Here is a 55,289-nt window from a genome sequence, read left to right on the forward strand (position 1 = left end):
GGAGCCCGAGGCCAAACCGCGCCGCACCCGCAAGGCCGCCGCCACCACCGTGGAAGCCGCCGACACGGAGCCCGAGGCCAAACCGCGCCGCACCCGCAAGACCGCCGCCGCGGCCCCCTCCGACGCGCCCGAGGCCGAAGCCAAGCCCCGCCGCACGCGGAAGACCGCCGCTGCCGCCGAGGCCGCCGCGGACACCGCCGAAGGCACGGAAGCCAAGCCCCGCCGCACCCGCAAGACCGCCGCCACCACCGTGGACGCGGTCGACGGGGGCGAGGCGGCCGCTCCGAAGGCGCGGCGGACCCGCAAGGCCGTCGCGGCCGCTCCGGAGATTCCGGCGCAGGCCACCGAGGAGCCGGAGGCCAAGCCGCGCCGTCGTACCCGCAAGGCGACGGCATCCGTCGAGGCCTCCGAGGCCTGATCCGGCGCCGCGTACGCGGTAGCACCGTCAGCCGCCGATGGCCCGGTCCCCACAAGGGGACCGGGCCATCGGCGTCCCCTCCCCCGAACGCGCCCTCACCCGTACGCACCCTCACCCTGCCCGGTCCCTCGTCCGCGCCCGATAGCCTCTCCCCATGAGCAGGCCCGCCACCTTCGTCCCGCCCCCCGGTGCCCGTGCGTACTCCTTGCGCACGGCGCGCGGTGAGTTCGCCGTCGTCGACGCTCCCGTGGCCGCCGGGGTCGAGCCCAGGGGCGTCGCGCTGCTGCTGCCCGGGTTCACCGGGAGCAAGGAGGACTTCAATCCGCTGCACGTGCCGCTCGCGGAGCGCGGGTACCGGACCGTGGCCGTGGACGGACGTGGGCAGTACGAGTCGGACGGTCCCGAGGCGGACGAATCCGCCTACGCGCAGGAGGAGTTGGCACGGGATGTGCTGGCGCAGGCGGAGGCGCTCGGGCACCCGGTGCATCTGCTGGGGCACTCCCTCGGCGGACAGATCTCGCGCGCGGCCGTGCTGATCGACCACTCGCCCTTCCTGTCGCTCACCCTGATGTCCTCCGGCCCGGCGCAGATCTCGCCGTCCCAGCAGGAGCGGGTGAAGCTGCTGCGGGACGCGCTCGCGGTGATGGGCATGGCCGAAGTGTGGGTCGCGATCCAGGCGATGGAGACGCCCGAGGAGACCGAGACGCCCTCCCTCGACGACGGGCTGGACGAACGGGACGATCTGCGGCGCCGCTGGCTGGCCACCAAGCCCGCCCAACTCCTCGCCACGGGGCGCCAGTTGTGCACGGAGCCGGACCGGATCGCCGAACTCGCCGCCGTACCGCTGCCGTTCCACGTCCTGTCGGGCTGCCAGGACGACACCTGGCCGCTGCCCCTGCTCGACGAGATGGCGCTGCGGCTGAAGGCGCGGCGGACGGTCATCGACGGCGCCGAGCACTCCCCCAACACCGACCGCCCGCTCGCCACGGCCCGCGCGATCGCCGACTTCTGGGACGACGGCGCCGCCACGTCCTAGTACTGCGCCTGGAGGTGGTCCCAGAAGCCGTCCCTGAGGGCGCGGCGCAGGTCCGCCTGGCCCCGCAGGGAGTACTGCAGCAGGCCCTCGGCCTCGACCAGTAGGTCCTGGTCGACGGAGCCGGGCAGATAGGGGTGGCCGGGAAGGAGTTCGACCAGCGCCTCGCGGCCTCGGGAGGCCAGCCACTTCGCGGCGATCTGGGCGCCGACGAAGCGGACGTCCTCGCGGGAGGGGCGGGTGCCGGCGGTGGCGTCGTAGGCGGCGGCCGTGCGCCGGGTGACGTACGGCTTGAAGAACTCCAGGTCGAGGGTGCGCTGGCTGTCGACCTCCCAGAGCAGCGGTTCGGCCTGGTTGCGGCCCTCGGGGGCCTCGATGCCCCAGAGGTGGACGCGGGCGCCGTACCCCTGGGCCGACTCGACCGCCGAGACCAGGTCCTCGTCGCCGCCGAGCAGGGCCGCGTCGCTGATCGCGCGGTGGCGGGCCAGTGACTCCAGGTCGGAGCGGATGAGGGAATCGACGCCCTTCTGCTGGTTGTTGGCGTTGAGGTTGCCCAGGCGGACCTTGACGTCGGGGAGTTCCGCGATGGACTGCTGCTCGGCGGTGTGGATGCGGCGGCGGGCGCCGTCGTACCAGTAGACGCGCAGTAGCCGGCTGTCCGCGAAGATCGTGCGGGCCCTGTCGATCAGCGCGTCGATCAGGCCTTCGGCGTCGAGATCGAAGGCCCGGCGGTCCTCGGTGCCGGCGATCAGCCGGCCCGCGGCCGCGTACAGATAGCCCGCGTCGACGAAGATCGCGTGGGTCGAGGGCGTCTTGGCCACCTCGGCGAGCATGCGTTCCAGCAGCTCGTTCGTGCGGTCGATGCGGGCGCCGAGGGCAGCCAGGTCGTCGTTCATCGGCTCCATTGTCCCTTTGGTCACGCTGCGAACACAACCGGTCCCGGTCGGTCCCACGGGAGCCGCTTACCGGTCGGTAATTAGCCGTTCGAAAAATTTCTTTAGCGTAGGGAATGTTTGTAACAAGCAGCACGTTGACTACGAACGACACCGGATACACATCCGGTGCGCCAAGTAGTTCTCCGCAGGAGGATGACCAGACGAAGGGAGAAGCCCATGCGCTTCGAAATCATGCGACTCGACGAGGTCGACGGCACCACCGTGGACAGCACCGTCGTGGACGCCGCCTCCGTCAACCGGATCGTGCAACAGGCCGCCGCCGTAGGACAGCGCCTGTGGATCCGCCCGGCCGAGACCCCGGCCTCGTAACGGGCACCGCCACTCAAGCTTTCCGGGGGAGCCGAGCCGACTCGGGCTCAGCTCCCCCGGATCACCTGAGTGACCCCGTTGATGATCTGCTGCACCGCGATCGCGGAGAGCATCATGCCCGCGAGCCGTGTCACCAGGACGACACCGCCGTCCTTGATGACCCGGATGATCAGCAGCGAGTAACGCATCACCAGCCACAGCACGACGTGGATCGCGAGGATCGCGGACCACACCGACGCCTGCGTGGTCACGCTGTCGGCCTTCTGCACGGCCAGGATCACGGACACGATGGCACCGGGCCCCGCCAGCAGCGGCATGCCCAGCGGCACGAGGGCCACGTTCACGTCCTTGGTCTGCTTCGGCTCGTCGGTCTTGCCGGTGAGCAGGTCCAGCGCGATCAGCAGGAGCAGCAGACCGCCCGCGATCATCAGCGCCGGGACGGAGACGTGCAGGTAGTTCAGGATCTGATGGCCCAGGACACCGAAGACGGCGATGACCCCGCCCGCCACGCAGACGGCCTGGAAGGCCATCCGCTTCTGCACCTTGGCCGGCCGTCCGGCGGTCAGGGCGAGGAAGATCGGAGTGATCCCGGGGGGATCCATGATGACAAAAAGGGTCAGGAACAGAGAGCCGAAGACGGCGATGTCGAACATATTGAGCCTTGCAGGATGGAGCCACCGCCGACGGCACCCGTCCGGCTGAGCGGACGCGGGCGCACGGCGGACGTGCGAGAGGATGGGTGAGAGGGAGGGGCGAGGGCGGAGCCGCTGAGCGGACAGACGCCGGCCGTCAGATCCCGCCGGCCCCGGGGACGGGGAAGGCGCCGGTCGCCCGACGCGTGATCTCCCCGTACACCTCGGGGTCGGTCGTGTACGCGCCCAGGGACACGGTCTTGCGGCTGCCGTGGTAGTCCGAGGAGCCCGTGACCAGCAGACCCAGCTCCTTCGCGAGCCCCCGCAGCCGGGCCCGGGCGTCCAGGTCGTGGTCCATGTGGTCGACCTCGATGCCGTCGAGACCGGCCGCGGCCATCTCGGCGATCACGGACTCGGGGACCGTACGGCCACGCTTGGCGGCGGCCGGGTGCGCGAAGACGGCCACGCCGCCCGCGCCCTTGATCAGCCGGATCGCCTCGCAGGGGTCGGTCTCGTGCTTCTCCACGAAGGCCCGCCCGCCGTCGGCCAGCCACTCCTCGGTGAACGCGTCGCTCACCGTCGGTACGACGCCCAGCTCGACCAGTGCGGAGGCGACATGCGGGCGCCCCACCGAACCACCGGCGGCGATCCGCTCGACCTGCTCCCAGGTGACCGGCACGCCCAGCGCGTTCAGCTTGGCGACCATGCCCTGGGCCCGCGGCACCCGGTCGTCCCGTACCAGCTCGCGTTCCGCGAGCAGGGCGGGCTCCTCGGGGTCGAAGAGGTAGGCCAGCATGTGCAGGGAGATGCCGTCGACACGGCAGGACAGCTCGGCGCCGGTGACCAGGGTGAGCCCCTCGGGCAGCGCGGCGATCGCCTCGGCGTACCCGCGGGTGGTGTCGTGGTCGGTCAGCGCGACGACGTCCAGTCCGGCCGCGGCGGCGTTCCGCACCAGCTCGGCGGGGGTGTCCGTACCGTCGGAGGCCGTGGAGTGACAGTGCAGGTCGATGCGCACGGTGACTCCAGACGGGGCGACGCGGAAGGGGACACCTAAGGATAGCCGGGTTTCCGAGCCCGCCTGTCACACCCGCACCCCGGAAGCACCCCCTACGACAACTGCCTCAGGGGCGCGGGGAACTGTGTGAGCACGCCCGACGCGCCCGCAGCCGCCGACCGGCAGTCACTCCCACCCCGGTGGGCGCTACGGCCGGAGCAAGCGCGGCGACAACGCCCCGCACGGCACCAGGTCCAGCTCCGCCCCCGCCTCCCGCAGGTCCGTCAGCACCAGCTCGTCGTACATGAGCAGTCCGGCCTGCTCGGGCCACATCACCGCCCACAGCCACATCCCGAGGGCCTCACCGGCGAAGACGGCGCGGTCGTCGGGGGTGCGGTAGACGTGCCAGAGCGGGGTCGGGCGGCCGGCGGCCAGGACCTTCGCCTGGGGCGGCTTCTCGACGTTCATGTACGACCCCGGGTCCGGACCGTCGATGCCCGCGTACCGCGCGCCGAGTCCGACACCCAGCTCCTCGGCGACCAGGATCAGCTCACCGGGGCCGCCGAGCGGACCGGGGCCCGAGCAGGCGACGGCGGTGGCACGGCCGCCACTGCGGTCGTCCCCCGCGTAGGCCACGCCCGTGAACAGCCACCCGACCGGCAGCGGCCACGGCATCCACACCGGGACCTGCGTGCGATGCACCACGACGTTCAGGGCCTCGACGCTGGGCGGGATCACGGGCTGCAACGGATACACCGGCCCGTGCGCATCGCACTGCCACGAATCGGCGAAAAGACCGGGAGCCCTGACCCGGCCACCGCACTTCGGGCAACTGGGTTCGCCCCTCATAGGGCTCCACGGTCCTACCCCTGCCGCGCCACGTCAAGGACGATCACCCGTCCGGAGGGACGCCTGAGCAGGGAAAACTAGATGTAGCTTGCACTAATTAGCCCGGCTAACTTACTATGTGCAAACAGCAACTACTTGAAGCGGAGACGGGAGAAGCACATGGACCCCTTCGACGCGGGAGCCGGCGGCATCCTGCGACAGCCCAAGGCGGTCTGGGCCACGGCCGGCGCCTCCGTCGTCGCCTTCATGGGCATCGGCCTCGTCGACCCGATCCTGCCGTCCATCGCGCAGGGTCTCGACGCCACCGCCAGCCAGGTGTCCCTGCTGTTCACCTCGTACTTCCTGATCACCGCGGTCGCGATGCTGCTGACCGGCTTCGTCTCCAGCCGCATCGGCGGCCGCAAGACCCTGCTGGTCGGCCTCGCCCTCGTGGTCGTCTTCGCGGGACTGGCCGGTACGTCGGACTCCGTCGGCCAGCTCGTCGGCTTCCGGGCCGGCTGGGGCCTCGGCAACGCCCTGTTCGTGTCCACCGCGCTCGCGGTCATCGTGGGCGCCGCGGCCGGCGGCAGCGCGGCGGCGATCCTGCTCTACGAGTCCGCGCTCGGCCTCGGCATGGCCTGCGGCCCGCTGCTCGGCGCGGTCCTCGGCAACATCAGCTGGCGCTACCCCTTCTTCGGCACCGCCACGCTGATGGCGATCGGCTTCCTGTGCATCACGGCGTTCCTGAAGGAACAGCCGAGGCCGGCCCGCAAGACCTCGCTCCTGGACCCGATCAAGGCGCTCGGCCACGGCGGCCTGGCCTCGGCGGCGGTCTCGGCGTTCTTCTACAACTACACGTTCTTCACCGTGCTGGCCTTCACGCCGTTCGTGCTGAACATGACCCCGTACCGCTCGGGCGCGGTGTTCTTCGCCTGGGGCCTGCTGCTCGCCGTCTTCTCGGTGATCGTGGCCCCGCGCATGCAGGAGCGGTTCGGCTCGCTGAAGGTGCTCGGCGGCTCGCTGGTGCTGCTCGCGGCGGACGTCCTCGTGCTCGGCTACGGGGGCCACACCGCGGCCATCGTCTGCACGATCCTGTCCGGTGCCTTCATCGGCGTGAACAACACCGTCTACACCGAACTGGCCCTCGGGGTGTCGGACGCGCCGCGCCCGGTGGCGAGCGCGGGCTACAACTTCGTCCGCTGGTTCGCGGCCGCGGCGGCGCCCTACTTCGCCCCGAAGATCGAGGAGTGGAGCGACATCCACATCCCGTTCGTGGTCGCGGCGGTCACCGCGGTGCTGGGCGCGGTCGTGGTCGTCGTACGACGCCGTGCGCTCACGCACGACGCGGAGGAACCGGAGGCGAGGCACGCGACCGAGGACGGGGTCGGCGTCTTCGTCAACTGACCGTTCAGCAAGGGGCTTTGGTGAGCTTGCTCACTCCACGTCAGTCCAGCGGGACGGACCTGCGGGAGGGATCCCGCAGGTCCGTCCCGTTCGTCAGCCAGCGCTCCTGGAGGGCCTGGGCGCCGTGCACCCGCTTCCAGGCGGCCTCGTTCGGGGTCATCGGCAGCAGCGGCAGGAACCGTACGGGATCCATCGGACCGTCCAGCTCCAGGTCCTCCACCAGTCCGCCGGGCTCGCCCACCAGGACCGAGGTGAAGGGGGCGCCGGGCCACAGCGGGTCACCCACGTCCAGTGAGGCGCCGGGGGTCACCACCAGGCCCTCCACCTGCGGCGAAGCGGCGAGGACGGCGAGCGGGCGGAGCACCTTGTCGGTGTCGGCGACGCCCGCGCGGACCGACAGGACCAGCTCGGCGCGCGGGCCCTTGACCGGGTCGGCGAGCATCGCGGTGGGGTCCGTCATGGGGTGCTGGGACATGCCGAGGGTGGCGTACCGGACGACGTCCCCCTCCTGGAAGCGGAGCACCTCGATGCGGTCCGTACCGAGGAAGGTGACCGCGGCGCGCGCGTCCGGTTCGCCCAGCGCGGTGGTCAACCGCGCCTCGACCAGAGGAAGAACATCAACCATGCGGTGAGCATAGAACTCGCCAGTAGCGGGCAAAGCGGCGCCTTGACAGTACGGGCGGCTGGTACTCTGAGCCGGTGGTTCGGGGCAGCACGCAGAAGCGTCGCTATCGAGTCCCGACGCCGATGAGACTCCCTTACGAGGGACCGGCCGGAGGAGGTGGGGCTGTCATGGATCGAAGTCGACCTGGTAGTACCACTCGCTCTTCCGGTTGCTGATGTAGTTTCTGGCCGGCTTCCGCCCTCACGTTCGCTTCGTCGTTCGGAAGAGCACGTTCGTCTCGCTTTGCCTGATCTGAATCAGTTCTGCATCAGTAGCGAAGTCGCCACCGCGACGATGCGGTGCTCCCCGCTTTGTGGACGTGCCAAACATCATTCCCTGCCTTGAAAGGGCGGGCCCCCGCAGGACGTCCTCATTCCGGGTAGTTCCACCCGTCGCCGCGCGCTTTCGCTGCCTGCCCGCGAAGGAGCCTGCCCATGTCGATGATCCGCGACCTGCGCGCCGTGGTCCGTCCGTCGTCCCGCGTCTCACTGCGCAAGGACACGAACGCGTCGTACGACACCACGCGCGACCCCGCGACGCCCTCGGCCGTCGTCGACTGCGCCGTCTACCGCGACGGCGCCCGCGTGCAGAGCACGGGGCCGCTGACCCCGCAGGAGGCGATGCGGCTGGTGCGCCGCGACGGCGGGTTCGTGTGGATCGGCCTGCACGAGCCGACCGAGTCGGAATTCGCCGGTATCGCCGGCGAGTTCGGGCTGCACCCGCTGGCCGTCGAGGACGCGGTGCAGGCGCACCAGCGGCCGAAGCTGGAGCGGTACGACGACTCGCTGTTCACCGTGTTCAAGACCATCCACTACGTCGAGCACGACCGGCTCACGGCCAACAGCGAGGTGGTCGAGACGGGTGAGGTCATGTGCTTCACCGGCCGGGACTTCTTCATCACCGTCCGGCACGGCGGCCAGGGCTCGCTCAGGGCGCTGCGGCACCGCCTCCAGGACGACCCCGAGCTGCTCGCCAAGGGCCCCTCGGCCGTGCTGCACGCCATCGCCGACCATGTGGTGGACGGCTACATCGCGGTCGCCGACGCCGTGCAGGACGACATCGACGAGGTCGAGACCGAGGTCTTCTCGCCGGGCCGCAAGGGCGGGGTCTCGCGCGGTGTGGACTCGGCGCGGATCTACCAACTCAAGCGTGAGGTCCTGGAGTTCAAGCGGGCGGTGGCGCCGCTGCTGCGGCCCATGCAGCTGCTGAGCGAGCGGCCGATGCGGCTGATCGACCCGGACATCCAGAAGTACTTCCGGGACGTCGCCGACCACCTGGCCCGGGTCCAGGAGCAGGTGCTGGGCTTCGACGAACTGCTGAACTCCATCCTCCAGGCCAACCTCGCGCAGGCGTCCGTCGCGCAGAACGAGGACATGCGCAAGATCACCGCCTGGGCCGCGATCATCGCCGTGCCGACGATGGTGTGCGGGGTGTACGGCATGAACTTCAAGTACATGCCCGAGCTGCACTGGAAGTACGGATACCCGGTGGTCATGGGCATCACGGTCGCCCTGTGTCTGGGCATCCACCGCACGCTCAAGCGCAACGGCTGGCTGTGAGCGGGCCTGGTTAGGCTGGGCGCATGACAAGCGAGCTGCTCGACCGGGCCCTCATCGAGGAGGCCTCCAAGAAGTCCGGCCTCATCTGGGTCAGGAGTGCCGGTGCCCCCGCTGCGCGTGCCCTGTGGCACGTGTGGCACGAGGGCGCCGTGTGCCTGGTCGGTGACGGGCCCGGTGAACAGCCGCTGCCGGCGCTCGTGGACGGCGGCTCGGCCGAGGTGACCGTCCGCAGCAAGGACAAGGGCGGCCGGCTGGTGACGTTCCCGGCGGTCGTGTCGGAGTTGGCCGCCGGCTCGGCCGAGTGGGAGGCGGCCGTCGCGGAGCTGAAGGGCAAGCGCCTGAACGCCCCCGACGGCGAGGAGATGCCGGGCCGCTGGGCCCGCGAGTGCCGGGTGGTCCGCCTGGTGCCGACGGGGGGCGTGGAGCCGTTGCCTTCCGGCAGCCTGGCGGAGCGTCCGGTGCCGTCACCGGCGACGACCCGTCAGCCGATCCCGGCGGGCTTGCCGAGACTGCTGGCCAAGCGGCGTAAGAAGTGACGCCGGTGGGCCGAGAGGCGTTCGGCGCCGCCGGTTCGCGCCGCGCGGGCCCGGCGCCGTCGCGCCGGGGAGAGGGTGCCGGGGCTTCTCGGTGCCGCCCCTGTCGGTCCGGCGCGACGGCGATCGGCCACGTCGGCGGTGCCGGACTGCGCTCAGCCCGCTGCACCACTGCGCCGCGACGCCGATCGACCACGGCGTTCCGGTCGGCGGTGCCGAGCTGACCGCACCCCTCCCGGACGCCGCCTACGAGGCCGGCAGCTGCCTGCCGTAGTCCACCGTCTCGGACTTCGCGGGCTCCGTGACGGAGAAGTCCCGCCCCCAGTCCGAGAAGCGGAGCGTCCCCGCTCCGCCGGCGCGGACCAGGCGGAGCGGATACGGCTTGCCCCGGAGGGAGACGTCCAGGGTGCCGCCGGAACCCTGGTCGCCGGTGATGCGGATCGTGGGGGTACCCGACTGATCGTGGTGGCCGTCCGTCGCCAGCTTGCCGTGCAGCGTCAGCAGTCCGTCGAGGAGGACCGCCTTGTCCGTGAAGCCACTGAACTTCTTGTACGCGGGATCCCCCTGCGGCACCTTCACGTACTTGCCGTCCAGCTTGCCCGTGGCGCCGTCGCTGCCGTCGGCGTGGTTCCAGAAGTCCGCGTCGGCCTTGAGATACAGCTGCTTCCCGACCCGCAGCAGCTTGAAGGTGGCCCCCTGCGCGGTCACCGACCCGGTCCCGCCGTCGGCCTTGAGCCGCATGTCCAGCCGGTACGTACGGCCGCTGGTGACCACGGTCCCGGACAGCCGTACCGCCGGTGCCGCGTCCGCCGCCGCCCGGGTCTTCGCCTGGATCGTGCCGGCGGGCAGCTTGCCCACGCCGTTCGTCCCCGCGTCCGGATCGTCGTCGCCGCACCCCGACAGCACCATCGCTCCCGTCACGGCCAGGGCGCAGGTCGCGGTCACCAGCGCGGTCCGGCGGGTACGGCCCTGGGGAGTCGCAGTCACAGGTGGAGCTGCCTTTCTGACGGTTCCGGAGCGGCGTACGGCAGCGTACCGGTGCCCCGCCCGCCCGGCGGAGCCAGTCCGTCCGGACCCCCCACCAGGGCGTATCCGACCGGTACGGGCTAGCCTGAAGCGCACCCGAGCGGGCAATTCCGAGCAATTCCCACGCACAGAACAGCAGTCCCCCAGCGATTCCCAGGCAAAGGAAGCAGAGCCATGGCAGCCGGCGCCCCCCGGATCTTCGTCTCGCACATCGCCGGGGTCCCCGTCTTCGATCCGACCGGCGATCAGGTGGGCCGCGTACGCGACCTGGTCGTCATGCTGCGCGTCGGGCGACGGCCCCCACGCGTCCTCGGGCTGGTCGTCGAACTGTCCACCCGGCGCCGTATCTTCCTGCCCATGACCCGGGTGACCGGCATCGAGTCGGGCCAGGTCATCACCACCGGCGTGCTCAACGTGCGCCGTTTCGAGCAGCGGCCCACCGAGCGGCTGGTCTTCGGGGAACTGCTGGACCGGCGCGTGAAGCTCGTGGAGACCGGTGAGGAGGTCACCGTCCTCGACCTGTCCGTGCAGCAGCTGCCCGCCCGCCGGGACTGGGAGATCGACCGCGTCTTCGTCCGCAAGGGCCGGAAGGGCGGCGCCTTCCGGCGGGCCAAGGGCGAGACGCTGACCGTGGAATGGTCGGCCGTCACCGGGTTCTCCCTGGAGGAGCACGGGCAGGGCGCCGAGAGCCTGCTCGCCACCTTCGAGCAGCTGCGCCCCGCCGACCTCGCCAACGTCCTGCACCACCTCTCCCCCAAGCGGCGCGCCGAGGTCGCCGCCGCCCTGGACGACGACCGGCTCGCCGATGTCCTGGAGGAACTGCCGGAGGACGACCAGATCGAGATCCTCGGCAAGCTGAAGGAGGAACGCGCGGCGGACGTGCTGGAGGCCATGGACCCGGACGACGCGGCCGACCTGCTCTCCGAGCTGCCGGAGGAGGACAAGGAGCGGCTGCTGAGCCTGATGCAGCCGGCCGACGCGGCCGAGATGCGGCGCCTGATGTCGTACGAGGAGCACACGGCCGGCGGTCTGATGACCACCGAACCGATCGTGCTGCGCCCGGACGCCACGGTCGCCGACGCGCTCGCCCGGGTCCGCAACCCGGACCTCTCCCCCGCCCTCGCCGCCCAGGTCTACGTGTGCCGCCCGCCGGACGAGACCCCGACCGGCAAGTACCTGGGCACCGTCCACTTCCAGCGCCTGCTGCGCGACCCCCCGTACACCCTGGTCAGCTCGCTGGTCGACGACGACCTGCAACCGCTGGCCCCGGACGCCGGCCTGCATGTCATCGCCGGGTTCTTCGCCACGTACGACATGGTCGCCGCGCCCGTGGTGGACGAGTCCGGGTCACTGCTCGGCGCGGTCACCGTGGACGACGTACTGGACCACATGCTGCCCGAGGACTGGCGGGAGACCGAGTTCCACCTGGACGAGGACGCGGGAGAGGGGGCGGCCGCTCATGGCTCCTGAGCGCGAGAGCACACGCGAGCGCACCCCGGCGGGCGCCACGGCCGCGCCCCGGTCCCGTGCGCGCCTGGACCAGCCCCGCCCGCCCCGGCGCCGGATCCTGCCCGAGTGGGACCCGGAGGCGTTCGGCCGGCTGTCGGAGAAGATCGCCCGGTTCCTGGGCACGGGACGCTTCATCGTCTGGATGACGGTCGTCATCATCGCCTGGGTGCTGTGGAACGTCGCCGCGCCCCGTCACCTGCGCTTCGACGAATATCCCTTCATCTTCCTCACCCTGATGCTGTCCCTGCAGGCCTCCTACGCGGCCCCGCTGATCCTGCTCGCGCAGAACAGGCAGGACGACCGCGACCGGGTCAACCTGGAGCAGGACCGCAAGCAGAACGAGCGGTCCATCGCCGACACCGAGTACCTGACCCGCGAGGTCGCCGCGCTGCGCATGGGCCTGGGCGAGGTGGCCACCCGCGACTGGATCCGCTCGGAGCTGCAGGACGTGGTCAAGGAGCTGGAGGAACGAAGGCGCCACGACGGCCATGTCGTATTCCCGGCGGAACGGGCGGAACGGTCGCCCGGACGTGACGCAGACGACCGCTGAGGCACTACCCCGAGGCCCCTCGACGCGCCGTACCATCGTCCTTATGGCTACGGAAGACGCGGTGCGCGAGGCACTGGCGACGGTGAACGACCCCGAGATCAACCGACCCATCACCGAACTCGGGATGGTCAAATCGGTGGAGATCGGCGAAGACGGCACGGTCGCGGTCACCGTGTACCTGACGGTCTCCGGCTGTCCCATGCGCGACACGATCACCCAGCGCGTCACCGAGGCGGTCTCCCGGGTCGAGGGCGTCACCCGCGTCGACGTCACCCTCGACGTGATGAGCGACGAGCAGCGCAAGGAACTGGCGAACGCCCTGCGCGGCGGCCAGGCCGAGCGCGAGGTCCCCTTCGCCAAGCCGGGCAACCTCACCCGGGTCTACGCGGTCGCCTCCGGCAAGGGCGGCGTCGGCAAGTCCTCGGTGACGGTGAACCTCGCGGCGTCGATGGCGGCCGACGGCCTCAAGGTGGGCGTCGTCGACGCCGACATCTACGGCCACTCGGTGCCGCGCATGCTGGGCGCCGACGGCCGCCCCACCCAGGTCGAGAACATGATCATGCCGCCGTCCGCGAACGGCGTGAAGGTCATCTCCATCGGCATGTTCACCCCCGGCAACGCCCCGGTCGTCTGGCGCGGCCCGATGCTGCACCGCGCGCTCCAGCAGTTCCTCGCGGACGTGTACTGGGGCGACCTGGACGTCCTGCTCCTGGACCTCCCGCCCGGCACCGGTGACATCGCCATCTCCGTGGCCCAGCTGATCCCGAACGCCGAGATCCTGGTCGTGACGACCCCGCAGCAGGCGGCGGCGGAGGTGGCCGAGCGCGCCGGCTCCATCGCGGTCCAGACCCACCAGAAGATCGTCGGCGTGGTCGAGAACATGTCCGGCCTGCCCTGCCCGCACTGCGGCGAGATGGTCGACGTCTTCGGCACGGGCGGCGGCCAGCTGGTCGCCGACGGCCTGACGCGTACGACGGGCACGTCCGTCCCCGTCCTCGGCAACATCCCCATCGACGTCCGCCTCCGCGAGGGCGGCGACGAGGGCAAGCCGGTCGTCCTGACCGACCCGGACTCCCCGGCGGGCTCCGCACTGCGAGCCATCGCCGGAAAGCTGGGCGGCCGTCAGCGGGGCCTGTCGGGCCTGTCCTTGGGCATCACGCCGAAGAACAAGTTCTGAGACCTGTTCGGCGCGGCCGGATCAGCCGACCTGGAAGAGCGCGGGGAACCGCGACCGGCCACCACGGATCCGCACGCGCCGAACCACACAGGCCCTACGGCGAAGGGGCGCCGAAGCGAACCGGCGCCCCTCGGTCATGCGTAGGCGGCAACGTCCTTGACCACGGCGAACCCCAGCCCGTACGCACTCATGCCCCGCCCGTACGCCCCCAGGTGCACGCCCGCATCCGTCGTACCGGCCAGCACCCACCCGAACTCCGACTCCCGGTAATGGAAAGAGGCCGCCACCCCGTCCACCGGAAGAGAGAGTCTGGACCACTCCGGTCCCTCGAGATCATCGGCCAGAGCCCACGCCGTCTCCGTCTGCTGCTCCAGCCAGTCGTCCCGCAGGCTGTGATCCATCTGCCCCGGCCAGGTGAAGGACAACAGCCCCACACCGGCCAGCCACGCCGCCGAGGAGACCGACGTGGCCTCCAGCAGCCCCGTACCGTCCGCGCTCCTGCGGGACGGCTGCGCGGCGACGGTGACCACGACCGCGAACTTCTCCCGCGGCTCACCGGCGGAGCCGGCCTCGTTGCGTACGGAGGGCTCGTCACCGTGCCCGATCGAACCGTGCTCGACGGCACCGTCGGCCGCGGTGCCGACCTGCATCAGCCAGCGCGGCCCGGTGAACGCCTCGTCGAGGCCGTACCACGGGAAGGGCGCCTGCAGGTAACCGTCGACCGTACGCCGGGCGGAGGGGAGCTGCTGTCCGCCCTCCGCGGCCGGCGCCTGCGCGCCCACCCGACTCGTCGTCTCCATGTGCCCGGACGCCTCCTCGCTCTCGTCGGACCGGGGCGGCCCGCCCCCCTTCGGGCGTACTCGTCCGGTCCGCACAACAACTCGGCAGCATATCCACACCGGTGAGAGCGACAGGGCAGGCACTGGAAGCGTGGGTCGTGCGAACGGCCTGTTCAGGCCGTGTGCGCCAGGTGGGCGCTATGAAACGCGTCACGTGCGCGGCGTACGCCCGCGCCCGCGTGTCGCCGGCAAGGAGGCAGGCGCCGGTGCCGACCGGTCGCTTACGTGGCGTCCGCGTCGAAGGGCGGCCGGTCGTCCTTGCCCGGATCCTCGGGCTTCTTGGTCATGTCGACACGCCCGCCGCCGGAGGAGGAGCCCGACGCCTCGCTGTCACGACTGTGGACGGCGTCCGTGACCTCGGCCATCTCCTTCTTCAGGTCGAAGCCGTTGCGGATCTCCTTCAGCCCCAGCTCGTCGTTGTCCAGCTGCTTGCGCAGGAACGTCTTGGGGTTGAGGTCCTCGAACTCGAAGTCCTTGAACTCCGGGCCCAGTTCCTCGCGGATGTCCTGCTTGGCACTCTCCGAGAACTCGCGGATCTTCCGGATCGTGCGCATCACGTCCTGGATGACCTTCGGGAGCTTGTCCGGACCGAAGACGAGCACGGCGAGCACGATGATGGTCACCAGCTCCAGTGGTCCTATGTCATTGAACACCTGACGCTCCTTGCGATGTCCTCGGTCGCTCAACGGTACCCGGCGTTCCTGTCCGACCGGTACCGTCCCAAGGTGAGACTTCTGTCAGTTCTGCTCCGACGCGCCCAGCACGAGTGAGACCTCCCGCTCGGTACCGCCGCGCTCCACTGTCAGGCGCAGCCGGTCGCCGGGCCGGTGGGCGCGGATCTTGACGATCAGCTCCTCGCCGGTGTGGACGCGCTCCCCGTCGACCTCCGTGACGACGTCGCCCGCCTTGAGGCCGGCCCGCTCACCGGGGCCGCCCCGCGTGACGGCGGGGCCGCCGCCCGCGTTCTTGCTGTCGATGCGGGCGCCGTCGCCGGTGTAACCCATGTCGAGAGTCACGCCGATCACGGGGTGGGTGGCATGGCCGTTGTTGATCAGCTCCTCGGCGACCCGCTTGGCCTGGTTGACGGGGATGGCGAAGCCGAGGCCGATGGAACCGGCCTGACCGCTCTCCGACGCGGAGCCGCTGCCGGCGGAGCGGATCGCGGAGTTGATGCCGATGACGTGGGCCCGGGAGTCGAGCAGGGGCCCGCCGGAATTGCCCGGGTTGATGGGCGCGTCGGTCTGGAGCGCGTCGACATAGCTGACGTCGCTGCCGTCGCCCTTCTCGCCGCCGGCCGTGATGGGCCGTTCCTTGGCGCTGATGATGCCGGAGGTGACGGTGTTGGCCAGATCGAAGGGGGCCCCGATGGCGACGACCGGATCGCCGACCTCGACGCCGTCGGAGTTGCCGAGCGGCAGCGGAGTGAGCCCGTGCACGCCGTGCACCTGTACGACGGCGAGGTCGTAACCGCTGTCCCGGCCGACGACCTTGGCCTTGACGGTGTCACCGCTGCTGAACGTCACGGATATCCGGCCGTCCGACCCGGCGGGCTCCACGACGTGGTTGTTGGTGAGGATGTGCCCCTGGCCGTCGAGCACGAAGCCGGTGCCGGTGCCCGCCTCGTCGGCCCCGGTGACGTGCAGGGTGACGACGCTGGGCAGCGCGCGGGCGGCTATCCCGGCCACGCTGTCCGGCGCGCGGCCGGCCGGCACGCTCCCGGCCTGCGGCAGGCGCACGTCGTCGCCCAGGCCCGCGCGCTCCACGTACGCGCCCACCGCTCCGCCGATGCCGGCGGAGACGACGGCGACCAGCAGGGTCCACACCAGCAGCAGCCGATTCCCCCGCCTCCTGCGCTGCCGGTCCGTCAGCACGCGGGCGCCGGTCTGCTGCAGCGGCTTCCGGCCAAACACCTGCTCCTCGGCCGACGCAGCGCCCCAGGGGTCATACCGCCCCCAAGGCCCCTCACCCCCCTGCTCCCCACCCAACTGCCCTGACACCGTCACGGGGACGGCGGCCGCGGGGATGGGTGAGGCGAGGGTGGGGGCCGCGGGGGCGAGGGTGCTGGGGGTGGGGGCGGGGGCGCCGGGCACGGGTGCGGGTGCGGGAGTGGGGGTGCCGGGGACGGGCGCGGGCGCGTCGGGGGCGGGTGCGGGCGTGGGGGTGCCGGGGACGGGCGCGGGCGCGGGCGCGTCGGGGGCGGGTGCGGGCGTGGGGATGCCGGGGACGGGCGCGGGCGCGTCGGGGGCGGGTGCGGGCGTGGGGATGCCGGGGACGGGCGCGGGCGCGGGCGCGCCGGGCACGGGCGTGAGGGCGCCGGGGGCGGGCGCGGGCACACCGGGCGCGGACGCTGGTACGGGAGTGGGGGCGCCGGGCGCACCCGCGCCGGGCGCGGGTGCGGGCGTGGGGGCGCCGGGGGCAGGCGCGGGGGCGCCGGGCGCGGGAGCGGAAGCTGGAGCAGCGGCCGCGAGTGCGGAAGGCCCGGGTGCGGGAGCACCGGGGGCAGGGGCGACGAGGGCGGAAGCACCGGCCGCGGGTGCGGGAGCGGGCGCGCCGGGCGCGGGCACGGGAGCACCGGCCGTGGGTGCGGGAGCGGCGAGGGCGGAAGGTCCAGGCACCGTTGTGGGGCTCCCGGGCAGGGGGGCGGTGACCCCGGCCATGTGCGCGGGAGCGGCAGCGCCGGGTGAGGGTACGGCCGTGCCCTCCATCGGTCCGCGAACGCCGGGCACAGGGGCGAGAGTGCCCGGCAGCAGTACGGCCGTGCCCTGCGCCGGTGTGGCTGCCGGGTGCTGGACGGGCGGTGCCGGCGCCCAGGGACCGGGCTCGCCGTACGGCGGGGTGCCGTAGGGGTCGGGGTCGTGCAACGGCTTCGGCCGCTCGACAGGAGCCGCCGCCCAGCCGGTTTCCCCGACTCGGGCCCCTGGCCCGGCACCGGCACCGGCTCCCACCGCAGCTCCAGCGCCTGCCGCAGCAGGTCCGGCCCCGTACCCGGCTCCAACCTCAACCCGGACTACAGCCTCAGCGCCGGGTCCCACCTCAGCGCCGGCTGTGGCCTCGGTGCCGGCTCCGGCGCCGGCCGGTGGGGCGGGGGGCGGCTTGGGCAGTTCGAAGTCTCCGGCGGCCAGCGGCTCGTCCCTGCCGCCCTGTTCCACGGGCGCGGGTGCGGTCACCGGACGGGCCAACTCGAAGTCGGCTGCGGCCTGCGCGGCACCCTCTTGCACGGCGCCCTCAGGTGTGGCGGCCCGTGTCACCCCCGCCGTCCCCTCGGGACCCTTCTCCAGCGGGACACGGTTCCCCTCGTTCATGCTCTCCCCACGGCTGGCCGCGGCCGCTCACTCGGGCGGCGGCCGCGGAACGTCGACTACGCCCCCGGGTCATCGCCGCGGGCGTGGCCCTCACCGGATTCAACCAGGTTCGCGGGCCATGGCGAAGCGGCCGGTCAGGGGGCCTGGTGGGGAGTGGCGGAGGCCGCCGAGGGAGCGGGGGTGGTGTCGGGGACGGGGGCGGACAGCAGACCGGAGCCGATGACTCCGGGAGGCGTGGACCAGTCGGAGAGCGGGAGGCCCACCGTCTCGTCCACCGGACGTATGAGGGGGGACACGGCAGCCGCACCGGCCATCACCGGGGCGGTCAGGCCCCGTACGACGTCGTTCCCGGTCCGGCCGGGTGCGAGGGACGGCACTCCGGGCAGCAGCGGTGCGGACAGGGAGGTCGGCACCACCGGCGTCTGGCCGAGCAGCGCACCGCCCGAGGCGAGCAGCGGCCCCATCGCGCGGCGGCGCTGGGTGTCGGGCGTGGTCGCGCCTGCGCCCCCACCCGTGCCCGCCGAGCGCGTCGGCACCACATTGCTGCCGGTGCCGGACCCGCGGGCCTCCGCGGTCAGGTCGCCGGGGATGGCGGTGGTCACTCCGCCGAGGGCGACCGCGGCCAGCGAGACCGCGCCGGCGGCGGCGAACGCGAACCGCAGTCCGCGCGAGGCGGAGCGGCCGTCGTCCGGGCGGCCGACGGGATGGATGGGGAAGCCCCGCTCCCCGGGGACGGGGGCGCCGTCGTGCGGGCGGACGGGAACGTACCCGAACGCGAAGCGCTCGCCGCGCCTCACGCCGAAGACGCCGGTGGTCCCTGGGCCGGGGTCTCGTCCGAGGAGTCCGCCCCCGGGCGGCGGCGTGCCGCCGCCGTCGAGGCCACCTCCCCCCGGAAGGCCCTGGAGGCGGGCCAGGAAGCTCTCCGAGGGCGACGGTGGGGCCGCCTCCGCGAAGACGTTCTTCAGCGCGCGCTGCGCGTCCGCCTCCGCCTTGCACCGGGCGCAGGTGGCCAGGTGCGCGAGGACGCGCTCACGCGTCTCATGACCCAGCTCTCCGTCCACCAGGGCGGAGAGCCGGTCTCCCAGGTGCTGCTCCGCGAGGATCGTCTCCTCGACGGGCTTCGCTCGTGATCCACTCACGCGGTCGCGCCCCCTCCTCCCAGAGCGGGGACTCGAGCCACGAAGGAGCGCCGCTCGGCCGCGCGGGCCTCCGGGGAGCGGTGCGCGAGGGCCTTGCGGAGCTGGGAGCGGCCGCGGTGGATCCGGGAGCGGACCGTGCCGAGCTTCACGCCGAGGGTCGCGGCGATCTCCTCGTACGACAGCCCCTCGATGTCGCACAGGACGACGGCGGCGCGGAACTCCGGCGCGAGCGTGTCGAGGGCCTGCTGGACGTCCGCGTCGAAGTGGGCGTCGTTGAAGAGCTGCTGCGGGGTGGGTTCCCGGCTGGGCAGGCGCTCGGCCGCGTCCTCGCCGAGGGCGTCGAAGCGGATGCGCTGCTTGCGCCGGACCATGTCCAGGAAGAGGTTCGTGGTGATGCGGTGCAGCCAGCCCTCGAAGGTGCCCGGCGAGTACGTGGACAGGGAGCGGAAGACGCGGACGAAGACCTCCTGGGTGAGGTCCTCGGCGTCGTGCTGGTTGCCCGTCAGTCGGTAGGCCAGGCGGTAGACCCGGGCGCTGTGCGTGCTGACGATCTCGTCCCACGTGGGCGGAGTCCACGCCTGCCCGTCCGCGTCGGTGGAGAAGGTCGCGGTCTGGGCGTCGCCGACGGCAAAACCGGTGGCGTGGCTGTCAGCAGCGGTGTCGGTCACGGATTTCGGCCTGCCCGCCGACCCGAGGAAGCGCCGCAGCGCTCCACCCCGATCCCCGCGCGCGGCCGCACCTCCCCTGTCGGCTCTGGTGGTGTCCAGTGGAGCCCCTACCATAGCCACCTCGCCCGTTAGCTCCGGATAAGCGGTTTTACGAGAATTTGATACACGCTGATACGGCTCATCCGGCTGCGTCAGCAGTTGCTCGGCGTCCTGATCCACCTCTTACCCCCCGTCGCGTCCCGGGCCACCGGCTCACCCCTTTAAACGCCCGGCCTCATCTGCGGGTTCCCGACGCCAACGGATACAGTCACGCCCAGGCAACCACGGGGACAGGAGAGGGTCATTACCGGCAACCGGCAGACGAGCTGGGCGTTCGCCGACGCCTTTGTCGCCGAGGACGAAGCGCTGCACTGGGCCCGCGACCGGGCCCGCGAGGCAGGGCTGCGCTCGGTGTCGCCCAGCACGGGCGCCGCGCTGCGACTGCTCGCCGCCTCCGTGGACGCGAAGGCGGTGGCGGAGATCGGCACCGGCTGCGGAGTGTCCGGGATCCACCTGCTGCACGGCATGCGCCCGGACGGGGTGCTCACCACGGTCGACCCGGAGCCGGAGCACCAGCAGTTCGCCCGGCAGGCCTTCCGCGCCTGCGGTTTCGCCAGCAACCGCGCCCGCTTCATCCCGGGCAGCGCGCTGGAGGTGCTGCCCCGGCTCGCGGACGCGGGCTACGACCTGGTCTTCTGCGACGGCGACCGGCAGGAGTACCTGGACTATCTCGCTGAATCGTTGCGTCTGCTGCGTCCGGGCGGCGTGGTGGTCTTCGAGGGGGTCTTCGCCAACGGCCGTACGGTCGACTCCGGTCCGCAGCCCACGGAGGTGCTGCGGCTGCGGGAGCTGCTGCGCACGGTGCGCGAGAGCCAGGAGCTGGTGCCGTCGCTGCTGCCCGTGGGCGACGGGCTGCTGTGCGCCGTCAAGCGGTGACCGCGGCCCCGTAGGGGCCCGCGAACGCGGCTGCCCCGACACCGCGTACGATGCCGGGGCAGCCGCAAGGACAGGATCGCTGGGACGTCAGACGACGACCTTCTTGAGGGCGTCGCCGAGCGCCTCGGCCTCGTCAGGGGTCAGCTCGACGACGAGTCGACCGCCGCCTTCGAGCGGAACGCGCATGACGATGCCCCGCCCCTCCTTGGTCACCTCGAGCGGGCCATCGCCCGTCCGCGGCTTCATGGCCGCCATGCTCGTTCCCCTTCCTGAAACCAGCTCATCGTCTGCCGACGGCCCAGGCAGGGCCCTCGCCGTCCGAAACGGACACGCGTCACCGGCATCGAACACATTGCTTCCAAGCCATTATCCCGCATCGCAGGACCCGATGACCAACATCGGTCGGCATCGCTTGGGCAACGCGCGCGAGCAAAACCACCCAATTCGGCGATGTGGCTGCGATACTGCGCCGCCGCACGGACATCCGCCGACCGGATCCGCTCCGCATTTCTTTGACGCAGGTCACACGTCGGGTCCGGCCCCTGCACGCCGATCTCCGCCATGCTGTCCTCTGACAGGGACGTACTGAGCGGTACGTCACCAGCCGTGACACCGAAGGGGATGCGCCATGGCCGACACCGTGCTCTACGAGGTGAGCGACGGGCTCGCGACGATCACGCTGAACCGCCCCGAGGCGATGAACGCGCTGAACATCGCGACCAAGGTCGCCCTCCGGGAGGCGGCGGAATCCGCGGCCGGGGACACGGCCGTACGGGCGATCCTGCTGACCGCCGCCGGGGAGCGGGCGTTCTGCGTGGGCCAGGACCTCAAGGAGCACATCGGGCTGCTCGCCAGTGACCGGGAGACCGGGTCCGGGCAGACGATGAGCACGGTCAGGGAGCACTACAACCCGATCGTGCGGGCCCTCACCGGGGCGGCCAAGCCGGTGGTCGCCGCGGTGAACGGCGTCGCGGCAGGGGCCGGCTTCGGCTTCGCGCTCGCCGCGGACTACCGCGTCGTGGCCGACACCGCCTCCTTCAACACGTCGTTCGCGGGCGTGGCCCTGACCGCCGACTCCGGTATCTCCTGGACCCTGCCCCGGGTGATCGGGCCGAGCCGCGCCGCCGACCTGCTGCTCTTCCCGCGCAGCATCGGCGCGCAGGACGCGCTGGAGCTGGGCATCGCCAACCGGGTCGTCCCCTCCGCCGAGCTGCGCGCCGAGGGCGAGAAGGTCGCGCGGGCACTGGCCGAGGGTCCGACGGTGGCGTACGCGGCGATCAAGGAAGCGGTGGCGTACGGGCTCACCCACTCCCTGGAGGAGACCCTCGAGAAGGAGGACGAGCTGCAGACGCGGGCGGGGCGGGCCGAGGACCACGCGATCGCGGTGCAGGCGTTCGTGAACAAGGAGAAGCCAAAGTATCTGGGGCGGTAGTGCGCCGTGGGGAACTGCGGATGCGTCGTGGTCGCTCGCGCGGTTCCCCACGTCCCTCACGGGGCGCTACGGGCCACGCACGTCTCCAGGTGGTCGTTCACCAATCCGCACGCCTGCATCAGTGCGTACGCCGTCGTCGGGCCGACGAATCTCAGGCCGCGCTTCTTCAGGGCCTTGGACAGGGCCGTGGACTCCGGGGTGACCGCCGGGACGTCGGCGAGGGTCTTCGGGGCCGGTCGGGTGGCCGGGTCCGGGGCGTGGGACCAGATCAGGTCGTCCAGGTCGCCCTCGGCCCAGTCGGCGAGCACGCGCGCGTTGGCGAGCGTCGCGTCGACCTTGGCCCGGTTGCGGATGATGCCGGGGTCGGCCAGCAGGCGCTCGCGGTCCTCGTCGGTGAAGGCGGCGACCTTCTCGATGCCGAAGCCGGCGAAGGCCGCGCGGAAACCCGGGCGCCGGCGCAGGATCGTGATCCAGGACAGGCCCGACTGGAAGGCCTCCAGGCTGATCCGCTCGAAGAGGGCGTCGTCGCCGTGGACGGGGCGGCCCCACTCCTCGTCGTGGTACGACACGTAGTCGTCGGTGGACAGGGCCCACGGGCAGCGCAGGGCGCCGTCGGGCCCCGCGAGGGCGGTTCCGGCGCTCATCGCTGGTCCTCCTGCTGCTCGGGCTTGTCCAGACGGGTGTGCGCGGCGGCTGCCCGGGCTCCGGCCAGCGCGGACTCCAGGTCGGCGATCCGGGCGTCCCGCTCGCCGAGTTCGGCGGCGAGGCGGCCGAGCGCGTCGTCGACGTCGGCCATGCGGTAGCCCCGCGGGGACACCGGAAAGCGCAGGCTCTCCACGTCCGCGCGGCCCACCGGGCGGTCCACGGGCAGCGGATCCTGCAGCCGCTCCGGTGCCGCCTCGGGCAGCGGGCCGCTCTCGCCGCCGCCCACCACGGCGAGTGTCACCGCGGCGACCACGACGGCCAGCGCGACGACCAGGAACAAGAACATCACCATCGCCAGGGGTCCCCACGCTCGGTACCGGACGTTGTGCCGGACGCTGAATCTGTCAGGGTCCGATCGTGCCATGCGAGTCTGACAGTTAGGGTCGCAGGCGGCCGTACTGCGGGACGTACTAGGAGAGGTCACAGCGGATGCTCAGGCTGGGCAGGCGGGAATTCGGGCCCCACGAGCCGGTGATCATGGCGATCGTGAACCGGACCCCGGACTCCTTCTACGACCAAGGGGCCACCTTCCGTGACGAGCCGGCCCTCGCGCGCGTGGAGCAGGCGGTGGCCGAGGGCGCCGCGATCATCGACATCGGCGGGGTGAAGGCCGGGCCCGGTGAAGAGGTCACGGCGGCGGAGGAGGCGCGGCGGACGGTCGGCTTCGTCGCCGAGGTACGGCGCCGGTTCCCGGATGTGATCATCAGCGTGGACACCTGGCGGGCCGAGGTCGGCGAGGCGGTGTGCGAGGCGGGTGCGGACCTGCTGAACGACGCGTGGGGCGGGGTCGATCCGGGGCTGGCGGAGGTCGCGGCGCGGTACGGGGTGGGGCTGGTGTGCACGCACGCGGGTGGTGTGCAGCCGCGGACCCGGCCTCACCGGGTGACCTACGACGACGTCATGGCCGACATCCTGAAGGTGACCGTGGGGCTGGCCGAGCGGGCGGTGGCGCTGGGGGTGCCGAGGGAGTCGGTGCTGATCGACCCCGGGCACGACTTCGGGAAGAACACGCGGCACAGTCTGGAGGCGACGCGGCGGCTGGACGAGATGGTCGCGACGGGGTGGCCGGTGCTGGTGTCCCTGTCCAACAAGGACTTCGTCGGCGAGTCCCTGGACCGGCCGGTGAAGGAGCGGCTGATCGGTACGCTGGCGACGACCGCGGTGTCCGCGTGGCTCGGGGCGCAGGTGTACCGGGTCCATGAGGTCGCCGAGACCCGTCAGGTACTGGACATGGTGGCGTCGATCGCCGGCCACCGTGTCCCTGCGGTGGCTCGCCGGGGTCTGGCCTGACCCATGGGCTCCGCCCCGGACCCCGTTCCCCCACCCGCCGACCTGCCGCGGTCACCGAGAGACGACAGCGGGGCCGTGTTCCCCTTCGACACCGTCCACACCTGCTGGATGTGCGGGGCGGGGACAGCAACGGTCGAGAACGGGGCCGGACAGTCCCTCACCTCACCCTCGAGCCGACCGACTCGACCTGCCCCACAGGGCCGGGCCACCCACCTTCGCCCCAGGCTCTGACCGACGGACTCGAACGCCTGCCCCCGGCCGGGCTATCCGCCCTGCCGCCGCACCCTCCGACCCGACCGACTCCGAGCCCCGCCGCACGCCCGGACCATCCGCCCCTGCCGCCTCACCCTCCGGTCGCGGGTGGTGGGTGGTCATCGGCCGGGGGCACGGGGGTGGAGCCCCCGGGCTGGGGGTGGGGCGGGGTGCCGGGCCGGGGTGGGGCGCCGGGGCAGCGGGGGTCGGTCGAAGCCCCGCGCTAGCGGCCCGCCTCCTTGGAGACCAGGGCCACCGCTTCCTCCACGTCGTCCGTCACGTGGAAGAGCAGCAGGTCCTTCTCCGCCGCCTTGCCCTGGGCGACCAGCGTGTTCTTCAGCCAGGACAGCAGGCCGCCCCAGTACTCGGTGCCGAAGAGGACGATCGGGAAGCGGGTGACCTTCTGGGTCTGGACCAGGGTGAGGGCCTCGAAGAGTTCGTCCAGGGTGCCGAGGCCGCCGGGCAGGACCACGAACCCCTGCGCGTACTTCACGAACATCATCTTGCGGACGAAGAAGTAGCGGAAGTTCAGCCCGATGTCGACGTACGGGTTCAGCCCCTGCTCGAAGGGAAGTTCGATGCCGAGCCCCACCGAGATGCCGCCCGCCTCGCACGCGCCCTTGTTGGCCGCCTCCATCGCGCCCGGTCCGCCGCCCGTGATCACCGCGAAGCCGGCCTCCACCAGCCCCCGGCCGAGCCGCACGCCCGCGTCGTACTCCGGCGAGTCCACCACCGTACGCGCCGAGCCGAACACGCTGATGGCGGGCGGGAGTTCGGCGAGTGTGCCGAAGCCCTCGATGAACTCCGACTGGATCCGCAGCACCCGCCAGGGGTCGGTGTGGACCCAGTCCGAGGGGGCACGCTCGTCCAGCAGCCGCTGGTCGGTCGTGCTGGCCGTCACCTGTCCCCGCCGTCGGAGGACCGGTCCGAGCCGCTGCTCGTCCGGCGGCTGCTTCTTCCCCTCGGGGTTTCCGGTAGCCATGTGCGCTCCCTCCGCTTGCCGGTAGTTCGGTCTCAGCCTAGATCTACACGGGTTACGGAGGGGGGACCTGAGCGTGTCGGGCGCGCAGCGGCGCCCCGCACGGGCTACGCGGTGAGCCAGTTCCGCAGGCGCTCCTCGCCCGCCAGGATCTTCGCGGTCTCCACCCGCTCGTCACGCTTGTGCGCCAAGTGCGGGTTGCCCGGGCCGTAATTGACCGCGGGGATGCCGAGCGCCGAGAAGCGGGACACGTCCGTCCAGCCGTACTTGGGCTGCGGGGTGCCGCCCACCGCTTCGATGAAGGCCGCCGCGGCCGGGTGGGAGAGGCCGGGCAGCGCGCCCCCGCTGTGGTCGTCGACCACGAACTCCTCGACACCGCAGTCCGCGAACACCTCGCGCACGTGTGCGATCGCCTCCTCCTCGGTGCGGTCGGGGGCGTAACGGAAGTTGACCGTGACCACGCACTCGTCGGGGATGACGTTGCCCGCGACCCCGCCGCTCACGCCCACTGCGTTCAGGCCCTCGCGGTACTCCAGGCCGTCGATCACCGGGTAGCGGGGTTCGTAGGCCGCCAGCCGGGCCAGGACGGGGGCCGCCGCGTGGATGGCGTTCGAACCCATCCAGCTGCGTGCCGAGTGGGCCCGCTCGCCCGTGGTCTTCAGCAGCACCCGCAGGGTGCCCTGGCAGCCGCCCTCGACCTCGCCGTTCGAGGGCTCCAGCAGGATCGCGAAGTCGCCCGCCAGCCACTCCGGGCGCGCCTCGGCGACGTGCTTGAGGCCGTTGAGGTCGGCGGCGACCTCCTCGTTGTCGTAGAAGACGAAGGTCAGGTCGCGGTTGGGGGCCGGGACCGTGGCCGCGATGCGCAGCTGCACGGCCACGCCCGACTTCATGTCGCAGGTGCCGCAGCCCCACAGCACGCCGTCCTCGTCCAGCCGGGACGGCACGTTGTCGGCGATGGGCACCGTGTCGATGTGGCCGGCCAGGATGACCCGCTCCGCGCGGCCCAGGTTCGTCCGGGCGATCACGTTGTTGCCGTAGCGGTCGACCGTCAGGTGCGGCAGGGCGCGCAGCGCGGCCTCGATCGCGTCCGCGAGCGGCTTCTCGGTGCCGCTCTCGGAGGGGAAGTCCACGAGCTGAGCGGTGAGCGCGGCGGCGTCGAGCGTGAGGTCAAGCGAGGTGTCGGCCATGGCCACGACCCTAGCGCGCCCTGCCCGGCCGGGGTCCGCGGCGCTGTAACGGACCTCACGTGAGCGCCCGGGGGGGCTCCAGTACCTTGTACGCGTGTCAGAGCCGTCCCCCACCCGTCCCAAGCGTCGCGGCCGCCTCTACCGTTTCGCCGCGGCCCTGCTGGTCCTGTGCGGCGTCGCCGCGTACCTCGTGGTGCAGTACATCACCGGAGGCGGCGGAGCGCGCGGCTGCAAGGTGGTCTCGGCCTCGGGCCGCGGGCAGTCGTACGAGTTCACGCCGGAGCAGGCGGCGAACGCGGCGACGATCGCCGCCGTCGGCACCGGGCGCGGGATGCCCCGGCGGGCCGTGACGATCGCGCTCGCGACCGCCCTGCAGGAGTCCGGGCTGCGCAACATCGAGCACGGCGACCGGGACTCGCTGGGCCTGTTCCAGCAGCGGCCCTCGCAGGGCTGGGGCACCGAGCGGCAGATCATGGACCCGGCGTACGCGGCGGGCATCTTCTACGCCCACCTGGCCAAGGTGCCCGACTACACCGGCCTGCCGCTCACGGTGGCCGCGCAGCGGGTGCAGCGCAGTGGCTACCCGGAGGCGTACGCCAAGCACGAGCCGGACGCCGAGCTGCTGGCGGCGGCGCTGACCGGGCATGCGGCGGCCGCGCTGACCTGCGACGGGCGCCCGCAGCGCTCGGCTTCGGCGACCGGTCCGGACGCGGTAAGGACCGCGCTGGTACGGGACTTCGGGCGGGACGCGCTGCAGGAGACCGGTGCGGAGGTGGGCGGTACGCCCGTGCCGTCGCCGTCTCCCTCGCCGAGCGTGACCGCGACCGCGCACGGGCGGACGGTGACCGTCCCGGTGTCCGAGGGCGCGCGGGCGGACGCGTCCGGGCGCACGGAGCGGGAGCGGGGCTGGCAGCTGGCGCAGTGGGCGGTCGCCCACTCCTCCGCGCTGCGCATCGAGCGGGTGTCGTACGCGGGGCGCGAGTGGACCGTCGGGAGCAGGAGCGACCAGTGGCGGTCGGTGCGTTCGGACGGGGCCGCCGGTGCGGAGAAGTCCCTGGGGGCCGTCCGGATCGTGACCGGACAGTAGTGCGGGGCCTCACTCCGGCGGGTTGTGCGGCTCGGGTTCGCCCGGCTGTCCGAGTACGTCTCGCGCCAGGTCCGGAAATCCTTGGAAATCAAAGGCCGTAAGGATTCTGCGGGATGGTGGGCAGACGTTCTTTGCCCGTTTTTATCCACACCTGATAATGCGATGCGTTATCCATTCTTTACCTGGAGCGTCCGCAACCTTCGCGCTCCTCGAGCGGTAGTCACGGCGTCCGAGCCCGGACACGGCCCGGACACACACCGTTCTCTCCCGTCGAATGGAGCATCATGTCCCTCCCTCTGACCCGCCGGATCGCCCGTGCCGCGCTGCTCGTCGCAGCGGGAGCGGCTGCCGGGGTCGGTGCGGCCGGCTCCGCCGGTGCGGCCACGAATCTGCCGGCGGCCACCCCCAACCTGGGCGGTCTGACCGCCCTGGACGGAGCGCACGTCGGCAACACCGTCGGCGGTGCCGCGCAGAGCGCCACCTCGCTCGCGGGTGACGCGGGCAGCATGGCGGTCGAGCAGGCGATGCCGACGGCGGGCAAGGCCGGCGGCGGTGCCGTGAAGACGGCGGCGCCCGTGGCGCAGAAGGCCGCCGGTGATGCGGCCGGGGCCGCGACGGCTGCCCTCGGGAACACCGCGTCCACCGCGACGAAGGGCGGGCTGCCGACGGACGCGCTGACCAAGGGCGGGCTGCCCACCTCGTCCCTGCCCACGAAGGGTCTGCCGCTGGGTGGCTGACGACACGGCCTGACGGCGACGGGGTCCAGGGAGTTCCCTGGACCCCGTTCCTTACGCCGAAAGGCGGTCCACCGCCGCGCGGACGCGCTCGTCCGTGGCGGTCAGGGCGACGCGGACGAAGTTCTTCCCCGCCTCGCCGTAGAAGTCCCCGGGAGCCACCAGGATGCCCCGGTCGGCCAGGTGGGCGACCGTCTCCCAGCAGGACTCGTCCCGGGTGGCCCAGAGGTAGAGGCTCGCCTCGCTGTGCTCGATGCGGAAGCCGTGGCCGAGCAGTGCCGCCCGCAGGGCCTCGCGGCGGGCCGCGTAGCGCTCGCGCTGGACGCGGACGTGCTCGTCGTCGCCGAGGGCCGCCACGACGGCCGCCTGGGTCGGCGCGGAGGTCATCATGCCGCCGTGCTTGCGGATCTCCAGCAGGGGGCCGAGGACGGCCGGGTCGCCGGCGGCGAAGGCCGCGCGGTAGCCCGCCAGGTTCGAGCGCTTGGACAGGGAGTGGACGGCGACGATGCCGTCGTACGAGCCGCCGTTGACGTCCGGGTGCAGGACCGAGACCGGGTCGGCCTCCCAGCCCAGCTCGAGGTAGCACTCGTCGGAGACGAGGAGCACGCCGTGCTCGCGGGCCCAAGCGACGATGCCGGTCAGGTCCTCCTTGGACAGGACCTCGCCGGTGGGGTTGGACGGGGAGTTCAGCCAGAGGAGCCTCAGACCGGCCGGGTCCAGGTCGCGCGGGTCGTCGTAGACCTCGTAGTCGGCGCGGGCCAGGCGGGCACCGACCTCGTAGGTCGGGTAGGCGAGGCGCGGGTAGGCGACCTTGTCGCCGGGGCCGAGGCCGAGCTGGGTCGGCAGCCAGGCCACCAGTTCCTTGGAGCCGACGACCGGCAGGACATGGCGGTGGGTGACGTCGCGGGCGCCCAGGCGGCGCTCCAGCCAGCCGGTGATCGCGTCACGCAGGGCGGGGGTGCCCCACACGGTCGGGTAGCCCGGGGAGTCGGCCGCCTCGATCAGGGCCTTCTGGACCAGCTCGGGGACCGGGTCGACCGGGGTGCCGACGGAGAGGTCGACGATGCCGTCGGGGTGGGCCGCGGCGGTCTTCTTGTACGGGTCCAGCTTGTCCCAGGGAAAGGCGGGCAGGCGGTCGGAGACTGCGGACACGATCTGTGGCTCACTTTCGTCTGGTGCGGCGAACGCCTCGGCCCCGTACGGCGGTGATCTGGGCGATCGGGCCGTACGGGACCGAGGCGGCGCGCAGCGCGGGCCGCCTGGCGCTTAAACGGTCACTCGCCCTGCGGCGGCAGCGCGGCGACGAAGGGGTGGTCGCGCTCGATCAGCCCCAGCTTGCTGGCGCCGCCGGGAGAGCCCAGCTCGTCGAAGAACTCGACGTTCGCCTTGTAGTAGTCCTTCCACTCCTCCGGGACGTCGTCCTCGTAGAAGATCGCCTCGACCGGGCAGACCGGCTCACAGGCACCACAGTCGACGCATTCGTCCGGGTGGATGTACAAGGACCGCTGGCCCTCGTAGATGCAGTCGACCGGGCACTCCTCGATGCACGCCTTGTCCTTGACGTCGACACAAGGCTGCGCGATGACGTAGGTCACGCTGTCGTTCCTCCTCGATAGGGCGCTGGCGGGCCTCCTCAGGCTCCGCCGCCTGGCGCGCGGGAGCGCGGCGTCGTCGATGCCCGCCCCTAGTATCTCCGTTCCGGAGCATGATCCGAACAGGAGGGGTGAACTGACCGGTGGAAATCTCGGACGCAGGACGCCTGGAAGTCCGTATCACCTCTGCTGACGTGGGGAAACGAGTGTCGGTACGGCGCTTGAGCGAACCCGGAGAGACGCAAGAGAAGTTCACTGACACGGTGGGTGTTCTCACATCATGGGATGATGGCGTGCTCATGATCACGCGGCGGGACGGCGGGAGTGTCCGGATCCCGGAATCGTCGCTGGTCGCGGGGAAGGTCGTGCCGGCCGCTCCCGCCCGCCGGCGGGGCCCCGTGGCGAGCTACCCGGAACTCGCCCGTGTCGTCTCGCGCGGATGGCGGCCGGTGGAGAGCGAGCGGCTCGGCGCGTGGGAGCTGCGGGCCGCCGGAGGGTTCACGCGGCGGGCCAACAGTGTGCTGCCGCTCGGTGATCCCGGTCTTCCGCTCGACGCGGCCCTGGCGGCCGTACGACGCTGGTACGGCGAGCGTGGCCTGCCCGCCTACGTGCAGACCGCCACCGGGGCCGAGGGCACGCAGGAGCTGCTGAGCGCGGAGCTGGAGCGGCGCGGCTGGGTGCGGGAGGTGAGCGCCGAGCTGTGGACCGGTGCCCTGGCGCCGGTCGCGGACCGGGCGCAGCGTGTGGAGGTGGTCCTGTCCCGGGAGGCGGACGAGGCGTGGCTCGCGCGGTACCAGCGCAAGGGGGTGAGCGAGGTGGCCTTGCGGGTGCTCGGCAGCGGTCCGTCGGTGTGGTTCGCGTCCGTACCGGGAGCAGAGGGTGAGCCTCCGGCGGCGATCGGGCGGTGTGTCGTGGACGGGCGGTGGGCCGGGTTCGCGGCGGTCGAGGTGGATCCCCGGCGGCGGCGGCGGGGGCTCGCCGGCGAGGTGATGGCCGCGCTGGCCCGGCGCGCGCTGGACGAGGGCGCGTCGGCGGCCTGGCTGCAGGTAGAGACGGACAACGAGGGCGCGCGTGCGCTCTACGCCGCGCTGGGCTTCACACCGCATCACGTGTACCACCACTACCGGTCCCCGGAAGCCCCGGCCGCCGCCCCACCGCCGACGGCGTCCGGCGAACAGGAGCAGGCGCCGCCGACACCCAGCGGCCATCCGGGCGCGGCCGACGCACCCGGCGACCAGGGCCGGACGGCGACCACGTCCCCCAGCCACGGCCAGGCGCCGCCGACATCCAGCGGCCATCCGAGTGCGGCCGACGCACCCGGCGACCACAGCCAGACGGGGAGCACATCCCACAGCCAGGGCCAGACGGGGAGCACGTCCCGCAGCCAGGGCCAGGCGGGGAGCGCCTGCCGCAGTCAGGGGTGCGCGGCGAGTGCGTCCCGCAGGCACCGGGCCGGCGTAGTCGGCGGGTGGGGCCGGGCCGGCGTCGGCTCCGGGCGGGTGCTGGGGCGGTCCGGCGTGGGACGGTCGTAGGAAGCGTTGTGGAAGGGCAAGAGCCTGTCATGGGTCATCCGCATCTGCCGCCCCCGTACCCGCCCCCGCCCGAGCGGTCCGCCGAGCTGCGGCAGCGGTTCGCCGAGGAGGCCCGCTCCGAGCGGCCGGACCTGTCGGCTCTGTGCCTGCTGATCGGCGCGCTGGCGGACGGCTCGCTGGACGAGGCCGGCATCGACGCCGCGCAGCTGGAGCTGGACCGGCTGGCGGGCGAGCTGCCGTACCGGCCCGGCGGGCCGCGCGCGTGGGCCGAGGCGGTACGGCGGCTGCTCGGCGCACGGTACGAGTTCCACGGCACCCCGGCCGACTACCAGCGGCTGGAGTCCTCGCTGCTGCACGAGGTGCTGCGGCGGCGGCGCGGGCTGCCGATCCTGCTGTCGGTGGTGTGGATGGAGGTCGCCCGCAGGGCAGGGGCCCCGGTGTACGGGGTCGCGCTGCCGGGGCACTTCGTGGTCGGGTTCGGCGCGGCGGAGGAGCAGGTGCTGGCCGATCCGTTCGAGGGCGGACGCGTGCTGACGGGCCCCGACGCCGAGTTGCTCGTGGTGGGTGCCACGGGGGCGCCGCTGGACACCTCGATGCTGGAGCCCGCCCCGCCGCTGGAGGTCGTACAGCGCATCCTGAACAACATCCGGGCGTGGGCCGCCGCCCGGCCCGAGCGGTCCGACGTGGCCCTGCGCGCCGTGGAGCTGGCGCTGCTGGTCCCTTCCCATCCGGCCCGGCTGCGGTACGAGCGTGGACAGCTCCTCGTGCAGCGCGGTGAGTTCGTCGCGGGTGCCGAGGAACTGGACGCCTACGCGGATCTGATCGAGGTCGTCGACGAGCCGGCCGCCCGCAAGGTGCGGCAACAGGCCCATACCGCCCGGGCGATGCTCAACTGAGCCGTCACAGCCACCCCTTCTCGCGGGCCGTCCGCACCGCCTCCGCCCGGTTGCGTACCGCCAGCTTCTGGATGGCCGTGGAGAGGTAGTTGCGGACCGTGCCCTGGGAGAGGTGGAGCGTCTTGGCCAGTTCGGCGTTGGTGGCGCCGTCGGCCGCCGCGCGGAGCACCTCGCGTTCGCGCTCGGTGAGCGGGTTGGCGCCCTCGGCGAGCGCGGCGGCGGCGAGCGTGGGATCGATGACGCGCTCGCCGGACAGCACCTTGCGGATCGCCTCGGCGAGCTGGGCGGCCGGGGCGTCCTTGACGAGGAAGGCGTCGGCGCCCGCCTCCATGGCGCTGCGCAGATAGCCGGGCCGGCCGAAGGTGGTGAGGACGACGAGCTTGACGCGGGGGTGCTCCCGGTGCACCTGGGCGGCCGCCTCGATGCCGGTGCAGCCCGGCATCTCGATGTCGAGCAGCGCCACGTCCACACCGTGCGCGCCGACGGCCGCCAGCACCTCGTCCCCGCGGGCCACCTGGGCGACGACCTCGATGTCGTCCTCCAGGCCCAGCAGCGCGGCCAGCGCCTCGCGGACCATCGACTGGTCCTCGGCCAGCAGGACCTTGATCGTGCTCGTCATGCCCCGGATCCTACGTCCGCCGAAGGGGCCGTGGACACGCGGGCGACCAGCCGGAACCCGTGCTTGACCCGGCCCGCCTCCAGGGTTCCGCCGGCCTTCTCCAGACGCTCCGTCAGGCCGGTCAGACCGTTGCCGGGGCCCGTGCCGGAGCCGCCGGAGCCGTTGTCCTCGACGGCCAGTTCGAGGACCGGTCCGTCCAGGGTCTGACGGTGCGTGAGCTGGACGAGACAACGGTCGGCGCCGCTGTGCCGGACCACGTTGGTGACCGCCTCGCGCAGCGCCCAGGCGAGCGCGGACTCGGCTTCCTCGGGGACACCGGTGAGGTCGGGCTCGGCGGGCACCTCGGCGACGACACCGGCGGCGGTCAGGGCGACCTGGGTGCCGGCGAGTTCGGCGGCGAGCCGGGGACGCCGGTAGCCGGTGACGGCCTCCCGGACGTCCACCAGCGCCTGCCGGCTGACCTGTTCGATGTCGGCGACCTGCTGGGCCGCCTTGTCGGGGTGGTCGGGCAGCATGCGTCCGGCCAGCTCGCTCTTGAGCGTGATCAGGGAGAGGGAGTGGCCGAGCAGGTCGTGCAGGTCGCGGGCGAGGCGCAGGCGTTCCTCGTTGGCGGCGAGCTGGGCGACGGTGGCCCGGGCCTTGCGCAGCTCGATCGTCGTACGGACCAGTTGCCCCACGCCGACCATCGCGAACCCGATGAGGAGCACCAGGAGCAGCAGGCCCCGGGCCTCCTTCTCGTTCGAGTGCAGTCCGACGAGGTACATCACCGCGCCCGTGGCCGGGATCGCCCAGTAGGAGGCCCGGATCGGCAGGGTGGCCCCGCAGGCCACCGAGAGGTAGACGAAGAGGCCCAGCCAGGCGCTGCCGAGGGTGGAGGCCAGGACGGGGGCGAGGACGCCGAGGACCGCGAGCAGGGTGACGACGATCCGCGGCGAGAAGGACCGGCCCATGTTGCGGAAGACCAGTACCAGATACGTTCCGACGAAGGCGGCGAGGCCGAGCGCGCCGGCCACGGTGGCGTTCGCGGTGTGGTGGCCGGAGGCCAGGTCCTGGATCGGCGAGCTGAGGAAGACCAGCCAGACGGCGATCCACAGCACCTTGACCACCAGCTCACGCCGGTTGCGCGGCCCCTGGCCCACCCGCACCTGCTCTTCCGGCCGCTTCTCGCGGGCTCGTGGGTCTTCCGTCATCGTGCTCACGCCTTCAGCGTGTCCTTCCGGTACAGCCAGGCCGCGCCGCCCGTGAAGAGGAGGAAGTAGACGGCGAGGACGGCGATGTCCGACGCATGCGGGGCCTGGCTCTGTTCGATCGCCCGGCCCAGGGCAGCGTACGCGTGGGTGGGCAGCCAGTCGGCGATGTCCTGAAGGAGCTGCGGGAAGGACGTGGAGGGCATCCACAGACCGCCGAGGATCGACAGACCGAAGTACACGATCATCGTGATCGGGCGGACCGCGTCCCCGGAGGCGAGGTACCCGATGGCGACGCCGAGCGCGGCGAAGACGAGGCTGCCGGCCCAGATGACCCCGGTGAGGGCGAGCCACTGCCAGGCGTCGAGGCGTACGTGCTTCACGGCGGCGGCGACGAGGAACACGACGACGATGGACGGCAGGCTCACCACGGCGGCGCCGGCGGTCTTGGCGAGGACGTAGCCGCGTCCGGGCAGCGGGGTCAGTCGCAGCTGCCGTACCCAGCCGCTCTCGCGTTCCTTGGCGATGCGCTCGCTGTTGCCCATGAGGACGGCGGTGAGGGCGCCGAAGGAGGCCATGGAGACCATCAGGTAGGTGGCGACGGTCTGGCCGCTGCCGTCGACCTTCTCGGTCGAGCCGGCGCTGCTGGAGAAGATCAGGTAGATGATCGAGGGGTAGAGCACCGAGAAGAACAGGAACTTCTTGTTGCGCAGGGCGCGGGTCAGCTCGAGCTTGATGAGCGCGTTCACGACTGCTTGGCCTCCTCGGCCTCCGTGAGGGCGACGAAGGCCTGCTCCAGGCCGAGGCCGGCGACTTCGAGGTTGCGGGGGTGGACGCCGAGGCCGTACAGGGCGTGGACGGTCGCGTCGGCGTCGGAGGACTGGATGCGGACGGTCCGGCCCGAGACGTCGAGGGAGGTCAGGAAGGGCAGGGCGCGCAGAGCCGCCTCGTCCACGGTCCCCGTCAGGTCGAAGGAGACCCGGCGGGCGCCGGCCTTGGCCTTGATCTCGGCGGCCGTGCCGTCGGCGAGCAGTCGGCCGCGGTGCAGCACCAGGACCCGGTCGGCGATGGCGTCGGCCTCTTCGAGGTAGTGGGTGGCGAACAGGACCGTACGGCCCTGGTCGGCCTGCTCGCGCATGGTGGCCCAGAAGGCCTGGCGGGCGGAGACGTCCATGCCGGTGGTGGGTTCGTCCAGGATGATCAGGTCGCTGTCGCCGGCGGTGGCGAGGGCGAAGCGGACGCGCTGGGTCTGGCCGCCGGAGAGCTTGTCGACCTTGCGGTCCGCGATCTGCGCGATGCCGGCGCGGGCCAGCACGTCCGTGACCCGGTACGGCTTCGGGTGCAGCGAGCAGGCCAGCTTCACCAGTTCGGCGACGGTGACCTCGTCCATCAGGCCGCCGCTCTGCAGCATGGCCCCGACCCGGCCGGCGACGATCGCCTCGCGCGGGCTGGTGCCGAACACGCTCACCGTGCCGCTGTCGGGCTGCTTGAGCCCGAGGAGCAGGTCGAGGGTGGTGGACTTGCCGGCCCCGTTCGGGCCGAGGAGGGCGACGGTCTCGCCGGGGTGCAACTGGAGCGAGAGCCCGTCGACGGCCCGGGTGCCGCCGTACGTCTTGGTCACCTGGTCGAACCCGGCCACCGCGGTGGTGGCCGGCGCCGCTGTCGTTGTCATGGCGTCCATGCTGGCCGGGAGGGCCCCGGGCCCGGCAGTGTCGGCGGTCCTGACTGCCGGATGACAGATGTCATGCGGATCGGGTGACAGGCACGGCGAGGGGGGGGCGTCCCTTGGACGCCCCCCGGTGCGGCGGACTAGCTCGGGTCCGTGTCGATGACCGCGACCCGGTTGGTCTTGCTCATCAGGGCCTGGCGCAGGGCGCCGTAGACGTCCTGGGGCGTGACGGGCGTCTTCTTGCCGTTGGCGCGCGTGATCAGCACACCGTCGAAGGCCTGGCCGTAGAGCTGCTGCAGGGCGTTCAGGTCCGGGGAGTCGACCAGCTTGCCGTCCGGCGTCGCCTTCACCCTGAGGAACTTCCACAGCGACTTCTCCGGGCTCATCAGGATCGAGTGCACCGCGTCGGTCTGCACCGTCACCTTGCCCGACATGGCCGGCTCGGCGAAGTCCTTCATCTCCCGGTCGACCTCGGCCTTCGAGACCGTCGGCTGCTTGGTGGTCGTCGGCACGGTGACCGGGGTCGCCGAGCCCGTCTCCACCAGCGCGCGGTACGCCTGTTCGACCGCCTGGGCCGAGCGGCCCGCGTCGATGGCCTTGCCCGCCCTGCCGTAGATCGGCACGGCCCGGCCGGTCTCGAACCTGATGGTGCCGTCGGTGACCGAGCCGGAGCCGCCGCCGGCCTGCTGGAGGGCGGCCTGCAGCTTCTCCTCGTCCACCGGCATGACCGGCTCGACCACCCGCTTCTGCCCGAAGAGGGAACCGACGACGTGGACCGGGTTGTAGTCGCTCTTGGCGGCGTGGCTCACCGTGGCCTGGTAGTCGAACTGCAGCCCCGCGTTCTCCGGCGTGAGGGTGACGGTCTTGCCGCCCACGGCCAGCTTCAGCGGCTTGTTCACGCGGCTGCCGAACGCGTCGTCGAGCCTCTTGACGGCGTCGTCGCGGGTGCCGCCGCCGATGTCGACGCCGAGGACCGTGGTGCCCTTGGGCACGTCGGTGCGGTTCATCAGCAGCCCGGCGCCGTAGGCACCGCCCGCGACGAAGACCACGGCGACGGCGAGCAGCACCAGCTTGCTGCGGCCCTTCTTCTTCGGCTTGGCCGCCGCCTTGGGCGCGGCGGCCGGCTCCGGCTTGGGTGCCGTGTGCGGCACCGGGCCGTCGGGGTGCGTGGCGGAGCCGAACGGGGGGGTGCCGGCACCGGGGACGACCGGGATGCCGCTGGTGACCGTGTGTCCGGAGACGTTGTCGGCGGACGGGGAGCGGTAGCCGGGCGTGCCGGGTGCGGGGGCCGGCTTCTGCGGGGTGAGGATCGCGGTGTCGTCGCTGAGCCCGCCACCGGGACCGCGCCCTGCGGGACCACCGCCGGGGTTGGCTCCCGGGCCTCCGGGGCCGCCGGGCACACCGTAGCCGCCCGTGCCGCGCGGGCCGCCGGGGCCGTCGAAGGGCTCGCCGCCGTCCGGGCCGCGGCCGCCGCCCGGCGGGACGAGGGGGCTGTCGCCGGTGACCGGGCCACTGGTGGGGCCGGCCGGGCCCTGCGGGCCGCCGGGACCGCTGAAGCCGCTGGTACCGCCGGGGCCGCTGAAGCCGTTGGTACCGCCGGGGCCACCAGGCCCGTTCGCACCGCCGGGTCCCGTGCCGCCGCCGAAACCGTCGTGGCCGCTCGAACCCGCGCCGGTGCCGCCGAACCCGTCGTGGCCGTTCGCTCCGGTGCCGAAACCGTCCTGGCCGCCGCCGTTCTCCGCGAAGTACGGCAGGTCGTCGCGGCGCGGCTCGCCGCCGCCGCTGCTCGCGCCGGGGCGGGAGCCACCGCCGAGGGGGCCCGCGGCCAGTGCCTCGGTCACGTCGAAGGAGCCGGTGCCGCCGCCGTGGCCCGGGGCGACCGGGCCGCCGGTGGCGCCGGGCAGTCCCTTGCCGTTCGTGGCGCCGGTCCGGGGCGCGCCCGGCACGCTCATGGAGCCGACCACACCGCCGGGGCGGCCGGTGCCAGGGCGTGCGCCGGCGGTACCGGCCGCGCCGGACGCTCCCGGACCACCCGTACGGGCGCCTGGCGCGCCGGAGGCGGTGGAACCGCCAGGGGCCCCGGCCCCGTTGGTGCCGCCGCCGCCCGGACCGCCCTTGCCGGGGCCGGACTTGCGGGGCGCGAACCAGTCGCTGGTCTTCTCCTCGGCCTGGGCCGCGGGCTCGGCGGGGGCCTCGGCGGTGCCGTCGGCCGTCCGCTCGGGCGAGGGCCGCGTATCGGCGGCGGGCGCCTCGTCCTTGGTGCCGTCGGCGTCCCCGACGGGCGTGCGCACGACGACCGGCGGGATGGGCCGCGATCCGGGGATGTTGATCCGGATCCGGGTCGTCAGCGTGGTCTCGGTCTTCTTTTCCTCCGGCCGCGTGCCGGAACGGCCCGCGTCCGTACCGTCGTCGGAAGCCATGGGGGTCCCGTACGGCGGCGTGCCGGAGGGGTATGCGGCTCCGCCGCGCCCGTTGGGCCCGGAGGACGGAGTGTCAGTTTCACGACTCAAGGCAGGTTCTCCCAGTTGGCTCCACCGCCCGTTACGACCTCACTGCTCTGGGGTCCCCCCGGCTCGAGCGAAGTCGAGAGCTTGGGGGAGGCTCGGCGGCGCGCACCACCATACTGGCCACTTCTGGCGTGTATCCCGTGACCGCTGAGGAAACCCACACCGGACTCGCACGTGCGCCGCAGGGCGAAGTGGTACGTCACTTGCCAAGTCGGGCGGAGCCGCCGCGCGGTTGCCGCCCGGCGCCAATGGTGGCGCAGATCACAGCGAGAGCCATGCCGCCGAGCAGGAAGAGATAGGAGCCGCCTCCGGCGCCGAAGAGGAAGTCGCCTTCGGGGCGTGAGGTGGTGAGCAGGATGACGGTGACAATCCAGCCGGCCGCCGGCGCCACCGCCCCGCCCCGGCCTCCGGTGGCGCGCGCCCCACCGAGGAACAGCCCGGCCGCGCCCGCGAGGGCGAGCAGCAGCCCGCCGGGGAACCAGGCGGGCTGCAGGAGGGCCCCGGCGAGTCCCGTGACCGCGCCGAGCAGGAAGAGGCCGACGTAGGTGGCCACCCGTCCGGCCGGGGGGCGCTGCAGCGGCTGGGCGAGCAGCGGCCCCTGTCCACCGTTGCTCATGACCCCTCCCCGACGCCGGCGAACAGGTCGGTCTCCCCGGGCTGTCCGCTCCCGCGCACCAACTCGTAGTACTCGGTGCCGAACAGCGGCTGGGCGAGTTCGTTGGAGAGCGCGAAGTAGGGCTCGGCGACCTCGATCTGGGTGGCGTGGGCGCGCATCGCGGCGGCCTTGGCGGAGGCGTACGCGCCGCCGTCGACCGTGGTGGTGATCCGCTCGTCGTCCACGACGCCCGGTACGTCGTCCACGGCCGCGCTCTTGTCGAACGGCAGTGCGGCCAGCTCGTCCTGGAGGCGGGCGAAGGCGGCCTCGGCGACGGAGCGCGGGACGCGGTTCCAGTAGACCTTGGCGATCCGGTGGCCCCGCTCGGCCGCGAGGTCGACGGCGCGCATGGCGACCCGGTGGGCCTGGATGTGGTCCGGATGGCCGTAGCCGCCGTGGTCGTCGTAGGTGACGAGGACCTGGGGACGGACCTCCAGGATCACCTCGGCGAGGTGGCCGGCGGCCTCGTCCAGGTCGGCCTGCCAGAAGCAGCCGGGGTCGTCGTTGTCGGCGCCGCCCATCATCCCGGAGTCGCCGTACCGGCCCGCGCCGCCGAGCAGCCGGGCGTCGCTCACGCCCAGTTCGCGCAGGGCGGCGGCCAGCTCGCCGCGCCGGTGCGCGCCCAGCGCGGGCCCCGTCAGGTGCCGCAGCTCGGGCGGGATGACCTCGCCCCGCTCCCCGAGGGTGCAGGTGACCAGGGTCACGTGGGCACCCTCGGCCGCGTACCTGGCCATGGTCGCGCCGTTGTTGATCGACTCGTCGTCCGGGTGCGCGTGCACCAGCAGCAGACGGCGGGCTGGCAGTTCCGTCATGGGACCACCCTACGAGGTCCCGTGCGACGAGGCCGCTGCGCCGAGGCCGCCGGACAGCGGCCGTCAGAACTTGATGCTGCCGATCATGCTGGCGACGTTCGTCGTCAGCTCGCTGATCGTGGGAGCGACGGTCGAGGAGGCGAGATAGAAGCCGAGCAGGACGCAGACGACCGCGTGGCCGCCCTTCAGCCCTGACTTCTTGATCAGCAGGAAGACGATGATCGCCAGCAGCACCACCGCCGAAATCGAGAGTGCCACGGCGGCTCACCTCCAAAGATCCCAGGGACGCGGGGGGTGTCGAGCAACTCCATGCAGAAGCCAGCAGGTTCATACCCACACAGCGGTAGTGATCATAACTATCCGTACTCGCGCATCGCTCGGCGCACGGCCGCACAAGGGGGCGCATGGCCAATATGGTCGGGGTATGACGACAGAGGCTGACTCCTTCCCCCGTCGGCACGCCCGGACCCAGCGGTTCACGCTCGGCGCGCCGCGTGCGTTCACCGTGGCGCCCGACGGTTCGCGTGTCGCGTTCCTGCGTTCGAGTTCCGGCACGGACCGGGCCAACTCCCTGTGGGTACTGGATCTGCCGGACGGCGGTGAACGCCTGGCGGCCGACCCGGGCGACCTCCTCGAAGGCGCCGCCGAACAGCTCTCGCCGCAGGAGCGGGCACGCCGGGAGCGCAGCCGGGAAGGCGGTGCCGGCATCGTCGGCTACGCCACCGACGCCGCTGTGGAGTTGGCGTCTTTCGCCTTGTCAGGGCGGCTTTTCACGGCCGAGCTGCGGGCCGGTACGGCGCGTGAACTCCGCGTTCCGGGACCGGTGATCGACCCTCGTCCCGCCCCCGACGGCCGGCACGTCGCGTATGTCGCGCGGGGGGCGCTGCGGGTGGTGGGCGCCGAGGGCGAGGGCGACCGGGCGCTCGCGGAACCGGAGTCCGAGAACGTGACCTACGGTCTGGCGGAGTTCATCGCGGCCGAGGAGATGGGGCGTTCGCGGGGTTTCTGGTGGGCTCCGGACTCCGGCCGGCTGCTCGTGGCGCGCGTGGACGACACGCCGGTGCGGCGCTGGTGGATCGCGGACCCGGCCAACCCCGGACGTGAGCCAAATAACGTCGCGTATCCCGCGGCGGGCACGCCGAACGCCGACGTACGCCTGTTCGTGCTCGGTCTCGACGGGGAGCGCACGGAGGTCGCGTGGGACCGGGCCCGCTACCCCTATCTGGCCCATGCGCACTGGTCAGCGGCGGGCGCACCGCTGCTGCTGGTGCAGGCGCGGGACCAGCGCAGCCAGCTGTTCCTGGCGGTGGACCCGGACACGGGGACGACGCGGATGGTGCACGCCGATGAAGATCCAACATGGCTTGAACTTTTCCCTGGGGTGCCCTGCTGGAGCCCCTCCGGGCAGCTTGTCCGGATCGCGGACGAGGGCGGGGCGCGCGTCCTGGCGGTCGGCGAACGACCGCTGACCAGGGGACAGTTGCACATCCGCGCGGTGCTGGACGTAGGTGCGGACGACGTACTGGTTTCCGCCTCGGCGGGCGCGGAGGCGGAGACGCCGGAGATTGGCGAAGTCCATGTGTACCGGGTGAACGAACTGGGCGTGGAGCGCGTGTCGCAGGAGCCCGGCGTCCACTCGGCGGTGCGGGGCGGGGGTGTGACCGTACTGGTGTCCTCGACCCTGGACAGGCCGGGCGCCCGTGTCCAGGTACTGCGTGACGGAAAACCGACGGCCACTGTCCGGTCGTACGCCGAAGATCCCGGTATGTCCCCCCGGGTCACTCTCACCGAGGGGGGCGCACGCCGAATTCCGTGCGCCGTGCTTATGCCACGGGACTACCACGGTGACACTCCCCTGCCGGTTCTCATGGACCCCTACGGTGGTCCGCACGGTCAGCGGGTCGTCGCGGCGCACAACGCCTTTCTGACCTCCCAGTGGTTCGCCGACCAGGGCTTCGCGGTGATCGTCGCCGACGGCCGGGGCACGCCGGGCCGCTCGCCGGCCTGGGAGAAGGCGATCCGGGACGAGGTGGCGGCCGTCGCACTCCAGGACCAGGTCGACGCGCTGCACGCCCTCGCCGACCGGTTCCCGCTGGATCTGGACCGGGTGGCCATCCGGGGCTGGTCCTTCGGCGGCTACCTGGCGGCACTGGGGGCGTTGCGCCGCCCGGACGTCTTCCACGCGGCGGTGGTCGGTGCGCCCGTCACCGACCTGCGGCTGTACGACACCCACTACCAGGAGCGCTACCTGGGCCATCCGGACGAGCAGCCGGAGGTCTACCGCCGCAACTCGCTGATCGACGACGCGGGTCTGGTCGACCCGGCCGAGCCGCACCGTCCGATGATGATCATCCATGGTCTGGCGGACGACAACGTGGTGGTCGCCCACTCCCTGCGGCTGTCCTCCGCCCTGCTGGCCGCGGGCCGACCGCACGAGGTCCTGCCGCTGTCCGGGGTGACCCACATGACCCCGCAGGAGACGGTCGCCGAGAATCTGCTGCTGCTCCAGGTGGACTTCCTCAAGCGTTCGCTGGCAGAACGGGATAAATCCGAGTGAAGTGCGTTAACACGCAGGCAACTTCACGGAAGCGGTACCGATATACGGACGCGGGAGGCTGACCAGCGTACGGCCGTGCGGGTGCCGTGAACGGGCCGGGGTGCGCCATGTCACCCCGGCCCGTTGCCATACCGCTCCGGCTCCTGCGACGGCACCACACCCGGCGCGGTCCGCCTGACCGACACGGCGTCCTCGGCGAAGTGGCAGGCGGAGTCGTGGGCCGCCGGGCCGGCCGTGTCCCGGAAGGCGGCGGGGACCGCGAGGGCCGGGACCTCCAGGGCGCAGCGCTCCTGGGCCTTCCAGCAGCGGGTGCGGAAGCGGCAGCCCGAGGGGATGTTCGTCGGGGAGGGGACGTCTCCGGTGAGGATGATCCGTTCGCGATCCTCGCGGGCCACGGGGTCGGGGACCGGGACGGCCGACAGCAGCGCCTGGGTGTAGGGGTGGGTGGGGTGGTCGTAGATCTCGGCGTCGCTTCCGATCTCCACGATGCGCCCCAGGTACATGACCCCGACCCGGTCGGAGATGTGGCGGACGATGGACAGGTCGTGCGCGATGAAGACGTAGGAGAGGTCGAACTCCGTCTGGAGGCGGTCCATGAGGTTGATGACCTGGGCCTGGACGGAGACGTCGAGGGCGGAGACGGGTTCGTCGGCGACGATGATCTCGGGGCGCAGTGCCAACCCGCGTGCGATACCGATGCGTTGGCGTTGGCCGCCGGAGAACTGGTGGGGGTAGCGGTTGATGTATTCGGGGTTGAGGCCGACGACGTCGAGGAGTTCCTGGACCCGGCGGCGGCGGTCGCCCTTGGGTGCGACTTCGGGGTGGATGTCGTAGGGCTCGCCGATGATGTCGCCGACCGTCATGCGGGGGTTGAGTGAGGTGTAGGGGTCCTGGAAGACCATCTGGATGTTGCGGCGTACGGCCTTGAGGGCCTTGCCGGACAGTGTGGTGATGTCCTCGCCCTTGAACCTGATGGACCCGGCCGTCGGCCGCTCCAGATGGCAGAGCATCTTGGCGACGGTGGACTTGCCGCAGCCGGATTCGCCGACGATGCCGAGTGTTTCGCCCTTGCCGAGGGTGAAGTCGACGCCGTCGACCGCCTTCACCGCTCCGATCTGCTTCTTGAACAGGATGCCCCGGGTGAGCGGGTAGTGCTTGACCAGCCCGCTGACCTCCAGGATCGGTTCAGTGGTCGCGGCCATCGAGGCACTCCCTCCAGAAGTGGCAAGCGCTGCCGCGTGCGTCGGAGACCTCGTAGAGGGGGGGTTCGTCGGTGCGGCAGACGTCCCTCGCCATGGGGCAGCGCGGGTGGAAGGAGCAGCCGGGCGGGATGTGCATCAGGTTCGGCGGGAGGCCCTTGATGGCGTACAGCTCCTGGCCTTTGTGGTCCAGGCGGGGGATGGAGTCGAGCAGGCCCCGGGTGTAGGGGTGGGCCGGGGCTTTGTAGATGTCGTGCACGGGCGCGGACTCGACGATCCGGCCCGCGTACATGACCGCGATCTTGTCGGCGACGTCCGCGACGACACCGAGGTCGTGGGTGATGAGGACGAGTCCCATGCGGTACTCGCGCTGCAACTCGGCGAGCAGGTCCATGACCTGGGCCTGGACGGTCACGTCGAGGGCGGTGGTGGGTTCGTCGGCGATGATGAGCGCCGGTTCCAGCGCCAGTGCCATGGCGATCATGATGCGTTGGCGCATGCCGCCGGAGAACTGGTGGGGATAGTCCCGCACCCGCTGGGCGGCGGCCGGGATCCGGACCCGCTCCATCAGCTCCACCGCCTTGGCCCGCGCGTCCTTCCGCGACATGCCCCGGTGGACGACGAACATCTCCCCCAGCTGATCCCCCACCGTCATCACCGGGTTCAGGGCCGACAACGCGTCCTGGAAGATCATCGCCATTCCGGCGCCCCGGATCCTCCGCCGCGCCTCTTCCTTCAGCGTGAGCAGGTCCTGCCCCTGGAAGAGGATCTGCCCCCCGGTGACACGCCCGGGCGGCACGTCCAGGATCCCCATCACCGCCTGTGCGGTCACCGACTTGCCGGAGCCGGATTCGCCGAGCACGGCGAGGGTCTCCCCCGCGTCCACCTCGTAGCTGACGCCGTTGACGGCGTGGGCGACGCCGTCCCGGGTGCCGAACTCCACGTGCAGATCGCGTACTTCGAGCAACACGGCACCGTCACCTCAGCTTCGGGTCGAGGGCGTCGCGGACCGCGTCGCCGAGCATGATGAACGCCAGCACCGTGACGGCCAGCGCCCCCGAGGGCCACAGCAGGGCGTGCGGGGCGTTGCGGATGTAGGGGGAGGCGGCGGAGATGTCGATGCCCCAGGAGACGCTGGGCGGTTTGAGTCCGACGCCGAGGTAGGACAGGGTCGCCTCCAGGGCGATGTAGGTGCCCAGCGCGATGGTCGCGACCACGATCACCGGGGCCACGGCGTTCGGGGTGATGTGCCGCAGCAGGATCCGGGAGTCGGAGGCGCCGAGAGCGCGGGCGGCCTGGACGTAGTCGTTCTGCTTGGCGGTGATGACCGAGCCGCGCGCGATCCGGGAGATCTGCGGCCAGCCGAGCAGCACCATGAACCCGATGACCGGCCAGACCGTATTGGAGGTCACCACCGAGAGGAGGACGAGTCCGCCGAGGACCACCGGGATCGCGAAGAAGATGTCCGTGATCCGCGACAGCACCGCGTCCCAGGTGCCACCGAAGTAGCCCGCGAGCCCGCCCAGCACCGAGCCGAAGAGGGCGACCCCCAGCGTCGCCAGGACGCCGACCGTGACGGACGTACGGGCGCCGTAGACGGTGCGTGTGTAGACGTTGCAGCCCTGTCCGTCGTACCCGAAGGGCGCGCCCGGCCCCGAGCCGTCCTGGGCCTTGGCGAGATCGCACTTCAGGGGGCTGCCGGAGGCGATCGCCGACGGCCACAGGGAGATGAAGACCAGGAAGAGGATGACCAGGGCGGAGATGATGAAGACCGGGTTGCGGCGCAGGTCCCGCCAGGCGTCGGACCACAGCGAGCGCGGTCTGCCGGCCGGTCCCGTGCCTTCCGGCCCTCCCGGCGTCTTCTCCAGCGTGACGGCCTCGCTCGCGCCGAGGTCCATCGCCCCGCCCATGCCGGTGCCGGCGATCGCGCCCTGGGGCTCGTACGGCTGTTCAGGCATAGCGGATCCTCGGGTCGAGTACGGCGTACAGGAGGTCGACGAGGAGGTTGGCCAGAAGGAACACGAGGACCAGCACCGTCACGAAGCCGACGACCGTCTGCGTGTTGTGCCGCAGGATGCCCTGGTACAGCTGATAGCCGACGCCGTGGATGTTGAAGATCCGCTCCGTCACGATCGCCCCGCCCATCAGCGCCCCGATGTCGGTGCCGATGAAGGTCACCACCGGGATCAGCGAGTTGCGCAGCAGGTGACGGACGATCACCCGGCGCCGGGGAAGGCCCTTGGCGACCGCCGTACGGACGTAGTCGGAGCGCCTGTTCTCCGCGATCGAGGTCCGCGTCAGCCGGGTGACATAGGCGAGGGAGACGGAGGCGAGGACCAGGCCGGGCACGATCAGCTCGTCGAAGGTGCCGCTGCGGACCGAGGGCTTGATCCACTGCCACTTGATGCCGAGCAGCAGCTGCAGCAGCAGACCGGTGACGAAGGTCGGGACGGAGATCACGACGAGGGTGGCGAGGAGCACACCGGTGTCGACGGGACGGCCGCGCCTGAGTCCGGTGACGACCCCCAGCGTGATGCCGATGACGACCTCGAAGAGGATGGCCACGAGGGTCAGCCGGATGGTCACCGGAAACGCCGTGGACATCAACTCGGTGACCGGCTGCCCGTTGAACGCCGTACCGAAGTCGCCGGTGAAGACGTTCCCCATGTAGGTCAGGTACTGCTGCCACAGCGGCTTGTCGAGGCCGAACTCCTTCTCCAGCTGGGCGGTCGTCGCCGGGTCGCAGGCCCGCTCCCCGCACAGGCCGGCGATGGGGTCGCCCATCACGTTCACCATCACGAAGATCAGCAGCGTGGCCCCGATGAACACGGGGATCATCTGGACCAGCCGCCGGACGACATAGCGCCCCATGGCGGCTCAGCCGACCTTGATCTCGTTGTAGACGGGGACGCTGAAGGGGTTGAGCGCCACGTGGGACAGCCGGTCGGAGTAGCCGGCGCTGCCGTTCTGGTACCAGAGCGGGATCGCCGCCATCCGGTCCCGCACGACCTCCTCCGCCTTCTGGAAGGTGGCGACCGCCTTGGTGGTGTCCGTCTCGGCGTTGGCCTGGTCCACGAGCCTGTCGAAGTCCTTGTCGGACCACTTGCCGTCGTTGGAGGAGGCGCCCGTGTAGTAGAGCGGCTGCAGGAAGTTCTGGATGAGCGGGTAGTCCATCTGCCAGCCCGCCCGGAAGGGGCCGGTCATCTTGTGCTGCCCGATCTGGTTGCGGAAGTCGGCGAAGGTGCCGACCGGGTTGCCGACACACGCCTTGTCGTTGCCGAGGGCGTTGTTGATGGAGTTGCACACCGCGTCGATCCACTCCTTGTGCGAGCCCGTGTCCGCGTTGTACGTGATCTTGACCTGGCCGCCGGGGATGCCGCCGCCCTCCTTGACCAGCCTCTTGGCCGCGTCCGGGTCGTAGGCGCAGGCCTTGCCGCACAGGCCGTCCATGAAGCCGCCGGCCGTGCCCAGGACCGGTGAGGTCCAGTCGGTGGCCGGGGTCCTGGTCTTCCGGAAGATGGTGTCGGTGATCTGCGCGCGGTTGATCGCCATGGACAGGCCGGTGCGGACCTTCTCGGAGCCGGGCTTGTTCCAGGCCTTGTCGTAGAACGGGAAGGCGAGGGTCTGGATGATGCCCGCGGGGGTGTTGATGTAGCGGTCGCCCAGGTCGCCCTTGACGTTCTTCAGCTGCGCGGCGGGCACGTCGTCCACGAGGTCGAGGTTGCCGGCCAGGAGGTCGGTGTAGGCGGTGTTGCTGTCGGTGTAGACCATGAGGGTCACGCCGTCGTTCTGTGCCTTGTCCGGGCCGTGGTAGCCGTCCCACTTCCTCAGATACATCTGCGAGCCCTTCGTGTAGGACTCGACGGCGTACGGGCCGTTGCCGACCGGCTTCTTCACCCAGGCCGCGTGGTCGGTGAAGAACGCACGGGGCAGCGGGGCGAAGGCCGCGTAGCCGAGCGTGTCGGGGAAGCCGGAGAACTTCTGGTTGAGCTTGACGGTGAAGGTGTGGTCGTCCACCACCTTCAGCCCGGACAGGGTGTCCGCGCTCTGCTCGCCGCTGTCGGGGTGGACCTTGTCGTAGCCGTCGATGTAACCGAAGAAGTAGGCGTTCTTCTGGTTGTTCCTCAGGCCGGCCCCGTAGTTCCAGGCGTCCACGAAGGACCGGGCGGTGACCTTCTCGCCGTTGGAGAAGGTCCAGCCGTCCTTCACCTCGATGGTGAAGTTCCTCGAGTCGGTGGTCCTGATGGATCGGGCCAGCCAGTCCTGGGCCTTGCCGGTCTTCGGGTCGTACTTCTTCAGGCCCCGGAAGATCATGTCCAGGACCTTGCCGCCCTGCACCTCGTTGGTGTTCGCCGGCTCCAGCGGGTTCTGCGGGTCACCCCAGGAGGAGCTGAGCACCGCGCCGCCGCTCGAGCCGCTGCCCCCGCAGCCCGTGGCCGCGAGCGCCAGCGCCGCCGCGCCGGCGGCCCACCGGGCGTGCGTGCGTCCACGCATGGCGCGCCTCCTCCATGAGCGTTGATCATGATCGGACAATATCGGCACATACCGTGCATAACACATACGTGCTGCCCGATTGAGGGGCCTTTAGAAGGACACGTCATCCGAATGCAGTCACCGCCCCCGAGCGGCCTCGATGATCTTGCATGGAGAGCGCAATAGATCTTCGCGCAACGATGCCGAAACGTTGGATTGCGACGTTCCGATGTACGCATGTCGACACTCCACCGTCCGCATATCGAACCCCTTGCCCGATTAGTCCAGTTAGCCCGATGTGAGACACGGATTGATTACGGCGCGCTACCCGCGTAGCTACGGAACAGTCAAGGAAGAGCAAAGAAGGTAAATAGACAACCAAGGCGACCGAGAATTTATTGACCTTGAATGAATTGCGTTGAAAAAGTCCGGCGTAGCCCGTAGGGGAGCGCCCTGCGGAGTCATCAGACCCTCCCTTGGGCCAGGAGCACCATGACCCCCCCAACTCCATCCGCGGCTGCCGCGCTTGAGGTGACCGACGAGACCGTCGAGAAGTCGACCGCTTCGGACGGCTCCAAGGGCAGCGAAGGCCGCTCTCCGGGACGGCTTGCCTGGAAGCGCTTCAAGCGCGACAAGACGGGCGTCATATCCGCCTATGTCGTGATCTTCTTCTTCGTGATCGCGATCGTGGCACCGCTGATAGCGAAGCTGTACGGCAAGAACCCGTACACCACCTACGCGAGCGAGAACCCTGACCTGCTCGACGCCTTCTCGTACCCCGCGGGTCCGAACGGCGGCATCAGCTCGCAGTTCTGGTTCGGCATCGAGCCGCAGCTCGGCCGGGACGTCTTCACGTTCCTGCTGTACGGCATCCGGACCTCGCTGGGCATCGCCACGGCCGCCACCCTGCTCACCACCCTCCTGGGCGTGGTCATCGGTGTCACCGCGGGCTACCTGGGCGGTCGGACGGACTACCTCGTCAGCCGGGTCATCGACATCCTCCTGTCGTTCCCGTCCACGCTGTTCTTCATCGCCTTCATGCCGGTCGTCTACGGCCTCTTCGTCGCCGACGACGACAACATCCCGACCTGGCTGCGGGCCACCTCCCTCATCCTCGTCCTGTCCGCCTTCGGCTGGGCCTCCATCGCCCGCCTGCTGCGCGGCCAGGTCCTCGGTCTGCGTGAACGGGAGTTCGTCGAAGCCGCCAAGGTCACGGGCGCGTCCCCGCGGCGCATCGTGTTCAAGGAACTGCTGCCCAACCTCTGGACGCCGATCATCATCCAGTCGACGCTGCTGCTCCCGGCCTTCGTGACGGCCGAAGCCGGCCTGGCCTTCCTCGGCGTCGGCATCATCGACCCGACCCCGGACTGGGGCGTGATGATCCAGCGAGGGGCCCAGTTCTACTCCCAGGACATCACCTTCATGCTCTTCCCGGGTCTGTCCATGGTGATCTTCGTCCTCGCCTTCAACCTTCTCGGCGACTCCGTGCGTGACGCGCTCGACCCCAAGTCCAAGCGCTAGCGAGCAACGTCGTTCTCCCCGGCCCGGTTCGATGACGTCCGGCTGGTTCGTCCGTCCGTATTGACCCCTATAGGCAGGCTCAGCATGTCTTTTTCCCGTAGAAACTTCCTGATCGCCACCGGTGTGGCAGCGGCCTCCACGACCGTGCTGAGCGCCTGCGGCAACGGTGACAAGGGCGGCTCCGGCAGCAAGGTGCCGTCGGTCACCGGTGCCAAGACCGTGAACATCCCGGTCGGCACCAAGGCCGACTCCACCGGCCCGGCCCCCGAGGTCCCGGGCGCGGTCAAGGGCGGGACGCTGTACTCGCTCGACCAGTTCGACATGGACCACCTGGACCCGGCGCAGATCTACGTCTCCACCGAGGGCGCCATCACCGTCCCGATCATGCGTGGCCTGACCGGCTACAAGATCGACGACAAGGGTGGCTGCACCCTGGTCGGCGACGCGGCCACCGACGCGGGCACCATGAAGGACGGCGGCCGGACCTGGACGTTCACGATCAAGGACGGCATCAAGTGGGAGGACGGTTCCGACCTCTCCATGGACGACGTCCGCCACACCTTCGAGCGCCTCTTCGCCTCGTTCGTCACCGAGGGTCCGCGCTACGTCCAGCAGTGGCTGGTCGGCGGTGACAAGTACAAGGGCCCGTACAGCGGCAAGGAACTCGACTCCATCGAGATCTCCGGCCGGAAGATCACCTTCCGTCTCACCGAGCCCCGCACCGACTTCAACTACACGCTCGCCATGCGCGGCTACTCCCTGGTGCCGAAGAAGCACGACACCAAGGAGAAGTACGACAAGCGCCCGTTCTCCTGCGGCCCGTACAAGATCGACAGCCGCAGCATCGGCAAGTCGATGACCTACGTGCGCAACGAGCACTGGGACCCGAAGACGGACTCGATCCGCAACGCCTACCCGGACAAGTTCGTCTTCCAGTTCGGCTTCCAGCCCATCGCCTCGACCGACCGCTTCATCGCGGACCGCGGCAACGACCAGTACGCGATGGCGATCTTCAACGAGGTGGCCGCGGAGCGCATCGCGCAGGTCCTCACCAACGCCAAGCTGAAGCAGCGCGTCCTCACCCAGGTCGACACGGTCACCTACTACTGGCCGATCAACATGACCCGCATCAAGGACGTCAAGGTCCGCCAGGCGATCAACTGGGCGTGGCCGCACCAGCAGCTGCAGACCATCCGCGGCGGCAAGGCCAGCACCGAGGTGGCGACCACCATCCTCAGCCCCGTCACCCCCGGCTACGAGAAGTTCGACCTGTACGGCGCGAGCACCAAGCCCGGTGGCGACCCGGCCAAGGCCAAGGCGCTGCTGAAGGAGGCCGGCAAGCTCGGCCAGAAGCTGGTCATCGCCTACCAGCAGTCGGACAACTCCGTGAAGCAGGCCGTCGCGATCAAGAACGCGCTGGAGGCCGCCGGCTTCGAGGTCGTCAACAAGCAGATCGACAAGTCGACCTTCTACACGCAGATCGGCAAGATCGACAACGACTTCGACCTGTTCGCCGCCGGCTGGAGCCCCGACTGGCCGAACGGTTACTCGGTGTTCTTCCCCTGCTGGAGCGGCAAGAACATCGGCGACGGCCGCAGCAACTACGCCCAGCTGAACGACCCGGGCGTCAACAAGGCGATCGACGCCGCGGCGAAGATCGCCGACCCGAAGGCGGCCAACAAGGCCTGGGGCAAGGTCGACCGCCAGATCATGGAGCTGGCGGCGGTCGTCCCGGACTACCACTCCATCCGCAACTGGATGCACGGCTCCAAGGTCGGCAACGTCGTGTTCGACGCCGGCAACACCTGCATCGCCCTCTGCAAGCTGTACGCCAAGAAGTAAGCGCGATCGATCCCGGGGGGCGGCCACGACCCGGCCGCCCCCTCCGGCCCACCCCTCACCCCGGCGACGGCGCCCCGTCCGGAAAGTCACGCCCCATGCTCCGCTTCCTTGTCCGCCGAGTCATCGGCGCGCTGGTGATCCTGCTGATCATCAGCGCCGTCACCTTCTGGCTCTTCTACGCCATCCCGCGTGACCCCGCCCAGTTGTCGTGCGGCAAGAACTGCACGCCCGACCTGCTCAAGCAGGTCCGGCACAACCTGGGCATCGACCACCCGGTCCCGGTCCAGTACTGGTACTGGCTGAAGGGCATCTTCGTCGGACGCAGCTACGGGGAATTCGGTGACTGCAGCGCTCCCTGCCTCGGTTACTCGTTCGCGAACCGCGAGCCCGTCCTCGGCACCATCCTGGACCGGCTGCCGCTGACCCTCTCGCTGGCGTTCGGTGCCGCGATCGTGTTCCTGGTGCTCGGCGTCGGCGCCGGCATGATCGCCGCCGTCAGGCAGGGCAAGTGGCAGGACAAGCTGGCCAGCTCCGCCTCGCTGCTCGGCTCCTCGCTGCAGGTCTACTTCATCGGCTACATCGCGATGTACTTCCTCGTCGCGAAGCTCGACATCCTCGACAACCCGTCGTACACGCCCATCACCGAGAACCCCGTCGAGTGGGCCTCCGGCCTGCTGCTGCCCTGGCTGGTGCTCGCGATCATCTTCACGGCGAACTACACCCGTATGTCCCGCTCCCAGCTGGTCGAGCAGCTCAGCGAGGACTACGTGCGCACCGCCCGCGCCAAGGGTCTCTCCTCGCGCAGCGTCTTCTTCCGGTTCGCCTGGCGTGGTGCGATGGGTCCCATCGTCACGGTCTTCGGCATCGACCTGGGCACGCTGATCGGTGGCGCCATCATCACCGAGTACACCTTCAGCCTCCAGGGCGTCGGCCGACTCGCGGTGGACGCCGTGGACAAGAGCGACCTGCCCATGGTGCTGGGCGTGACCCTGCTGTCCGCCGGCGCGATCGTGCTCTTCAACATCATCGTGGACGCCGTCTACGCCCTCATCGACCCGCGGATCCGGCTCGCCTGACCCTCCGCCCCGCCGTCCCTTCCCACCCGCCCCACCCGGCGACCCCTCGCATCACCCCCCAGGAGCGTCCCCGTGACGAGCACCGATCAGCAGCCGTTCCTCTCCATCAAGGACCTCAGGGTCCACTTCTCCACCGAGGACGGCATCGTCAAGGCCGTCGACGGACTCAGCTTCGATCTGGCCAAGGGCCAGACGCTCGGCATCGTGGGCGAGTCGGGCTCCGGCAAGTCGGTCACGAACCTGACGATCCTGGGCCTGCACGACCGCGACCGCACCGCGATCGAGGGCGAGATCGTCCTCGACGGCAAGGAGCTGCTCACCGCTTCCGAGCGGGAGCTGGAGCGGCTGCGCGGCAACAAGATGTCCATGATCTTCCAGGACGCGCTGGCCTCGCTGTCGCCGTACCACACCGTCGGCACGCAGATCGGCGAGACCTACCGCAAGCACACGGGCTGCTCCAAGTCCGAGGCCCGCAAGCGCGCCATCGAGATGCTGCGCCGGGTCGGCATCCCGCAGCCGGACATGCGGGTCGACGACTACCCGCACCAGTTCTCCGGCGGTATGCGCCAGCGCGCGATGATCGCCATGGCGCTGGTCTGCGACCCCGAGCTGCTCATCGCGGACGAACCGACGACCGCCCTCGACGTGACCGTCCAGGCGCAGATCATGGACCTGCTCAAGGACCTCCAGCAGGAGTTCGGCACCGCGATCATCTTCATCACCCACGACCTCGGCGTCATCGCCGACATCGCGGACGACGTGCTGGTGATGTACGGCGGCCGGTGCGTGGAACGCGGTACCAAGGAGGAGGTGCTGCGCACCCCGCAGCACCCGTACACGCTGGGCCTCCTCAACTCGATGCCGAGCCTGAACGGGCCGGTGGACGTGCCGCTGACGCCCATCCCCGGTTCGCCGCCCTCGCTGCTCAACCCGCCGACCGGCTGCCGCTTCCACCCGCGGTGCGCCTTCGTCGAGAAGGTCGCGGGCGGCCTGTGCTCCACCCAGAGCCCGCTGCTTGAGGTGGTCGAGGGCCGCGGCTCCGCCTGCCACCTCACCTCGGAGCAGAAGCGGGAACTCTTCGCCGACTTCGCCGGAACCCGGCACCACTGACGGACACGAGACGGACTTCACGATCATGAGCAACACGAACCCCCTCCTGGACGTCTCCGGGCTGACGAAGCACTTCCCGATCAAGGGCGGCTTCCCGATCCGGCGGACCGTCGGCGCCGTGCAGGCCGTGGACGGACTGGACTTCCAGGTGTCCAAGGGCGAGAGCCTGGGCCTGGTCGGCGAGTCCGGCTGCGGCAAGTCGACCACGGGCCGGCTGATCACGCGCCTGCTGGAACCGACCGGCGGCAAGATCCTCTACCGCGGCCAGGACATCACGCACGCGGGCCGCAGGCAGCTGGCGCCGATCCGCTCCGAGATCCAGATGATCTTCCAGGACCCGTACGCCTCGCTGAACCCGCGGCAGACGGTCGGCAAGATCATCTCGGGGCCGATGGAGATCAACGACATCAACCCGGCCGGCGGCCGGGAGAAGCGCGTCCGCGAACTCCTGGAGATCGTCGGTCTCAACCCCGAGCACTACAACCGCTTCCCGCACGAGTTCTCCGGCGGTCAGCGCCAGCGCATCGGCGTCGCCCGCGCGCTCGCCCTGGAGCCGAAGCTGATCGTGGCGGACGAGCCGGTCTCGGCCCTGGACGTCTCCATCCAGGCCCAGGTGGTGAACCTGCTGCAGAAGGTGCAGCGGGAACTCGGCATCGCGTTCGTGTTCATCGCCCACGACCTCGCCATCGTGCGGCACTTCTCGCAGCGCGTCGCGGTCATGTACCTCGGTAAGATCGTCGAGATCGCCGACCGCGAGGACCTGTACGACAACCCGCGCCACCCCTACACGCGGGCCCTGCTGTCCGCCGTGCCCGAGGCCACGGTGGACGAGGAGCCGCGTGAGCGCATCCGGCTGACCGGCGACGTGCCCTCCCCGATCAACCCGCCCTCCGGCTGCCGCTTCCGCACCCGTTGCTGGAAGGCGACGGAGAAGTGCGCGACGGAGGCACCGCCGCTGGTGCAGGTGGAGGGCAACAAGCCGGGTCACCTGACGGCGTGCCACTACCCGGAGACGGCGGACGCCGTTCCGGCCCCGCGTCTCGCCAAGGACCCCGAGGCGGCGGCCTGACACACCCCTTTCCGTCAGCCGCCCCCTTGCGGAACGGACCTTCTCGGCCCATTGACCCGAGCCCACGAACGTCCGGTCCAGGGGACAGAAGGCCCGCGTCTCCCCGGACGCGGGCCTTCGCCGCATCCCGGTACCGCGGTCGCTGTGCGCAAGGGCATCGAGCCGACGCGGAGTAGAGGGGTGCCAGTCCCCGGGAACTGAGCCGAAAAACTGACACACCGTTCGGGATCGTGTGTCAGACTGCCGCGGTGGTCGATCACTCGTTCGCCGATCTCTCGCTCGCCGCGTTCTACGACAGCCTCAACCCCTGGGGACCGGGTGACGACTTCTACCTCGGCCTGGTGATCGGGGCCCGCTCGGTGCTGGACATCGGCTGCGGCACCGGGCAGTTGCTGCGACGGGCCCGGGCCCAGGGGCACCGGGGCCGGCTGATGGGGCTCGATCCGGCCGCTGCCATGCTGGTACAGGCGCGGCGGGAGTGCGGGGACGTCGAGTGGGTGCTCGGGGACACGCGGGTGCGGCGGTGGGACCGGGAGTTCGACCTCGTCGTGATGACCGGGCACGCCTTCCAGGAACTGGTCCGGGACGAGGAGATACTCGTCTGTCTGCGGGCGGTCCGCGCGGCCCTGGGGGACGGCGGGCGGTTCGTGTTCGAGACCCGGAACCCGGGCGCCCGTGCCTGGGAGCGGTGGACGCCGGAGCGGGTGTACGAGATCACCGGGGCCGACGGCACCCCGGTGCGGGTGTGGCACGAGGTGCGGGGCGACGGCCTGGCCCAGGGCCTCGTCCGCT

General features: G+C 71.2%; 52 protein-coding genes and 2 pseudogenes (1 of these 54 running past the window's edge). 23 read left to right on the forward strand and 31 right to left on the reverse strand.

Features of this window, described 5'->3' with window-relative positions; genetic code table 11:
- Together ACGFRF_RS09515 and ACGFRF_RS09520 are read left to right on the forward strand one after the other, a co-directional pair.
- A pseudogene (locus ACGFRF_RS09515) lies at positions 1-418 on the forward strand (ATP-dependent helicase); the annotation flags it as partial.
- A 154-nt stretch (positions 419-572) separates the two neighbouring features.
- A complete protein-coding gene (locus tag ACGFRF_RS09520; protein ID WP_393738027.1) occupies positions 573-1,454 on the forward strand; it encodes an alpha/beta fold hydrolase in 882 nt (293 codons plus the stop codon).
- On the opposite strand, the gene ACGFRF_RS09525 is transcribed toward ACGFRF_RS09520, so the two are convergent.
- Positions 1,451-2,356, reverse strand: coding sequence for an NYN domain-containing protein (locus ACGFRF_RS09525; protein ID WP_393738320.1), 906 nt, complete (start codon positions 2,354-2,356; stop codon positions 1,451-1,453). The two genes, ACGFRF_RS09520 and ACGFRF_RS09525, sit on opposite strands and share 4 nt — an antisense overlap.
- A 207-nt stretch (positions 2,357-2,563) precedes the next feature.
- Between ACGFRF_RS09525 and ACGFRF_RS09530 the strand changes: the two genes are divergently transcribed.
- Entirely contained in the window at positions 2,564-2,716 is a 153-nt protein-coding gene (locus ACGFRF_RS09530; RefSeq protein WP_086805833.1) for a hypothetical protein, read from the forward strand.
- Positions 2,717-2,763: 47 nt separating this feature from the next.
- On the opposite strand, the gene ACGFRF_RS09535 is transcribed toward ACGFRF_RS09530, so the two are convergent.
- The 3 genes from ACGFRF_RS09535 to ACGFRF_RS09545 all read right to left on the reverse strand — a co-directional run bounded on the left by ACGFRF_RS09535 (position 2,764) and on the right by ACGFRF_RS09545 (position 5,191).
- Positions 2,764-3,369: a MarC family protein gene (locus tag ACGFRF_RS09535; RefSeq protein ID WP_393738028.1), complete on the reverse strand. Its 606-nt coding sequence runs from the start codon at positions 3,367-3,369 to the stop codon at positions 2,764-2,766.
- A gap of 136 nt (positions 3,370-3,505) precedes the next feature.
- Positions 3,506-4,363: a PHP domain-containing protein gene (locus ACGFRF_RS09540; protein WP_393738029.1), complete on the reverse strand. Its 858-nt coding sequence runs from the start codon at positions 4,361-4,363 to the stop codon at positions 3,506-3,508.
- Between the two features lie 186 nt (positions 4,364-4,549).
- A complete protein-coding gene (locus tag ACGFRF_RS09545) occupies positions 4,550-5,191 on the reverse strand; it encodes a DUF6758 family protein (RefSeq protein ID WP_393738030.1) in 642 nt (213 codons plus the stop codon).
- Positions 5,192-5,350: 159 nt separating this feature from the next.
- Here ACGFRF_RS09545 and ACGFRF_RS09550 point away from each other — a divergent pair, with 159 nt between their 5' ends.
- Positions 5,351-6,574, forward strand: a complete 1,224-nt coding sequence (locus tag ACGFRF_RS09550; RefSeq protein WP_393738031.1) for an MFS transporter — start codon at positions 5,351-5,353, stop codon at positions 6,572-6,574.
- A gap of 40 nt (positions 6,575-6,614) precedes the next feature.
- Here the strand turns inward: ACGFRF_RS09550 and ACGFRF_RS09555 are convergent, their stop codons facing one another.
- Positions 6,615-7,199, reverse strand: a complete 585-nt coding sequence (locus ACGFRF_RS09555; protein ID WP_393738032.1) for a suppressor of fused domain protein — start codon at positions 7,197-7,199, stop codon at positions 6,615-6,617.
- Between the two features lie 473 nt (positions 7,200-7,672).
- Here ACGFRF_RS09555 and ACGFRF_RS09560 point away from each other — a divergent pair, with 473 nt between their 5' ends.
- Together ACGFRF_RS09560 and ACGFRF_RS09565 are read left to right on the forward strand one after the other, a co-directional pair.
- Complete coding sequence (locus ACGFRF_RS09560) at positions 7,673-8,797, forward strand: magnesium and cobalt transport protein CorA (protein WP_393738033.1); 1,125 nt, start codon at positions 7,673-7,675, stop codon at positions 8,795-8,797.
- Between the two features lie 23 nt (positions 8,798-8,820).
- Positions 8,821-9,333 (forward strand): hypothetical protein, encoded by a 513-nt coding sequence (locus ACGFRF_RS09565; protein WP_393738034.1) that lies wholly within the window; start codon positions 8,821-8,823, stop codon positions 9,331-9,333.
- A gap of 243 nt (positions 9,334-9,576) precedes the next feature.
- On the opposite strand, the gene ACGFRF_RS09570 is transcribed toward ACGFRF_RS09565, so the two are convergent.
- Positions 9,577-10,317, reverse strand: a complete 741-nt coding sequence (locus ACGFRF_RS09570; protein ID WP_393738035.1) for a hypothetical protein — start codon at positions 10,315-10,317, stop codon at positions 9,577-9,579.
- Positions 10,318-10,530: 213 nt separating this feature from the next.
- Here ACGFRF_RS09570 and ACGFRF_RS09575 point away from each other — a divergent pair, with 213 nt between their 5' ends.
- The 3 genes from ACGFRF_RS09575 to ACGFRF_RS09585 are packed head-to-tail and all read left to right on the forward strand — an operon-like array spanning position 10,531 to position 13,592.
- Positions 10,531-11,826: a magnesium transporter MgtE N-terminal domain-containing protein gene (locus ACGFRF_RS09575; protein WP_393738036.1), complete on the forward strand. Its 1,296-nt coding sequence runs from the start codon at positions 10,531-10,533 to the stop codon at positions 11,824-11,826.
- Positions 11,816-12,415 (forward strand): DUF1003 domain-containing protein, encoded by a 600-nt coding sequence (locus tag ACGFRF_RS09580; RefSeq protein WP_393738037.1) that lies wholly within the window; start codon positions 11,816-11,818, stop codon positions 12,413-12,415. Before ACGFRF_RS09575 ends, ACGFRF_RS09580 begins: the two co-directional genes overlap by 11 nt.
- Positions 12,416-12,458: 43 nt before the next feature.
- Positions 12,459-13,592, forward strand: coding sequence for an Mrp/NBP35 family ATP-binding protein (locus ACGFRF_RS09585; RefSeq protein WP_393738038.1), 1,134 nt, complete (start codon positions 12,459-12,461; stop codon positions 13,590-13,592).
- Positions 13,593-13,726: 134 nt separating this feature from the next.
- Here ACGFRF_RS09585 and ACGFRF_RS09590 read toward each other — a convergent pair whose 3' ends face one another.
- From ACGFRF_RS09590 to sigE, 5 genes are all read right to left on the reverse strand, one after another.
- Positions 13,727-14,392: a hypothetical protein gene (locus ACGFRF_RS09590; RefSeq protein ID WP_393738039.1), complete on the reverse strand. Its 666-nt coding sequence runs from the start codon at positions 14,390-14,392 to the stop codon at positions 13,727-13,729.
- 260 nt (positions 14,393-14,652) lie between these two features.
- On the reverse strand, positions 14,653-15,084 hold the full coding sequence (locus ACGFRF_RS09595; RefSeq protein ID WP_393738040.1) for a sec-independent translocase: 432 nt from the start codon (positions 15,082-15,084) through the stop codon (positions 14,653-14,655).
- An 84-nt stretch (positions 15,085-15,168) separates the two neighbouring features.
- A complete protein-coding gene (locus ACGFRF_RS09600) occupies positions 15,169-17,088 on the reverse strand; it encodes a S1C family serine protease (protein ID WP_393738322.1) in 1,920 nt (639 codons plus the stop codon).
- Positions 17,089-17,867: 779 nt separating this feature from the next.
- Positions 17,868-18,872: an anti-sigma factor family protein gene (locus tag ACGFRF_RS09605; RefSeq protein WP_393738041.1), complete on the reverse strand. Its 1,005-nt coding sequence runs from the start codon at positions 18,870-18,872 to the stop codon at positions 17,868-17,870.
- Positions 18,869-19,654, reverse strand: coding sequence for an RNA polymerase sigma factor SigE (sigE, locus tag ACGFRF_RS09610; protein ID WP_393738324.1), 786 nt, complete (start codon positions 19,652-19,654; stop codon positions 18,869-18,871). Before sigE ends, ACGFRF_RS09605 begins: the two co-directional genes overlap by 4 nt.
- A 162-nt stretch (positions 19,655-19,816) precedes the next feature.
- On the opposite strand from sigE, the gene ACGFRF_RS09615 reads away from it, so the two are divergent.
- Positions 19,817-20,515 carry an O-methyltransferase gene (locus tag ACGFRF_RS09615; RefSeq protein WP_393738326.1) on the forward strand — a complete coding sequence of 233 codons (699 nt, stop codon included), beginning with the start codon at positions 19,817-19,819 and terminating at the stop codon, positions 20,513-20,515.
- An 87-nt stretch (positions 20,516-20,602) separates the two neighbouring features.
- On the opposite strand, the gene ACGFRF_RS09620 is transcribed toward ACGFRF_RS09615, so the two are convergent.
- On the reverse strand, positions 20,603-20,770 hold the full coding sequence (locus ACGFRF_RS09620) for a DUF3117 domain-containing protein (RefSeq protein ID WP_018544333.1): 168 nt from the start codon (positions 20,768-20,770) through the stop codon (positions 20,603-20,605).
- 373 nt (positions 20,771-21,143) lie between these two features.
- Between ACGFRF_RS09620 and ACGFRF_RS09625 the strand changes: the two genes are divergently transcribed.
- Positions 21,144-21,947: an enoyl-CoA hydratase/isomerase family protein gene (locus tag ACGFRF_RS09625; protein ID WP_393738042.1), complete on the forward strand. Its 804-nt coding sequence runs from the start codon at positions 21,144-21,146 to the stop codon at positions 21,945-21,947.
- Positions 21,948-22,003: 56 nt separating this feature from the next.
- Here ACGFRF_RS09625 and ACGFRF_RS09630 read toward each other — a convergent pair whose 3' ends face one another.
- Together ACGFRF_RS09630 and ACGFRF_RS09635 are read right to left on the reverse strand one after the other, a co-directional pair.
- The gene (locus ACGFRF_RS09630; RefSeq protein ID WP_393738043.1) at positions 22,004-22,591 is read right to left on the reverse strand and encodes a DNA-3-methyladenine glycosylase I; all 588 of its coding nucleotides are present in this window, start codon (positions 22,589-22,591) and stop codon (positions 22,004-22,006) included.
- The gene (locus ACGFRF_RS09635) at positions 22,588-22,944 is read right to left on the reverse strand and encodes a DivIVA domain-containing protein (RefSeq protein ID WP_393738044.1); all 357 of its coding nucleotides are present in this window, start codon (positions 22,942-22,944) and stop codon (positions 22,588-22,590) included. Before ACGFRF_RS09635 ends, ACGFRF_RS09630 begins: the two co-directional genes overlap by 4 nt.
- Positions 22,945-23,081: 137 nt before the next feature.
- Between ACGFRF_RS09635 and folP the strand changes: the two genes are divergently transcribed.
- Positions 23,082-23,942, forward strand: a complete 861-nt coding sequence (folP, locus tag ACGFRF_RS09640; protein ID WP_393738045.1) for a dihydropteroate synthase — start codon at positions 23,082-23,084, stop codon at positions 23,940-23,942.
- A 475-nt stretch (positions 23,943-24,417) separates the two neighbouring features.
- Here folP and ACGFRF_RS09645 read toward each other — a convergent pair whose 3' ends face one another.
- On the reverse strand, positions 24,418-25,176 hold the full coding sequence (locus ACGFRF_RS09645) for a TIGR00730 family Rossman fold protein (protein WP_393738046.1): 759 nt from the start codon (positions 25,174-25,176) through the stop codon (positions 24,418-24,420).
- Between the two features lie 104 nt (positions 25,177-25,280).
- Positions 25,281-26,360 (reverse strand): succinyl-diaminopimelate desuccinylase, encoded by a 1,080-nt coding sequence (gene dapE, locus ACGFRF_RS09650; protein ID WP_393738047.1) that lies wholly within the window; start codon positions 26,358-26,360, stop codon positions 25,281-25,283.
- A gap of 94 nt (positions 26,361-26,454) precedes the next feature.
- Here dapE and ACGFRF_RS09655 point away from each other — a divergent pair, with 94 nt between their 5' ends.
- Together ACGFRF_RS09655 and ACGFRF_RS09660 are read left to right on the forward strand one after the other, a co-directional pair.
- Positions 26,455-27,447, forward strand: a complete 993-nt coding sequence (locus ACGFRF_RS09655; protein WP_393738048.1) for a heavy metal transporter — start codon at positions 26,455-26,457, stop codon at positions 27,445-27,447.
- Between the two features lie 284 nt (positions 27,448-27,731).
- Positions 27,732-28,184 carry an ATP-binding protein gene (locus ACGFRF_RS09660; RefSeq protein ID WP_393738049.1) on the forward strand — a complete coding sequence of 151 codons (453 nt, stop codon included), beginning with the start codon at positions 27,732-27,734 and terminating at the stop codon, positions 28,182-28,184.
- A gap of 51 nt (positions 28,185-28,235) precedes the next feature.
- On the opposite strand, the gene ACGFRF_RS09665 is transcribed toward ACGFRF_RS09660, so the two are convergent.
- Entirely contained in the window at positions 28,236-29,333 is a 1,098-nt protein-coding gene (locus tag ACGFRF_RS09665; protein ID WP_393738050.1) for a bifunctional succinyldiaminopimelate transaminase/glutamate-prephenate aminotransferase, read from the reverse strand.
- A 122-nt stretch (positions 29,334-29,455) separates the two neighbouring features.
- Complete coding sequence (gene fdxA / locus ACGFRF_RS09670; protein ID WP_014674796.1) at positions 29,456-29,776, reverse strand: ferredoxin; 321 nt, start codon at positions 29,774-29,776, stop codon at positions 29,456-29,458.
- Between the two features lie 140 nt (positions 29,777-29,916).
- Here fdxA and ACGFRF_RS09675 point away from each other — a divergent pair.
- Positions 29,917-30,912 (forward strand): annotated as a pseudogene (locus ACGFRF_RS09675) (GNAT family N-acetyltransferase); the annotation flags it as partial.
- Positions 30,913-31,334: 422 nt separating this feature from the next.
- The gene (locus tag ACGFRF_RS09680; RefSeq protein WP_393738051.1) at positions 31,335-32,201 is read left to right on the forward strand and encodes a tetratricopeptide repeat protein; all 867 of its coding nucleotides are present in this window, start codon (positions 31,335-31,337) and stop codon (positions 32,199-32,201) included.
- A gap of 4 nt (positions 32,202-32,205) precedes the next feature.
- Here ACGFRF_RS09680 and ACGFRF_RS09685 read toward each other — a convergent pair whose 3' ends face one another.
- The 8 genes from ACGFRF_RS09685 to ACGFRF_RS09720 form a co-directional block, all read right to left on the reverse strand.
- Positions 32,206-32,820: a response regulator gene (locus tag ACGFRF_RS09685; RefSeq protein WP_393738052.1), complete on the reverse strand. Its 615-nt coding sequence runs from the start codon at positions 32,818-32,820 to the stop codon at positions 32,206-32,208.
- Positions 32,817-34,010 carry a sensor histidine kinase gene (locus ACGFRF_RS09690; protein WP_393738328.1) on the reverse strand — a complete coding sequence of 398 codons (1,194 nt, stop codon included), beginning with the start codon at positions 34,008-34,010 and terminating at the stop codon, positions 32,817-32,819. The genes ACGFRF_RS09685 and ACGFRF_RS09690 overlap by 4 nt, the downstream gene beginning before the upstream one ends.
- A gap of 5 nt (positions 34,011-34,015) precedes the next feature.
- Positions 34,016-34,756 carry an ABC transporter permease gene (locus ACGFRF_RS09695; protein WP_393738053.1) on the reverse strand — a complete coding sequence of 247 codons (741 nt, stop codon included), beginning with the start codon at positions 34,754-34,756 and terminating at the stop codon, positions 34,016-34,018.
- Positions 34,753-35,679, reverse strand: coding sequence for an ABC transporter ATP-binding protein (locus tag ACGFRF_RS09700; protein ID WP_393738054.1), 927 nt, complete (start codon positions 35,677-35,679; stop codon positions 34,753-34,755). Before ACGFRF_RS09700 ends, ACGFRF_RS09695 begins: the two co-directional genes overlap by 4 nt.
- A 137-nt stretch (positions 35,680-35,816) precedes the next feature.
- Complete coding sequence (locus ACGFRF_RS09705) at positions 35,817-38,186, reverse strand: hypothetical protein (protein ID WP_393738055.1); 2,370 nt, start codon at positions 38,184-38,186, stop codon at positions 35,817-35,819.
- Between the two features lie 196 nt (positions 38,187-38,382).
- Positions 38,383-38,799 carry a DUF6113 family protein gene (locus ACGFRF_RS09710; protein ID WP_393738056.1) on the reverse strand — a complete coding sequence of 139 codons (417 nt, stop codon included), beginning with the start codon at positions 38,797-38,799 and terminating at the stop codon, positions 38,383-38,385.
- Positions 38,796-39,650 carry an N-acetyl-1-D-myo-inositol-2-amino-2-deoxy-alpha-D-glucopyranoside deacetylase gene (mshB, locus tag ACGFRF_RS09715; RefSeq protein ID WP_393738057.1) on the reverse strand — a complete coding sequence of 285 codons (855 nt, stop codon included), beginning with the start codon at positions 39,648-39,650 and terminating at the stop codon, positions 38,796-38,798. The genes ACGFRF_RS09710 and mshB overlap by 4 nt, the downstream gene beginning before the upstream one ends.
- A 63-nt stretch (positions 39,651-39,713) precedes the next feature.
- Entirely contained in the window at positions 39,714-39,908 is a 195-nt protein-coding gene (locus ACGFRF_RS09720; RefSeq protein ID WP_161287201.1) for a hypothetical protein, read from the reverse strand.
- 166 nt (positions 39,909-40,074) lie between these two features.
- Between ACGFRF_RS09720 and ACGFRF_RS09725 the strand changes: the two genes are divergently transcribed.
- Complete coding sequence (locus tag ACGFRF_RS09725) at positions 40,075-42,207, forward strand: prolyl oligopeptidase family serine peptidase (RefSeq protein ID WP_393738058.1); 2,133 nt, start codon at positions 40,075-40,077, stop codon at positions 42,205-42,207.
- 110 nt (positions 42,208-42,317) lie between these two features.
- Here the strand turns inward: ACGFRF_RS09725 and ACGFRF_RS09730 are convergent, their stop codons facing one another.
- Genes ACGFRF_RS09730 through ACGFRF_RS09750 form a run of 5 tightly spaced genes read right to left on the reverse strand, consistent with a single transcriptional unit; the run spans position 42,318 to position 47,900 of the window.
- Positions 42,318-43,409 carry an ABC transporter ATP-binding protein gene (locus ACGFRF_RS09730; RefSeq protein WP_393738059.1) on the reverse strand — a complete coding sequence of 364 codons (1,092 nt, stop codon included), beginning with the start codon at positions 43,407-43,409 and terminating at the stop codon, positions 42,318-42,320.
- Entirely contained in the window at positions 43,393-44,376 is a 984-nt protein-coding gene (locus tag ACGFRF_RS09735; RefSeq protein ID WP_393738060.1) for an ABC transporter ATP-binding protein, read from the reverse strand. Before ACGFRF_RS09735 ends, ACGFRF_RS09730 begins: the two co-directional genes overlap by 17 nt.
- A 7-nt stretch (positions 44,377-44,383) precedes the next feature.
- Positions 44,384-45,364 carry an ABC transporter permease gene (locus ACGFRF_RS09740; protein WP_393738061.1) on the reverse strand — a complete coding sequence of 327 codons (981 nt, stop codon included), beginning with the start codon at positions 45,362-45,364 and terminating at the stop codon, positions 44,384-44,386.
- Positions 45,357-46,277, reverse strand: a complete 921-nt coding sequence (locus ACGFRF_RS09745) for an ABC transporter permease (RefSeq protein ID WP_393738062.1) — start codon at positions 46,275-46,277, stop codon at positions 45,357-45,359. Before ACGFRF_RS09745 ends, ACGFRF_RS09740 begins: the two co-directional genes overlap by 8 nt.
- A 6-nt stretch (positions 46,278-46,283) precedes the next feature.
- The gene (locus tag ACGFRF_RS09750; protein WP_393738063.1) at positions 46,284-47,900 is read right to left on the reverse strand and encodes an ABC transporter substrate-binding protein; all 1,617 of its coding nucleotides are present in this window, start codon (positions 47,898-47,900) and stop codon (positions 46,284-46,286) included.
- A 471-nt stretch (positions 47,901-48,371) separates the two neighbouring features.
- Here ACGFRF_RS09750 and ACGFRF_RS09755 point away from each other — a divergent pair, with 471 nt between their 5' ends.
- From ACGFRF_RS09755 to ACGFRF_RS09780, 6 genes are all read left to right on the forward strand, one after another.
- Positions 48,372-49,400: an ABC transporter permease gene (locus tag ACGFRF_RS09755; RefSeq protein WP_393738064.1), complete on the forward strand. Its 1,029-nt coding sequence runs from the start codon at positions 48,372-48,374 to the stop codon at positions 49,398-49,400.
- An 84-nt stretch (positions 49,401-49,484) separates the two neighbouring features.
- Entirely contained in the window at positions 49,485-51,242 is a 1,758-nt protein-coding gene (locus ACGFRF_RS09760; RefSeq protein WP_393738065.1) for an ABC transporter substrate-binding protein, read from the forward strand.
- Positions 51,243-51,337: 95 nt separating this feature from the next.
- The gene (locus tag ACGFRF_RS09765; RefSeq protein WP_393738066.1) at positions 51,338-52,318 is read left to right on the forward strand and encodes an ABC transporter permease; all 981 of its coding nucleotides are present in this window, start codon (positions 51,338-51,340) and stop codon (positions 52,316-52,318) included.
- 72 nt (positions 52,319-52,390) lie between these two features.
- Positions 52,391-53,428, forward strand: a complete 1,038-nt coding sequence (locus ACGFRF_RS09770; RefSeq protein ID WP_393738067.1) for an ABC transporter ATP-binding protein — start codon at positions 52,391-52,393, stop codon at positions 53,426-53,428.
- Positions 53,429-53,453: 25 nt separating this feature from the next.
- On the forward strand, positions 53,454-54,497 hold the full coding sequence (locus ACGFRF_RS09775) for an ABC transporter ATP-binding protein (RefSeq protein WP_393738068.1): 1,044 nt from the start codon (positions 53,454-53,456) through the stop codon (positions 54,495-54,497).
- A 248-nt stretch (positions 54,498-54,745) separates the two neighbouring features.
- Positions 54,746-55,289: the 5' portion of a class I SAM-dependent methyltransferase gene (locus tag ACGFRF_RS09780; protein WP_393738069.1), read on the forward strand. The gene runs 197 nt beyond the window's last position; only the first 544 of its 741 coding nucleotides appear in the window; its start codon is at positions 54,746-54,748; the stop codon falls past the right edge of the window.

Source organism: Streptomyces sp. NPDC048521 (assembly GCF_043199855.1).
GTDB lineage: Bacteria > Actinomycetota > Actinomycetes > Streptomycetales > Streptomycetaceae > Streptomyces.

Excerpts from the sequence above, each read along its gene's own strand:
- ACGFRF_RS09690 (WP_393738328.1), bottom strand. The coding sequence starts at position 34,010 with ATGACGGAAGACCCACGAGCCCGCGAGAAGCGGCCGGAAGAGCAGGTG.
- ACGFRF_RS09750 (WP_393738063.1), bottom strand. The coding sequence starts at position 47,900 with ATGCGTGGACGCACGCACGCCCGGTGGGCCGCCGGCGCGGCGGCGCTG.
- ACGFRF_RS09620 (WP_018544333.1), bottom strand. The coding sequence starts at position 20,770 with ATGGCGGCCATGAAGCCGCGGACGGGCGATGGCCCGCTCGAGGTGACC.
- ACGFRF_RS09755 (WP_393738064.1), top strand. The coding sequence starts at position 48,372 with ATGACCCCCCCAACTCCATCCGCGGCTGCCGCGCTTGAGGTGACCGAC.
- ACGFRF_RS09710 (WP_393738056.1), bottom strand. The coding sequence starts at position 38,799 with ATGAGCAACGGTGGACAGGGGCCGCTGCTCGCCCAGCCGCTGCAGCGC.
- ACGFRF_RS09520 (WP_393738027.1), top strand. The coding sequence starts at position 573 with ATGAGCAGGCCCGCCACCTTCGTCCCGCCCCCCGGTGCCCGTGCGTAC.
- ACGFRF_RS09545 (WP_393738030.1), bottom strand. The coding sequence starts at position 5,191 with ATGAGGGGCGAACCCAGTTGCCCGAAGTGCGGTGGCCGGGTCAGGGCT.
- ACGFRF_RS09565 (WP_393738034.1), top strand. The coding sequence starts at position 8,821 with ATGACAAGCGAGCTGCTCGACCGGGCCCTCATCGAGGAGGCCTCCAAG.
- ACGFRF_RS09765 (WP_393738066.1), top strand. The coding sequence starts at position 51,338 with ATGCTCCGCTTCCTTGTCCGCCGAGTCATCGGCGCGCTGGTGATCCTG.
- ACGFRF_RS09660 (WP_393738049.1), top strand. The coding sequence starts at position 27,732 with ATGTCCCTCCCTCTGACCCGCCGGATCGCCCGTGCCGCGCTGCTCGTC.
- ACGFRF_RS09580 (WP_393738037.1), top strand. The coding sequence starts at position 11,816 with ATGGCTCCTGAGCGCGAGAGCACACGCGAGCGCACCCCGGCGGGCGCC.
- ACGFRF_RS09775 (WP_393738068.1), top strand. The coding sequence starts at position 53,454 with ATGAGCAACACGAACCCCCTCCTGGACGTCTCCGGGCTGACGAAGCAC.
- ACGFRF_RS09680 (WP_393738051.1), top strand. The coding sequence starts at position 31,335 with ATGGGTCATCCGCATCTGCCGCCCCCGTACCCGCCCCCGCCCGAGCGG.
- ACGFRF_RS09685 (WP_393738052.1), bottom strand. The coding sequence starts at position 32,820 with ATGACGAGCACGATCAAGGTCCTGCTGGCCGAGGACCAGTCGATGGTC.
- ACGFRF_RS09550 (WP_393738031.1), top strand. The coding sequence starts at position 5,351 with ATGGACCCCTTCGACGCGGGAGCCGGCGGCATCCTGCGACAGCCCAAG.
- ACGFRF_RS09585 (WP_393738038.1), top strand. The coding sequence starts at position 12,459 with ATGGCTACGGAAGACGCGGTGCGCGAGGCACTGGCGACGGTGAACGAC.
- ACGFRF_RS09535 (WP_393738028.1), bottom strand. The coding sequence starts at position 3,369 with ATGTTCGACATCGCCGTCTTCGGCTCTCTGTTCCTGACCCTTTTTGTC.
- ACGFRF_RS09730 (WP_393738059.1), bottom strand. The coding sequence starts at position 43,409 with ATGGCCGCGACCACTGAACCGATCCTGGAGGTCAGCGGGCTGGTCAAG.
- ACGFRF_RS09630 (WP_393738043.1), bottom strand. The coding sequence starts at position 22,591 with ATGAGCGCCGGAACCGCCCTCGCGGGGCCCGACGGCGCCCTGCGCTGC.
- ACGFRF_RS09700 (WP_393738054.1), bottom strand. The coding sequence starts at position 35,679 with ATGACAACGACAGCGGCGCCGGCCACCACCGCGGTGGCCGGGTTCGAC.
- ACGFRF_RS09590 (WP_393738039.1), bottom strand. The coding sequence starts at position 14,392 with ATGGAGACGACGAGTCGGGTGGGCGCGCAGGCGCCGGCCGCGGAGGGC.
- ACGFRF_RS09555 (WP_393738032.1), bottom strand. The coding sequence starts at position 7,199 with ATGGTTGATGTTCTTCCTCTGGTCGAGGCGCGGTTGACCACCGCGCTG.
- sigE (WP_393738324.1), bottom strand. The coding sequence starts at position 19,654 with ATGGTAGGGGCTCCACTGGACACCACCAGAGCCGACAGGGGAGGTGCG.
- ACGFRF_RS09560 (WP_393738033.1), top strand. The coding sequence starts at position 7,673 with ATGTCGATGATCCGCGACCTGCGCGCCGTGGTCCGTCCGTCGTCCCGC.
- ACGFRF_RS09740 (WP_393738061.1), bottom strand. The coding sequence starts at position 45,364 with ATGCCTGAACAGCCGTACGAGCCCCAGGGCGCGATCGCCGGCACCGGC.
- ACGFRF_RS09625 (WP_393738042.1), top strand. The coding sequence starts at position 21,144 with ATGGCCGACACCGTGCTCTACGAGGTGAGCGACGGGCTCGCGACGATC.
- ACGFRF_RS09600 (WP_393738322.1), bottom strand. The coding sequence starts at position 17,088 with ATGGCCGGGGTCACCGCCCCCCTGCCCGGGAGCCCCACAACGGTGCCT.
- ACGFRF_RS09760 (WP_393738065.1), top strand. The coding sequence starts at position 49,485 with ATGTCTTTTTCCCGTAGAAACTTCCTGATCGCCACCGGTGTGGCAGCG.
- ACGFRF_RS09645 (WP_393738046.1), bottom strand. The coding sequence starts at position 25,176 with ATGGCTACCGGAAACCCCGAGGGGAAGAAGCAGCCGCCGGACGAGCAG.
- folP (WP_393738045.1), top strand. The coding sequence starts at position 23,082 with ATGCTCAGGCTGGGCAGGCGGGAATTCGGGCCCCACGAGCCGGTGATC.
- ACGFRF_RS09530 (WP_086805833.1), top strand. The coding sequence starts at position 2,564 with ATGCGCTTCGAAATCATGCGACTCGACGAGGTCGACGGCACCACCGTG.
- ACGFRF_RS09745 (WP_393738062.1), bottom strand. The coding sequence starts at position 46,277 with ATGGGGCGCTATGTCGTCCGGCGGCTGGTCCAGATGATCCCCGTGTTC.
- ACGFRF_RS09725 (WP_393738058.1), top strand. The coding sequence starts at position 40,075 with ATGACGACAGAGGCTGACTCCTTCCCCCGTCGGCACGCCCGGACCCAG.
- ACGFRF_RS09575 (WP_393738036.1), top strand. The coding sequence starts at position 10,531 with ATGGCAGCCGGCGCCCCCCGGATCTTCGTCTCGCACATCGCCGGGGTC.
- ACGFRF_RS09525 (WP_393738320.1), bottom strand. The coding sequence starts at position 2,356 with ATGGAGCCGATGAACGACGACCTGGCTGCCCTCGGCGCCCGCATCGAC.
- mshB (WP_393738057.1), bottom strand. The coding sequence starts at position 39,650 with ATGACGGAACTGCCAGCCCGCCGTCTGCTGCTGGTGCACGCGCACCCG.
- ACGFRF_RS09635 (WP_393738044.1), bottom strand. The coding sequence starts at position 22,944 with ATGGTGATGTTCTTGTTCCTGGTCGTCGCGCTGGCCGTCGTGGTCGCC.
- dapE (WP_393738047.1), bottom strand. The coding sequence starts at position 26,360 with ATGGCCGACACCTCGCTTGACCTCACGCTCGACGCCGCCGCGCTCACC.